This is a genomic window from Kitasatospora sp. NBC_00070 (assembly GCF_045041205.1).
In the GTDB taxonomy this organism is placed as follows: Bacteria; Actinomycetota; Actinomycetes; order Streptomycetales; family Streptomycetaceae; genus Kitasatospora.
On sequence record NZ_CP108247.1, the window covers coordinates 3,809,787 to 3,867,457 of the forward strand.

The following is a 57,671-nucleotide window of genomic DNA, read 5'->3' on the forward strand; positions in this document are numbered from 1 at the left end:
GATGCTGACGAACATCACGCCCATGATGGCCGCGACGCCGAAGCCCCGGCGCGGGGTGGCGGCGGCGATCAGCAGACCGATCGCGGAGTACAGCGCCGAGTAGATCAGCGCGGCGAACAGGCCCTGGGCGAAGTGCCCGGTGTTCTCACCGAACGGCAGGCCGGCCAGCAGCGCGCCCACGTACAGCAGCACCAGCGGCACGGTCATCAGTAGCATCAGCGCGGCGGCCATCGCGAGGAAGCGCGCCTGGACGTAGTCGCCCCGGGTGATCGGCCGGGAGAAGTACAGCGGGACGGTGTTGTGCCGGAGGTCGCGGGACATCAGCACCGGGGCCTGCGCGGCCAGGAAGAGCAGGACGAAGATCCCCATCACCGAGAGGGAGATGTAGTCCGCGTACCCCACCGCCAGCTTGTCCGACTTCGTGATGATCGCGACCGCCACGAAGATCAGCGCGGGCAGCGCCAGTGCGGCGGCCACCAGCATCGGCAGCACCTTGGACTTGCCGGAGCGGCCCAGGCCGTACGCGGCGCGCAGGCCCTGCACGAAGAGCGCGCCGGTGGCGTAGCCGCGACCGAGCCGGGGGCCCTGGTAGCTGCGGTAGCCGATGTTGTGGATGACCCCGCTGTCGGGCGCGGTGTCAGGAGGCAGCGACATCGGAGGGCCCTCCCGTCTCGGTGGCGAAGATCTCGGCGACCCGGTGGCGGCGCTGCTCGAGCCGGACCAGGCCGAGGCCGAGCTCGGCCACGGTGTCCCGGATGACGTCGTAGGTGTCGTCGTCCCTGAGCCGCACCAGCAGGATCTTGGTGCCGTCGGTGCGGACCGAGAGGCCGGCCCCGGTGAGCCGGGCCAGCACGGCCGCCTCGGCGTCGAAGCCGGGGTCGTCCGGACGGTCCGTCACCTCGACCGCGATCAGCTGGGTCACCTCGGTGAACGAGGCGGTGGAGGAGGACCGCAGCAGCCGGCCGCCGTCGATCACCACCAGGTGGTCGCAGGTCCGCTCCAGCTCGCCGAGCAGGTGGGTGGTGACCAGCACCGAGATGCCGAAGTCGGTGTACACCCGGCGGATCAGCGCCAGCATGTCGTCCCGGCCGACCGGGTCGAGGCCGTTGGTCGGCTCGTCCAGCAGGACCAGCTTCGGGTCGTGCACCAGCGCCTGGGCGAGCTTCACCCGCTGCTTCATGCCGGTCGAGTAGCCGCCCATCGGGCGGTACCGCTCCTCGTAGAGGCCGACGTGGCGCAGCGTGTCGGCGGTGCGCTCACGGGCGGCGGCGGCCGGCAGGCCGGACATCCGCGCCATGTGGACCACGAACTCGGTCGCCGAGACGTCGGGCGGCAGGCAGTCGTGCTCGGGCATGTAGCCGACCTGCTCGCGGATGGCCGAGCCCTCGGTGGCGATGTCCAGGCCGAGCACCTGGCCCGTCCCCGAGGTCGCCGGAGCCAGCCCGAGCAGGATCTTGATGAGTGTGGACTTGCCCGCCCCGTTCGCCCCTACCAGGCCGACCACACCGGGCTGCACCTCAACGGTGAGCTGGTCCAGCGCGGTGACCCGGGGGAACTTCTTGGTGAGGCCGTCCGTCTTGATGACAGTGGACACGACCCCAAACTACTGGGCGCCCGAGCCCGGCGGCATGAGCTGGGATGACGAGGCCGGGTAACCCTGCAGGATGACGCGCGTCGGCCCGACCCCTAGGGGTCGACAGGGGTCGGGCCGCTGAGCCACCGTCAGTCCAGCAGCTGGTTCTGCAGGATCGCCACCTGACGGAACGCCTGGACGGGCACGCCCTTCGGGTTGCTCAGCACCACCATGGCCACCACGTCGCCGTTCCGCAGGTAGGCGGCCCGGCCCACCGGCTCCTTCTCGGCACCCGCCGTCGTCCTGGTGAAGTCCACCGAGACCTTGCCCTCCAGCGAGGGGTCCAGCTTCAGGCCGGCGTACTCCAGACCGGCCGGCTCCTTGAGCTCGCCGTCGTTCATCTTCAGGCGGAACGCCTCCGCCTCGCTCTCGGAGCCGAACTTGAGCAGCCAGGTCTCGGCCCGGGTGCCGTCCGCCCCGGTCCAGACCCGCCGGACCGCGCCGCGGCAGGCGTTCTCGTCCAGCTGCTGCTGGATCTTGACCGGGTCCTTGTCCAGCTGGGCGTAGTCCTCGCAGGACTTCCACTCCGCCGGGGCGGCGGGCTGACCCGGCGCCGGGGCGGGCGAGACCGTCGCGCCGACCGGGGCCGGCAGCACCAGCAGCCGGAGGTCCGCGTGGTGACGGTGCTTCGCCTCGGTGGCACTCGGCGCGGGCTTGCCGGACGGGAGCGGCGGCAGCGCCAGGGGCTGGAACACGTACCGGCCGTCGTTCGGGGTCTTCAGGCCGGGCAGGTCGGTCCGCTCCACCGAGGTCATCGCGACCGCGGCGGCGGTGCCGGTGAGCACCACCACCAGTGCGGCGGCGGCCCAGCGCAGCTTGATCCGGCGCCGGGGGCGGCGGGCCCGCTCCTCGGCCACCACCTCGGCCGCCAACGCCCAGGCGTCGAACTCGACCGGGCCGGTAGCGGGAGCGGACTCGAGTGCCTCGGTTGCCGCAGGTGCCTCGGGTGCCGGCGTGGGCTCGGGTGCCGGCCCGGCCGCGGGCGGCGTGCTCGGCTGCGGCGGGACCGGGGTGGTGTTCTCGGTCTGATCGGTCATACGGACGCTCCCGGGCGGGCCAGTCGGTCGAGCTGCTGGCTGAAGAAGTTCACGGCCTTGTCCTTGGGCAGCGGGGCGACCCCCTCCACCTCCATCTCGACCCGGAGGTCACCCTCCGCCGCCGAGCAGACCAGGCGGTCGATCTTGTCGCCGGGGTCGGCGTACGGGAGGTAGCAGCTCGCCTGCTCGTGCCCCGGCGTCTTCGGCCCGAGCCGGAACAGCCCGGAGTCCGAGGCCAGCACGCTGTTCCAGGCGGCGTCGGCCTTGACCGCGTCCTGGTGGTACTGGAGCAGCCAGACGGTCACCGTGTAGTCGCCGGTCGGCGCGATGTAGGTGCGGACGCCGCCGCCCTTCAGCGGCGTGCTCTCCCACTCCTTGCGCAGCGCGTCCTGGAGCTTCTTCGGCAGGCCGCGGACCTGGTCCTCGATCCAGCCCTTGCGCTGGTCCTCGGTCAGTTCGGTGTCGTTGCCGTAGCTGCCCGCGTCGGGCCCCAGCCGGTACTGCTCCGGTATCGGGAGCAGCAGGTCCCGCATCGAACCGAAGTGCGTGCCGTTGGACTTGGCGCCGAACGAGGGCGTCGCGCTCGCGCTCGGCGTGGCCGAGGGAGCGGGCGCGGCCACCGGCGCGGTGTCCTCGTCCGCGTACTGCGTGCGCAGGATGCCGACGCCGACGCCGACCCCGAGCACGGCGGCCGCCAGCACGGCGGCCCCCGCCCGCAGGGCCGGGTGCAGCGGACGACGCGGTGCCGGCGGCTGCTCCGCCGGGGCGGCCGGCGACTGCCCGGGGTGCCCCTCCGCCTGGGCGGTCGGCGGCAGTTCGGGCTGCTGCCCGTCGGCCGGCGGGTTCTCGATGATGCTCATACCAGTCGCTCCCACTGCCGCTTGGCGACGTCCTTGAGCTCGTCCGCGTTCACCTGGGCGGGCGCGTACACGCTGATCCGCATCACCAGGTCGCCGCGTCGCGCCAACGCCTGCCCGAAGTAGTACTTCTCGGTGCTCTCCACGTAGGTGTGCGCCTCGGGCGGGGTCAGGTAGACACCACTGGCGGTACCGGGCAGCGGAGTGGTCGCCCCGTTGTCGTCCCGTTCGAGCGCCAGCTGACCGGCCGAACTCGCCTTGTCGGACTGGTACTGGATCAGCTCCACCCGCCAACGGGTCTCGCCCTTGCGCCAGGTGACGATCGCGTCGCGGCGGAAGCCCTCGCGGAGCATCCGGCGGAACACGTTGTCGGAGTTGCCGTACGACATCGCCCGCTCGCCGGCGCTGATCCAGCCGCTGTCGTCGCCGCGACCGTAGTTGTCCCAGTCCTCGGCGCCGTCGGGCTTGGTGATCAACAGCTTGCGCAGGTCACCGTCGATCTCCAGCGGCTTCAACGTCCCGTCGGCCACCGCCTTCTCGTCCGCCGGAGCGGTCGGGTACTGCGGCGCGGCGACGGGCAGCCCGGGCAGCGGGGTGGCCGGGCGGGCGGCCTGGACGGCGTAGCCGACCGACCCGCCCAGCAGCGGACCGACCAGCAGCGCGGCGAGCAGCAGCCTGCCGGTGCCCAGCGGGCGGCGCGGGGCGGCCGGGGGCTGCTCCTCGGTACCGGCCGCGAGCAGCTCGGCGCTGCCGAACTCGCCTGCCTGGTGCGGGATCTGCGCGGTTTCGGGCTCGGGAGCGGGCTCGGGCTCGGGTGCCGTCCCGGGCGCACGTACGGCCTCGGGCCCGCCGCCCGGGACGAGGTCCTGCACGGCGTCGGGCTCGGGGGAATTGTTCGACTCAGCCACCGGAGTTCAGCCTTTCCCGCTGACGCTTCATCGCATCCTGGAGCGGCGCCTTGTCGGGCGTCCCCTTCACCAGGACGGTGATCTCGTACTCGACGTCGCCCACGCTCGACACGCCGACCAGTCGTCCGGTCCACGCCTCCTGCTCGGGCTTCATCAGGACGCCCTTGCCCTTGGAGTCGCCGTCGATGTCGAACTCCTGGACGTCCTTGAAGCTCATGCCGTCGGCGAACCTGCGGGCGTCCGCGGCCGACTTGAACCGCAGCATCCGGACCTCGACCTCCTGCTGCCCGTCGGCGGTGCGGTAGCGGCGGGTCGCCCCCTCCTTGTAGCCGAGGTAGTTGAGGCTCTCCTCGCCGGCCGAGTCGCTCTCGAAGTCCTTCTTCACCTCGTCCCGCTCGACCTTGATGCCGTCGGCGGAGCCGTAGGACTCGGCGCCGGCGGGCATCGGGAGCAGGAAGAACCGCAGGTCGCCGCCGTGCGTACTGCCGTCCACGGTGCCGTGCAGGGTGCTCACCGGGGCCGGGGCCTGGGTGGGCGTCGGGGCCGGCACCGGGACGGGCGAAGGCGTCGCGCTCGGGCTGGGGCTCGCGCTCGCACTGGCCGTCGGCGCGGCGGCCACGACGTGCGGCTTCCGGTCCGGCTTGCCGATCGCCACCGTGACGGTGGCGCTGGCGGCGGTGACCGCGAGCAGCCCGGTGACCGTCAGCGCGACGACCACCGCACGCGGAAGCTTCCGGGCGGCCGGGGCGGCGGCGGGCTCGACCGACAGCTCGACCGACGGGTCACCCACCGGCTCCGGTACGGATTCTGGCACCGATTCGGGCGCGCTTATCGGCGCGCTCTCGGGCGCGTTCTCAGGCGCAGACAAGGGACTCCCCCGGAAAGGAAAACGGAACGTGCGCCGCTCCCTCGCCGGGCGCTCGATTCCGCCCCGCCAAAAGCCGACTGTCACGTGTGTCAGCAGAATTATGAGAGGCCATTGCCCCCACCACCAACACAGTTGTGCCAGACACTCCACCGCAATGCCCGACCAATCGGACACCTCGTGATCGAACCGCAACGGGCCCAGGCGGGCACCGCCCCCGTCGGCACCCGCCCGCTGCCGCTCAGCCCAGTTGGGACAGGCCCTCGGTGGCGATCCGCTCGAAGACGGCGAGGTCGTTCGCGAAGATCGAGTCCGGCACCGGCCAGTGGATCACCAGCTCCGTCATGCCCAACTCCCGGTACGTTCCGGCCCAGTCGACGAAGGCGTCCACCGACTGCAATGGCTTCTCCGCCGTCGAACCCTGCAGCAGCACCTTCGTCAGCTCGGCCACGTCCCGGCCCTGCGCCTCGCAGGCCGCCGTCAGCTTCTCGATCTGCCGGGCGATCACCGCAGGCGCCTGCTCCACCGGCACCTCGGCCGGCCCCTTCGGATCGCCGTACGTCACCCAGCCCTGCCCGAACTCGGCCGCCAGCCGCATCCCGCGCGGCCCGGCCGCCGCCACGTAGAACGGCACCCGGGGGCGCTGCACGCAGCCCGGGATGTTCCGCGCCTCGACCGCCGAGTAGTACGCACCGCTCTCGGTCGTGGAGTCCTGGCGGAGCAGCTTGTCCAGCAACGGCAGGAACTCCCCGAACCGGTCGGCGCGCTCCTTCGGCGACCACGCCTCCTGCCCCATCGCGGTGGCGTCGAACCCGACTCCGCCGGCCCCGATCCCGACCGTCACCCGCCCACCGGAGATGTCGTCCAGCGACACCAACTCCTTGGCCAGCGTGACCGGATGACGGAAGTTCGGCGAGGTCACCAACGTGCCGAGCCTGATCCGCTCGGTCGCCGTCGCGGCCGCCGTCAGCGTCGGCACCGCCCCGAACCACGGCTCGTCCCGGAACGACCGCCACGACAGGTGGTCATAGGTGTACGCGGCATGGAACCCGAGGTCCTCGGCCCGCCGCCAGATCTTCTGCCCCTCGCTCCACCGGTGGATGGGGAGGATCACCGTACTCAAGCGCATGCCCTCGACCCTACGTCCGCACCGCGGAGAAACCGGCCACGCCGAGCGCATCGCAGTGGGCCGCTCCTTCTGCCAACAGCCCTTGGCCCGGTGCTCCTCGGAGCCCTGCGGCATGACCGCATGACCGGGCGGGTAACACGTTCGTACAGAGGTGCCCGATGCACGGGGGTGCATTCCAGCGGCGGGCGGACTCGTACGGGGGCATCGGATGTTCGGGGACGGCGGTGTTCGTCGGCGGGTACTCCTGCTGTGTGCGGTGCTCGGCGGGTGCGTGGCGTTATGTCTCTGGTTCGCTCGCGGCCTGCCGGACTTCCGGCAGAACCTGCTGCTCAACCTGGCGCCGGAGCTCCTCACCACGATGATCACCCTTCTGATCATCCAGCCGTTCCTCACCAGGTTGGAGGAGGAGCGGGTCCGTGAGCACCTCCGTCTCGACTATCCGTCCTTCTGCGACAAGGTGGCCCAGACCAGCGACATCGTCGAGGTACTCGACACCTTCTCCTACCTGGTCTCCGGCCGGAACTCCGAACGCTTCGCCGAGGCGGCCCGGAGCGCGGTCAACCGAGGTGCCACCGTCCGCGTCATGCTGCTCGACCCGGACTCGCTGGCGGCTCAGCAGCGCTCCCACGAACTCAGCGCCGACGTACGCCACGAGGTCATGCGGAACCTGCGCGACTTGAGGCAGCTGGCGGCCCAACTGCCCCAAGAGCGCCGGGGGCAGCTGCAGGTGCGCGTCTACGCGGCGGCCCCGTCCATTCAGCTGTACCGGTCCGGCGAACGCATGATGGTGAGTTTCTACCCGGTGAACCGACTCTCCGGTGAGGGTCAGCAACTGGAGGTCCGCGTCACCACCCCGCTGGGTTCCTTCGTCTCCGAGCGCTTCGCCGAGCTGTGGAGCAACAGTCGCTCCATCGACGAGCTGCTGACGCGGCACGTGCAGGTGCTCGAGGAGGGCGGCCGGGCGGCCGGAGAGCCGATGCGGTTGGACTACGTCCGGCACGAGGGCGGCCTGTACGTCTGCGACCAGCGCGTGGTGGTGGAGCTCGCCAGACGGCGCGACCGCCAGGTGCAGGTCCGGGTGGACGGACGAGCGGACCAGTTGTTCGAGCTGGAGATGATCGGCGGGGCCGAGCAGGGACTCCTCCAGGCGCTCGCGACCGCCTACTTCGAGAAGTACGGCACCGACGCGGTCGCGTTCGTCCGTCTGACGCCCTTGCCCCATGCCATCATTGACGTGATGTCGGGTGACTCACCGTCACCTGGCGGCACGGAGGTCCGGAGTGACAGCGGAGAACGGTGATCGGCGGCCCGCCTTCCGCGCGCTCGCTCTGCCCCATCTCGATGCGCTGCTCTCACGCGCCGGTCTCGACCCGGCCGATCGCTTGCGGGCCCGCGCTGTCGCCGAGGTGCTGCCCTTCCGGACCAACTCCTATGTGGTCGACGAGCTGATCGACTGGGACCTGGCACCCGACGATCCGATCTACCGCCTGGTCTTCCCGCAGACCGACATGCTGCCGAAGGGTGACATCGACCGCATCGCCGCGCTGCTCACCCAGGGAGCTCCGGCCCCGCAGCTACAGGCGGAGGTGCACGGGATCCGCATGCGGCTGAACCCACATCCCGGCGGCCAACAGGTGCTCAACACCCCCCTGTCGGACGGCCTTCCCATCGAGGGCATTCAGCACAAGTATCCGGAGACGGTGCTGTTCTTCCCGCGTCAGGGCCAGAGCTGCCACGCGTACTGCACCTACTGCTTCCGCTGGCCTCAGTTCGTCGGCGAGCCCGGTATGCGGATGGCGAGCGGCGATGCGACGGCGCTGCGCGAGTACGTACTTGCGCACCCCGAGGTCACCAGCGTGCTCATCACCGGCGGCGATCCCCTGATGATGAGCAGTGCGGTGCTGGCCCGGTACGTCGAGCCGCTGCTGGACATCCCGCACCTGGAATCGGTGCGGATCGGCACCAAGGCGCTGTCCTACTGGCCGCACCGAGTGCTCACCGACCCCGACGCCGACGACCTGCTGCGCCTGTTCGAGCGGGTGGTGCACAGCGGGCGCAATCTCGCACTGATGGGCCACTACTCGCATCCCCGGGAGCTGGCCACCGCCGAGTCGGAACGCGCGCTGCGGCGGGTGCAGGGGACCGGAGCAGTGGTGCGCTGCCAGGCGCCGCTGATCCGGGGAGTGAACGACCGCGCGAGCGACTGGACCGGCCTGTGGCGCAAGCTGGTCGCCCTCGGTGCCGTCCCGTACTACATGTTCGTCGAGCGGGACACCGGGCCGCAGGACTACTTCGCGGTGCCGCTGTCGCGCGCGTACGAGATCTTCCGCGAGGCGTACGCACAGGTCTCCGGCCTGGCTCGAACGGTGCGCGGGCCGATCATGTCGGCCACCCCGGGCAAGGTGCAGGTGGACGGGATCACCGAGGTCGCCGGCCAGCGCGCCTTCGTCCTGCACTACGTCCAGGCCCGCGACCCGGAGTTGGTCGGCCATCCGTTCTTCGCGGCGTACGACCCCAACGCCCGTTGGCTGACCGACCTCAAGCCACTGGTTGGAGAGGGCGCGCTGCTCGGACTCGACTGAGCCGGGGCATCTCCTGCGCAGGTCAGGCGTCGCTGCCTCAGCATTCTTGCGTGTTCGATCCTGAATTCGGGAGGTTTGACGCAAGGTCCGCTTCGAGAGGATGCTTGTTGCGTATTCCCTCCCGACAACGGGATAGAACACGCAAGGAGGGTTGATGGAACTGCTTTCGGTGAAGCAGGCCGCCGCGCTGCTCGGCATCGACGATTCCCGCGTCAGACAGCTTCTCCGCGCAGGGGCGCTGGAAGGTCAGCAGGTCGGAGGGCGCTGGCTGGTCGACGGTCACAGCGCTCGACAGCGGAAGGAGCGCGGCGGTGCGGCAGGCCGCCCGCTCTCCGTGCGCAACGCTTGGGGTGTCCTTGCCGCCCTCACCGGTCAGCGAGCACCAGGTCTGTCCGATGCGGAGTGGTCCAGAATCACGAGTCGGCTCAGGAACATGACGGCTCACGACGAACTACCGGTCGCCCGCCTGGGGCAGCTGGTACGGGCCCGAGCCGAGTGCCGACGCTATCGCGTTCACAGTGGACTGCTGCCAACCCTCCTGGCCGACCCCGACGTTGTTCGCGGTGGTGTCAGTGCAGCGGCCCGGGTCGGGGCCGGCTATCTGGCACCGGGCCAGGCCGAGATCTACGTGCACCCGGACAAGGTCGGCGAGTTGGAAGCGCGGTTCGGACTCGCCCGCGACAACGCCCAGGGAAACCTGCTCGTACGCGTGGCCCCCGGGGAGGCATGGACCTTCCTGCGCTCGGATGCCGCCCCCGGAGAGAGCGGCGACGCACCGGCCGCGGTGGTGGCAGCGGACTTGCTCGACTCCCGGCAGGACCGTGGCGACACCGCTGCTGCGGAGTTGCTCCGGCTGATCATCGACCGGATGCCGAAGCGGAGAGACGCCGAATGACAGGTGCGACGGCCTTCGTTGCGATCGAGTCCGACCTCATGACCGGACCGCTGGTGGAGCTGTGGGGCGTGCTGCTGGACTTGTCGGAGAGGGTTCCGCAGGCGTGGTCCCTGATCGGTGGGCAAATGGTCCTGCTGCACGGATTGGAACACGGCCGAACACCGCCGGCCGCAAGCGCTGACCTGGATGTGCTCGCAGACCTCCAGTCCGACCAGCTGAGCCTGAGCCGACTGGTGACGTCCCTCGGTGATCTCGGCTTCGCTCCTGCAGGCATGTCCCCTCAGGGAAACCTCCTGCACCGCTACATGCGCGGTGCAGCACCGGGGCAGTTGGTGGTGGATGTGCTGGCCCCGGACAATCTGGGACCGCGGGCGAACCTGACGACCACCCCACCGGGTCGGACCCTGGAGGTTCCCGGAGGCCGCCAAGCCGTACAGCGCACCGAATCCGTCCGGGTGAGACTCGGTGAGCGTCTGGGCACCATTCACCGCCCGAACCTGTTGGGAGCGATCGTTGCCAAGGCCGCCGCAGTGGGTATCAAGACCGCGCCACCTGACCGGCACTTTCGCGACCTGGCATTCCTGCTGTCCCTGCCGATGAACCCGATCGAGATGCGCGGACAGTTGGAGAAGTCGGACCGAAAGAAGCTGGCTCTGGCCGTGGCACTGCACGATCCGCAGCACGCGGCTTGGCGCGAACTGCGTGATGCCGCCGCACGAGCGGACGGCCAGGCTGCTTACGCTTTCCTCTCGGCCCCGTGAGCGCTTTGCCCGACCCGGCTCCGGCTGAAGCGGAACGGGTCGAGGCATATCGTTCCTACCTGGCGCGGTGAGCGTGGACACCCTCACGATCGAGAGGGCTTGCATGGTTGTCGTCGTACCGGGCGAGGACGAGGCGTCGTTGCGAAGCCTCATCGAGCGGAGCTCCGACCTGAAGGGCCAACTCGTCGCCTTCACCCGGAGCGCGCTCTTCGACCGGTGATTGGCCCCATCCGGCGCAAGGACGGTACCGCCGTCGTCCTGCTGAACCTGGTTGACGACCTGGAGTACCGCACGTACTCGAACGTCGGACCGGCAGCCTTCCGTGGGGTGTCCAGGGGAGAGTTCCTGGTCGCCTCCCTGCTGCCCGTCCACACGGCGGACGGGGCCTGGCTGATCTCCGGGGCGATGTCGTCCTACCCGAAGTCCAACGCCACCGAGATCGCCCGGGCCGCACTCCAGCTCGCCACCGACCACCCCGAGCTGGTTTTCCGCAACTCCGAGAAGATCAAGCAGGGATGGGAGTCGATGCGGGCTGACCGGCAGGTGTTCGTCGAGTTCTTCGGCGGCGACGAGCTGGTCCTTCCCCCCGCCGAAGCCGAGTACCGTCTCAACTCCTACTACCGGCAGCAGGCCGCCGCCGCGCAGCCCGACCGCGCCCGGGGCAGGCGCCTGCTGGGATCCGACTTTCCGGGCTTCCAACTGCCGCGAGCCCTGGCGGACTCGGACACCGTCGGCGTCATCTACGACGCGGTCGACGGACTCACCTTCTACGCCGACTACGGGATGCTGCGGGACCACTTCGCCGACCCGGCCCACGCCGGACGCAGGCAGCGTCGGGACGTGCTCCGCGCGTACCTGCGCGAGGACTCGATCTCGCCGCGGCCGATCCGTCGCTTGGCCACCGCCCACCCGGACACAGTCGACACGGTCTTCCGAAAGCTGCTGCGCAAGCCCGAATTCACCTGGCCCGAGCACGGAGAGGCCCTGCTGCGCCGACGCAAGCCCTGGTACTACGCGCAGGAGCCCCTCCCTGGCGTGTCCGTGATCGGCGAGCGCCTCGGCGAACTCGCCGCCGGCACCGGCACCGGACGACAGAAGTTCACCAGGTCCCGGCGCGCGGTGCGCCACCGGGACCATCCGTGATGCATTCCTCGCTCCGGGGTGACACCCGGGGTGACCTGCGGGGGTGGGGGTCGGGGCGGGGGCAGGGAGCGCGGGGGCGTGGTGAGTGGGTAGCCTGTCGGGTCGTCAGTGCCGGGCCGGGGTGTGCCGGTGTGGATCGAGCATGGGGGAACCAGCGATATGTCAGCTCGTAGGCTGCTCACGGGAGTTGCGGTCGTCTCGGCCGTGGTCATCGGTCTGACCGGGTGCCAGAAGCACTCGACGCGTGGGAGCAGCACCAACCACGTGCAGGCCCCGGCGGCCGGCAGCACGCCGCCGCAGGCTCCGGTGGAGAAGACGTCGGCGGCCCCGACCCCGTCGGCGAGCGGCTCGGCCGACGACGCGGACCCGACGGGCTGCACCACGCCGACGCCGAAGGCCGGCCGGAAGTACGTCCAGGCGGTGAAGCCGCCGAAGCAGGACACCCTGTTCGTGAAGGACGCCAAGTTCGTCTGCGACCCCAACGACGGCCACTACGCCGGCGCGGGTGCGGACAAGACGTACATGCTCGCGGCCAAGGTGACGGCGCAGATCGTCAACGGCCCCGGCAAGTTCAAGACGGTGCCGGTCGGCGAGCTGTTCACCCACGTGGGCGACTGCCTGCTCGGCGTGGAGGTGCAGGACCCGGCCAGCTGCTCCAACGGGATCTACGAGATCGCGGTGGACGGCAGCGGGAAGGTCACCGAGATCAAGGAGATCTGGCACCCCTGACCGGGCACGATCACCAGGTGCCGTCCTGGTCGGCGGCGGATCGGGCGGGGTGAGCGAAGATGGAGCGGTGACTGCCACCCCCTCCCAGCCGCTCCCCCGCCTGATCGCCACCGACCTGGACGGCACCCTGCTCTGCCCCGGCGGCGGCGTCTCGCCCCGGACCGCGGCCGCGCTCACCGCCGCCGAGCGGGCGGGCGTCCAGGTGGTCTTCGTGACCGGCCGGCCGCCCCGGTGGATGGCGCAGGTCAGCGCGCACATCGGCGGGCACGGCGTGGCGATCTGCTCGAACGGCGGCGCGGTGGTGGACGTCCGACGGGGCGAGCTGCTGCGCACCTACCCGCTGGCGGCGGCGGACGCGCTCACGGTGGTGCAGTTGCTCCGGGCCGAGCTGCCCGGGTCGGCGTTCGCCTTCGAGTTCCCCGGTGGATTCGCCCGGGAGGACGGCTACCAGCTGCGGATGTGGGGTTCGGACGAACCGCACGCGGTGGCGCCGGCCGAGCTGCTGCTCGCCGACGGGCAGGTCCAGGGCCTGTTCAAACTGCTGGTCAAGCACCCCGAGCTGGACCCGGACGCGTTCCTCGGCAAGGCCCGCGAGGTGGCCGGCCGGTACGTGGAGATCACCCGGTCCTCGCCGTTCGCGCTGCTGGAGATCAGTGCGCTCGGGGTCACCAAGGCGTCCACCCTGGCCGACTGGTGCCACGCCGAGGGCATCGACCGGAGCGAGGTGGTGGCCTTCGGCGACATGCCCAACGACCTGGAGATGCTGGCCTGGGCGGGCTCGGCGTACGCGGTGGCCAACGCGCACCCGGAGGTGCTGGCCGCCGTGGCCCAGCACACCGTCAGCAACGAGCAGGACGGGGTGGCGGCGGTGCTGGAGCGGCTGCTGGGGCTGGAGCCGCTGGACCGGCAGGGGTGACAGCAGCGGGATCGACGGTGGCCGGACAGACGGTGACGGGATCGCCGGTGGCGGGGTTCAGAGCCGCGCCGTCCAGCGGACCCGAGTGCCCTTGCCGTCCGGGCCCGGCTCGTGCCAGGCGGCGCCGCCCAGCGTCTCGGCGCGGCGGGTGAGGTTGCGCAGACCGCTGCGCCGCCCGCCGTCCGGGATGCCGACGCCGTCGTCGGTGACGGTCAGCAGCACGCCGGGCCAGCCGGGGCGGTCGTAGACGTCCGGGTCGCCGGAGATCGGATGGCCCTCGGCGTCCAGGTGGACGGTGGCGTCGATCTCCACACCGACCCGGGAGGCCCGCGCGTGCCGGGCCGCGTTGGAGAGCATCTCCCGTAGTGCGGCCAGGAGTTGACGGCCGCTCTTCTCGCCGACCAGGCTCTCGACCGGACCGGTGAAGGTCATCGAGGGCTTGAAGCCGAGGGCGGCGGCGGCCTGGCTGCCCTCCCGGAGCACCCGGGTGCGCAGGGTGTCGGGCTCGTCGCCGTGGTCGTCGTGCTGGAGCGCGTAGATGGTGGTGCGGACTTCCTGGATGGTCGCGTCGAGTTCGTCGACCGCCTTGCCGATGCCGACCTTGACCTCGGGGACCAGGGCCCGGCGGGCCGCCCCTTCGAGCATCATGCCGGTGGCGAACAGCCGTTGGATCACCAGGTCGTGCAGGTCGCGGGCGATCCGGTCGCGGTCCTGGAAGACCGCCAGGCGCTGCTGGTCGCGCTGTCCCTCGGCCAGCCGGAGGGCGAGCGCGGACTGCGAGGCGAACGCCTCGGCGAGCTGCTTCTCGGAGTCGGTGAACGGCGGTGCGCCCTGGCTGCGCCAGACGCAGAGGCCGCCGAGCACCCGGCCCGCCGCGATCATCGGCACGGCCATCGAGGCGCCGAACTTCCGGGCCAGCCGGATCACCACGTCGGGGTCGTTCGCCATGTCGTCGATGTAGACGCTCTCGCCCTGGAGCAGCTCGGCCGCGAAGCTGGTGGGCGGCAGCAGCTCCCCCCGGACGAACTCGGCCTTCTCGCCGGAGGCGTGCGCCACCCGCATCTGCCCGTCGCCGGTGGGCAGCAGGATCATGCCGAGGGCCGCGTCGGCGAGTTCGCGGACCTGCTCGGCGGCCACGGTCAGGGCGACCTGGGCCCGGTCGGTGGAGAGCAGCGCGGTGGTGACGGCGGACGCACCGGCGATCCAGCGCTCGCGCCGTCGGCCCTCCTCGTAGAGGCGGGAGTTCTCGATCGCGACCCCGGCGGCCGCCGCCAGCGCGTGCACCACCTGGGCGTCCTCGGGGGTGAAGGCGCCGCTGCTGGTCTTCTTCTCGGTCAGGTAGAGGTTGCCGAACACCTCGTCGCGGACCCGGATCGGCTCCCCGATGAAGGACTTCATCGGGGGGTGGTGCGGCGGGAAGCCGGTGGACCGGGGGTCGGTGGACAGGTCGGTCAGCCGGAGCGACTCCGGGTGGTCGATCAGCACCCCCAGGATGCCGCGCCCGGCGGGGAGTTCACCGATCGTGGCGGCGGTCTCGTCGTCGATGCCGATGTGGATGAAGTCGGAGAGCCCGTCCGCGTGCGGGGAGATCACGCCGAGCGCGGCGTACCTGGCGTCGACCAGCTCGGCGGCGGCGGTGGCGATCCGCTGGAGGGTCGCGTGCAGGTCGAGCCCGGCACCGACCGAGACCACGGCCTCGAGCAGCCGCTGCATCCGGTCGGTGACGGCGGCGGCGGACTGGAGGCGTTCGGAGACCTCGGTCACCAGCGTGTCCAGGCCCAGGGACGCGATCTCGGGGACGCGGTGCGGGGTGGGTTCGCCGGTGCTGCCCGGGTCGGGCTGGATCTCCATGGGATGAGCCTAGTTTGTGGTGGTTTGTAGTGGTGGTTGCGGCTGCTCGGTGGTGTGGCGGGCGGGCGGGAGGTCGGGCCTGGTGGGGGTGGGGGTGAGGGCGGCGAGGCCGAGGTCGGCGAGTTGTTCGCGGTGCCAGGTGGCGGCGAAGACGGTGGTGGGGTCGGCGGTGAGCTCGGACCAGGTGCCGCGTTCGACGATCCGGCCGTGGTCGAGGACCAGGATCTCGTCCACCGCGTCCAGACCGGCCAGCCGATGGGTGATCAGGAGGGTGGTCCGGCCGGTGGTGGCGGCCAGCAGGTCGGCGGTCAGTGCGTCGGCGGTGGGCAGGTCGAGGTGCTCGGCGGGCTCGTCCAGGATCAGGATCGGGAAGTCGGCGAGCAGCGCCCGGGCCAGGGCGAGGCGCTGGCGCTGGCCGCCGGAGAGCCGGGCGCCGTGCTCGCCGACCATGGTGTCCAGGCCGTCCGGGAGGCTCTGCACCCAGGGGAGCAGGCGGGCGGCGGAGAGCGCGGCGGCCAGCTCCTGGTCGGTGGCGGCGGGCGCGGCCAGCCGGAGGTTCTCGCGGAGCGAGCTGTCGAAGATGTGGGCGTCCTGGGCGCACAGGCCGACCGAGCGGCGGACCTGGTCGGACTGGATGGCCCGGGTGTCCACAGGCTGTGGACAGTGCAGCGCGATGCTCCCGGCGCTGGGGTCGAGGAACCGGAGCAGGGTGTGGGCGAGGGTGGTCTTGCCGGAGCCGGACGGGCCGACGACGGCGATCCGGCGGCCGGGGGTGAGGTCGAGGTCGATGCCGTGGATCGCGTCGGTGCTGCGGCCGGGCCAGCGGGCGGCGAGCTGGTGGGTGGTCAGGTGGGAGCTGGGGCCGAAGTGGGGTGCGCCTGCCGGTTCCAGGACGGGTGGGTCGGTGCGGAGGAGTTCGTCGAGCCGGGCCGAGGCGGACTTGCTGCGGGCGCGGGCCTGCACGGCGGTGGGCATGCCGGTGACGGCTTCGAAGGCGGCGAGCGGCAGCAGGATCACCAGGGCGAGGCAGACCCCCGGCAGCGCACTGGTGCTGACGGCGTGTACGCCGACGGCTGCGGCGGCCGTGACGGTGAGTCCGGTCAGCGCGGCGGTCAGGCCGGTGGAGGCGGCCAGGGTGGCGGCGGAGCGGGCCGCGAGGGTGGTCAGGCGGCCGTCGGCGGCGTGCGCGGTACGGAGCCGGGCGGGCAGCGCACCGGCCACCGTGAGTTCGGCGGTGCCGGTGAGGGTGTCGACCACGGCGGTGGCCAACTCACCTCGGGCCGGGGCCTGTTGCCGTTCGGTACGGGCGGAGGCGCGGGTGGCGAGGGCCGGGACGACGGCTCCGGCGAGCAGCAGACCGAGGGCGAGGACCGCGCCGGCGACGGGGAGGAATGCGGCCAGCGCGAGGGAGGAGAGCGCGGAGACGGTGACGGCGATCGCGGCCGGGAGCTTCCAGCGGAGGTAGTGGTCCTGGATCGCGTCGACGTCGGAGACCAGGCGGGAGAGCAGGTCGCCCCGACGGAAGGCCGGGAGGGCGGTGGGGGCGAGCAGTTCGAGGCGGCGGTAGACGGTGGTGCGGATCGCGCCGAGGGCGCGGAGCACCGCGTCGTGCGAGACCAGGCGTTCGGCGTAGCGGAAGACGCTGCGGCCGATGCCGAAGGCGCGGACGGAGGTGACGGCCATCATCAGGTAGAGCACGGGGGGCATCTCGGAGGCGTACGAGATGAGCCAGCCGGAGGTGGCCATCAGGGCTACGGCGCAGGTGAGGGCCAGGGTGCCGAGGGTGGTGGCGAGGGTGAGGCGGGGGGTGGTGGGGGTGGGGGTGGCTGGGGTTACGGCGGGGCTCTCGGGTGTGTGGGGACCGGGGGCGCCGGACGGGACGGTCCGCTCCGGGGGGCTGCACGATTTTCCTACCGCCGACCCGGTGGGTGGGGCTGAGTCGCCGTTGGCGGTATGAAAATCGCGCACCACGCCCCCCTCCGGGACCGTCCCGTCCGGCGCCCCCTCCCGCAGCAGACCCTCTCGCCCTTCAGGGGTGGTGGGGGTGGGGAGGGTGGGGAGGGTCGTCGGGGTAGTGGGGGTGGTGGGGGTGGTCTGGGGTTGGAGGTGGTGGTGGGTGGTGGCGGTTTGGAGGAGGGCGGGGCGGTGGGCGATGAAGAGGACGGTGCGGTTCTTCAGGGCCTGGAGGGTGGCGACGATGACCTGTTCGCTGGCGCTGTCCAGGTTGGCGGTGGGCTCGTCCATCAGGAGAAGGGGACGGTCCGTCAGGAGGGCGCGGGCGAGCGCGAGGCGTTGGCGTTGGCCGGCGGAGAGGCCGGCGCCGTGCTCGCCGAGGGTCAGGGTGAGGTCGGCGAAGTCGGTGGCGTGGGCGGCGGTGAGGGCGGCTCGGAGGTCTTCGTCGGTGGCGTCGGGGCGGGCCAGCCGGATGTTGTCGGCGACGGTGCCGGCGAAGAGGTGGGGGTGCTGGGGGACCCAGGCGATCTGGCGGTGCCAGGTGGCCGGGTCGAGGGTGGTGAGGTCGTGGCCGTCGATGCGGATGGTGCCGGCGGTGGGGGTGGTGAAGCCGAGCAGGGTGGAGAGGAGGGTGGTCTTGCCGGAGCCGGAGGGGCCGGTGAGGGCGGTCACGGTGTGGGGCGTGAGGGTGAGGGTGGTGGGGGGCAGGCGGTCGGCGACCGTGAGGGCGGTGAGGGTGATCGTGGCGGTGTGGAGGTCGGGGGACGGGGTGGTGCCGGGGGTGGGGAGGGGGGTTTCGAGGACTTCGAAGATCTCGTTGGCGGCCGAGAGGCCCTCGACGCTGGAGTGGTAGAGCGCGCCGACCTGGCGGATCGGGAAGTAGACCTCGGGGGCGAGGATCAGGATGAGGAGGCCGGTCTCCAGCGTGAGGGTGCCGTTGACCAGGCGGAAGCCGATGGAGACGGCGACCAGGGCGACCGAGAGGGTGGCCAGCAGTTCCAGGGCGAAGGAGCTGACGAAGGCGATCCGGAGGGTGCGGAGGGTCGCCTTGCGGTAGTCGTCGGTGATCCGGGCGATGGTGGCCGCCTGGTGCTTGGCCCGGTTGAAGATCTTGAGGGTGGGGAGACCGGCGACCACGTCGAGGAAGTGGTGGCTGAGCCGGGAGAGGGTGCTCCACTGACGGTCCATCTGGCTCTGGGTGGCGAGACCGATGAGGACCATGAAGAGCGGGATCAGCGGGAGGGTGCCGGCGATGATCGCGGCCGAGGTGAGGTCGGCGCCGAGGATGCGGAGCAGGACGATCGCGGGGACGACCAGGGCGAGGGCGAGCTGGGGGAGGTAGCGCGCGAAGTAGTCGTCCAGGGCGTCGACGCCTCGGGTGGCCAGGGTGGTGAGTTCGCCGGTGCGGCGGGTGGAGAGGTAGCCGGGGCCGAGGGCGGTGGCGTGGTCGAGCAGGCGGCGGCGGAGGGTGGACTTGACCCGGGCGACCGAGCGGTGGGCCGTCAGTTCGGTCAGCCAGGCGACGGCGGCGCGGCCGAGGGCGGTGGCGGCGAGCAGGGTGAGGGGGGTGGTGAGGGCGTAGGTGTGTTGCTGGAAGGCGCTGACGACTATGTCGGTGATCAGGGTGGCCTGGAGGACGGTGAGGACCGCGCCGACCCCGCCGAGGACCACTGATCCGGCGAGGAAGGTACGGGTGGTCCTGGCCTGGCGGAGGAGGCGGGGGTCGACGGGTCGCATGGTCAGTGCGCGGCCGGGATGTGCTGGGTGCCGATCCGCTTCCGGAACACCCAGTAGGTCCAGGACTGGTAGAGCAGGACGAGCGGGGTGAAGATCGCCGCCACGATGGTCATCAGCTTGAGGGTGTAGGCGGAGGACGCGGCGTTGCTGACGGTGAGCGACCACTCGGGGTTCAGGGTGGAGGGCATCACATCGGGGAAGAGGGCGAGGAAGAGCATCGCCACGGCGGCGGTGATGGTGATCCCGGAGAGGATGAACGCCCAGCCCTCGCGGGCCAGTTGGTTGGCGGCGAGGGAGCCGAGGAGGGCTGCCACGGCGATCACCAGGGCGATCAGGCTCCAGGTGTTGCCGCTGTCGGACTGGGTCCAGATCAGGAAGACCAGCGCCAGCACGGCGGTGAGCAGGCCGAGTTGGAGGGCGGTCGAGCGGGCCCGGGTGCGGATGTCGCCGTCGGTCTTCAGGGCGGCGAAGAGGGCGCCGTGGAAGGTGAAGAGGGTGAGGGTGACCAGCCCGCCGAGGATCGCGTACGGGTTGAGCAGGTCCCAGAGGGTGCCGACGTAGTTCTTGCGCTCGTCGATGTCCACGCCGTGCACGATGTTGGCGAAGGCGACGCCCCAGAGGAAGGCGGGGATCAGGGAGGTCCAGAAGATCGCCTGCTCCCAGTTGCGCTGCCAGCGCTCCTCCGGGCGCTTGGCGCGGTACTCGAAGGCGACTCCTCGGATGATCAGGCAGACCAGGATCAGGAGGAGGGGGATGTAGAAGCCGGAGAACAGGGTGGCGTACCAGTCCGGGAAGGCCGCGAAGGTGGCGCCGCCGGCGGTGAGCAGCCAGACCTCGTTGCCGTCCCAGACCGGGCCGATGGTGTTGATCAGGACCCGGCGCTCGGTGGTGTCGCGGGCGAGCAGCTTGGTGAGGACACCGATGCCGAAGTCGAAGCCTTCGAGGAAGAAGTAGCCGATCCAGAGGACGGCGATCAGGATGAACCAGACGTCGTGGAGTTGCATCGGGAGTCCTCAGTAGGCGAAGGCGAGGGGCTTGTCGGCGTCGTCGGGCCCGGGGCGCAGGGTCGGGTCCTTGGTAGGCGGTTCCTCGGTGGTGACGGGGCCCGCCTTGGCGTACTTGACGAGGAGTCTGACCTCGATCACGGCGAGGATCGCGTAGAGGGCCGTGAAGGTGGAGAGGGCGATCACCTGGGTGGTGACGCTGACGTTCGGGGAGACCGCGGCGGAGGTCTTCATCAGGCCGAAGACGGCCCAGGGCTGCCGGCCCATCTCGGTGAAGATCCAGCCGAAGCTGTTGGCGATCAGCGGGAAGCCCATGGTGAGGATGCCGATCCGCCAACTCCACTTGGTGAGCAAGCCGTTCAGCTCACGGTTCTTGGTGAGCATGAGCTTGGGGACTTCGTCGGGGCCGGTGCGGTGTTCGGGGGCCAGCCAGAACTTGCGGCGGGTGGTCCAGAGGCCGATCAGGGCCGCCACGAAGGAGGTCATCCCGAAACCGATCATGAGGCGGAAACCCCAGTAGGTGACGAAGATGTTCGGGATGTAGTCCTTGGGGTCGCCGCCGTAGCGGGCGGCTTCGGCGGCCGCCGTCTCGTTGATGCCCGGGACGGCGGAGGTGAAGTCGCTGTTGGCGAGGAAGGACAGTATGGCGGGCACTTCGAGGGCGACCGAGTTGTGGCCCTCGTTGACGTTGCCGACCGCGAAGATCGAGAACGGGGCCGGGGCCTCGGTGTCCCAGAGGGCTTCGGCGGAGGCCATCTTCATCGGCTGCTGACGGAACATCACCTTGGCCAGGCTGTCGCCGCTGAGGGCGGTGCCGAGGCCGGCGATGACGGCGACCACCAGGGCGAGCCGGAGGGAGGTCCGCATGGCGGCGGTCCTCTTGGGGTCGGGGGTGCCGCTCTTCTTGGTCTTCCAGAGGTGGAAGGAGCTGATGCCGATCATGAAGGCGGCGCCGGTCAGGAAGGCGGCGGTGATGGTGTGCAGGACGACGACCACGGTGGTGTCCTGGAACAGCACCCGGGCGATGTCGGTCAGTTGGGCCTTACCGGTGACCGGGTCGACGGTGTAGCCGACCGGGTGCTGCATCCAGGAGTTGGCCGCCAGGATGAAGTAGCCGGAGAGCAGGGTGCCGATCGCGACCATCCACATGCAGGCGCAGTGGATCTTCTTCGGCAGCTTGTCCCAGCCGAAGATCCACAGGCCGATGAAGGTGGACTCGAAGAAGAAGGCGATCAGCGCCTCCATCGCCAGCGGGGCACCGAAGACGTCGCCGACGAAGCGGGAGTAGTCGGACCAGTTCATCCCGAACTGGAACTCCTGGACGATGCCGGTCACCACGCCCATGGCGATGTTGATCAGGAAGAGCTTGCCCCAGAACTTGGTGGCGTGGAAGTACTTCTCCTTGCCGGTGCGGACCCAGGCCGTCTCCAGGCCCGCCACCAGGGACGCCAGACTGATCGTCAGCGGAACGAAGAGGTAGTGGTAGACGGTGGTGATCCCGAACTGCCATCGCGCGATGGTCTCGTGAGCGACTGCTAGGTCCACTTCGCCCTCTCTCCGGCCGGTGATGTTTCACACATAACGGACAGATAGCATCTTTAGCAGATTTAGGCTCAGATGCGATCAAGCTTGTCCGCTTGTGAACGTGTTCACGTTCACAAGGAGAGTATCCACGATGCTTAGGTCGGTTCGAACACCGGGGTCAGGCCGGGGGCAGCCGGAGCTGGAAGACCGCGCCCTCGCCCACGCCGGACTCCACCGTCAGGGAGCCGTGGTGCGCGCTGGTGAGGGCGTGGGCGATGGCCAGGCCGAGACCGGCGCCACCGCCGTCCTGGCGGCTGCGGGAGAGGTCGACGCGGTAGAACCGGTCGAAGATCTGGGCGGACTGATCGGGGGTCAGGCCCGGTCCCGAGTCGGCCACCTCGAGCACGCAGTGGGTCGTGGTCCGGCCCACGCCGATCCGGACCGGGGTGCCGGGCGGGGTGTGCTTCGCGGCGTTGCCGACCAGGTTGGTGACCACCTGGCGGAGCCTGGCCTCGTCACCGAGCACCGGGGCGGGCTGGGGGGCGCCGGCGCCGGCCGGGCCGGTCAGCGAGACCGGGCGGCCCGGGTCGAGCGCGGTCAGGTCGTGCAGGGCGTCGGCCGCCAGCGTGCGGAGGTCCATCGGGGCCAGGTCGAGCGGGCGCTCCTCGTCCAGCCGGGCGAGGGTCAGCAGGTCCTCGACCAGGGTACCGAGGCGGATCGCCTCGGACTCGATCCGGTCCATCGCCCGGTCGGTGTCCTGGAGGGCGCCCATCCGGTGCAGTTCGGCGAAGCCCCGGATGCCGGCGAGCGGGGTCCGCAGCTCGTGGGAGGCGTCGGCGACGAAGCGGCGCATCCGGGCCTCCGAGCGGGCCCGGGCGGCGAAGGCCGATTCGAGCTGGCCGAGCATGCTGTTCAGCGCGGCGGTGAGCCGGCCCACCTCGGTGGTGGTCGGGGGCTGGGTGATCCGGTGCGAGAGGCCGCCGGTGGCGATCAGCTCGGCGTCCTGCTCGATCCGGGACAGCGGGCGCAGCCCGGCCCGGACGGCGACCGCGCCGAGGGCGGTGATCAGCAGCAGCACCACGCCGCCGATCGCGAGGAAGGAGGTCTCCAGCCGGGAGACGGTGGAGTCGACGTCGTCGAGCGAGATCGCGGTCAGCACGTACTGCGAGGTGCTCGGGGTGCTCTTGGCGATCGGCAGCACGAGCACCCGCCAGCGGTGGCCCGGGTGCTCGCCGGGGGCGTCGAAGGGCCGGTCGAGCGGGCCCAGGCCGGTGAGGCGGGGGCCGGGGTCGGCGTCGCTCATCGGTTCGCGGAGCACCTGGTCGACGCTGCCGTCGGCGCCCAGGAACTGCACCAGGTACTGGCTGGGCAGCGCCGGGGCGAGCCGGCGGTTGGCCGCCTGGTTGAGCTGGCGGGCCTCCAGGGCACGCTCCGGGTCGCGGCGGGAGAGCGGCTCGGCGAACCGCTGGAGCTGCTCGTCCGCCCGGTCCACCAGGTTGCCCCGGACGGTGCCGAGCACGAAGACGTCGCTGGCCGCCAGGCCGGTGATGACCAGCAGCAGGGTGAGCAGCAGCAGCCTGGTGCGGAGCGAGACCCGGGACATCTACGACAGCGGGCGGCGGAGCGCGTAGCCGATGCCGCGGACGGTGTGGATCAGCTTGGGGCCGTGCGCCGGGCCCGAGTCGAGCTTGCGGCGCAGGTAGGAGACGTACGACTCGACGATGGAGAGGTCGCCGCCGAAGTCGTAGGCCCAGACGTGGTCCAGGATCTGCGCCTTGGAGACCACCCGGTTCACGTTGGCCATCAGGTAGTGCAGCAGCTTGAACTCGGTCGGCGAGAGGCCGATCGGCTGGTCCGCCCTGGTCACCTCGTGCGCGGTCGGATCGAGGGTCAGGTCACCGACCGTCAGCCGGCCGTCCTCGACCGGTCCGCCGGCCCGGCGCAGGATCGCCCTGATCCGGGCTATCAGCTCCTCCAGGCTGAACGGCTTGGTGACGTAGTCGTCCGCGCCGGCCGCCAGGCCGTGCACCTTGTCGGTGGTGCCGTCCTTGGCGGTGAGGAAGAGCACCGGCACGTGGTCCACCGGCTGCGGCCACTGGGCCTGCTCGCGGAGCCGCTCGACCACGGTGAAGCCGTCCAGGTCCGGCAGCATCACGTCGAGCACCACCAGGTCGGGGCGCTCGGCCGCGATCGAGCTCAGCGCCTCCTCGCCGGTGGCCGCCGAGGCCACCCGGAATCCGGAGAACCGGAGGGAGGCGGAGAGCAGTTCGCGGATGTTCGGCTCGTCGTCCACCACCAGCAGGTACGCCTCGCCGGTGGCGGCGCTGGTCGGGCTCATGGGCGTGGTCGCTGTCCGTTGCACTGCTGGTCCGCCTCCCGGTCGGGCTTGGTCCCCTTCGGCCGTACTCCAAGGACGATAGCCCGGGGAGCGTACGCCCGGTTGATGAGGACCTGATGAGATCAGGTCAGCCGGTGGGCGAGGGCGCCGCCGCTCCGGGCCGGTTCCCGCCGAAACCGCCGAAGCCGCCCGCGGCCGCACCCTCGGTGAGCTGGCTGGCCGTGTACCCGCCGGAGGCGTCCGGGGTGCCGACCACGGTGACCGTCTGGCCGGGCTGCAGGTCGGCGGCCTTGCCCTCCTTGGCGAGCTGGACCTTGGTGGTGTCGGTGGTGGTGACCTTGACGGTGTTCCCGTTGGCGTCCGTCAGGTAGACGGTGGAGCCGTCCACCGCCTTGACGGTGCCCCGGGTGAAGCCGCCGGGCTGCTGGTTGGTGTTGGTGCCGCCGGTGCCGTTCTGGCCCCGGCGGGTCCCGCCGCCGTAGCCGTTCTGACCGCCCGCCTGCTGGTTGGGGCCGGCCGCGCGCGGCGAGGAGGCCGGGGTGCCGTTGCTCTTCTGGTACTGGACGCCGCCCGCGAAGGCGAGCGAGGTGAGCACGGCACCGGCGAGCACCAGGGTCGGCCAGGGGAGCTTGCGCCGGGGGGCGGCGGCCAACTCGGCGGACACGTCCCGGGCGTCGGGCGGGGTGGCGAGCGGGTCGTCGGTGGTCGGAGTCTCGGAGGTCATGGTGGCTCCTTATTCGTGACGGAGGGCGTCGATGGGGCGCAGCGCGGCGGCCCGGTTGGCGGGGTAGCTGCCGAAGAACAGGCCGATGGCGACCGCGATCGCGAACGCCCCGAGCACGGATTCCGGGATCACCACCGGGGTGATGCCGACGATGGTGAACCGGGACCCGAACAGGCCGGCCGCCACCCCGAGCCCCGCGCCGATCACGGAGAGCAGGGTCGACTCGGTGAGGAACTGGCCGAGGATGGCGGCCCGGGGGGCGCCGAGCGCCTTGCGGATGCCGATCTCCCTGGTCCGCTCGGTCACCGTGACCAGCATGATGTTGGTGATCCCGATCCCGCCGACCAGCAGCGAGATCGCGGCCACCGCGCCGAGCAGCACGGTGAAGGTCTTGGTGGTGGACTCCCGGGCGGTCAGCAGCGAGGTCTGGTTGCTGATCCGGAAGTCCGCCTTGGTCGGGTCGGCGATCGCGTGCGAGCCGAGCAGCACCCGGCTGATCTCGGCCTGCGCCTCGGTGGTCGACTCGGCGCTGCTCGCCTGGACCAGGATCTGGCTGACCGAGCCGAAGCCGGTGAAGGCGTTCTGCACCGTGGGCAGCGGCGCGATCACCACGTCGTCCGGGTCGCTGAAGCCGCTGCTGCCCTTGGTCTGCAGCACCCCGGTCACGGTGAACGGGGTGCCGCCGATCACGATCCGCTTGCCGACCGGGTCCTCGCCGGCGAACAGCTGGGTCGCGGTGGTGGAGCCGATCACCGCCACCTTGCGGGAGTTGAGCACGTCGTCGTTGGAGAAGTAGTCGCCCTTGGCGATCTTCTGGTTGGCGGTCTCGAAGTACGCCGGGTAGGTGCCGACGATCGATCCCGGCGCGTGCGAGATGTCCCCGTACAGGGCCGTGCCCGAGGTGGTGACCACCGGGGCGACCGACTTGATCGCCGGGGCCTGCGCCTCGGCCAGCGCCTTGGCGTCCTTGACCGTGAGCGGCTTGGCGGCGGTGGCCGAACCGCGCAGGTTGCTGGAGCTGACGGTGAGTGAGTTGGTGCCGAGCGCGGTGATGGAGTTCTTCACCGCGACCGAGGAGCCGTTGCCGACCGCGAGCAGCAGGATCACGGCGGCCACCCCGATCAGCACGCCGAGCATGGTCAGGGCGGACCTGACCTTGTTGGCGGCCAGGCCGCCGAAGGCGAAGCGGATCATCTGCCAGGCGATCACACCGCCACCCCCTGCCGGACGTCCGAGGCGATGGCGCCGTCCACCAGGCGGATCACGCGCTTGGCGCGTTCGGCGACCTCGTCCTCGTGGGTGATCAGGACGACCGTGCGGCCGGTCCGGTTGAGTCCTTCGATGATGGTGAGCACCTCGTCGGTGGAGCGGCTGTCCAGGTTTCCGGTCGGCTCGTCCGCCAGCAGCATGGCCGGTGCGGTCACCAACGCTCGCGCCACCGCGACACGTTGCTGCTGACCGCCGGAGAGCTCGTTCGGCTTGTGCCCGGCCCGGTCGGCCAGCCCGACGCGCTCCAGCGCGGCCAGCGCCCGGCGGCGGCGTTCGGCGGAGCGGACGCCCGCGTAGGCGAGCGGGAGCTCCACCTGTGCCAGGGCGGTGGTCCGCGGGACCAGGTTGAAGGACTGGAAGATGAAGCCGATCTTGCGGTTGCGGACCAGCGAGAGCTGCTGCTCGTCCAGGTGCCCGACGTCGGTGCCGTCCAGCAGGTAGCGGCCGGCGGTCGGCACGTCCAGGCAGCCGAGGATGTTCATCAGGGTGGACTTGCCCGAGCCCGAACTGCCCATCACCGCAACGAAGTCGCCCTCCTCGATGTCCAGGCTGACGCCGAGCGGGCTGCCGTCGGGGCCGTCCGGGCCGCGCAGCGCGTGCACGGTGGCGTCCCCGTGGCCGTAGCGCTTGGCGACGCTGCGGAGCTGGATCACCGGAGGCTTGCCGCCCATCAACGCGCGCCGCCCGTACCGCCGTTGCGGGTGCCGCCGCCCTGGCCGCCGCCGGCCACCCCGAGGCCGGGGAAGTTGCCGCTCGGGAAGCCGTTGCCGCCGCTGACCGTGGTGCTGACCAGTTCGACCCGGTCACCCTCGGCCAGACCCTCCAGCACCTGGACGGTGCTGTCGCCCTCGACCCCGACGGTCACGCTGACCCGCTCGGTGCTGCCGTCCGCCTTGACCACCGTCGCGGTCCGGGAACTGCCGGTGCCGGAGAGGGCGGCGGTCGGGACGGAGAGCGCGTTGTCGGCCTGGCCGGTGATCACCGAGATGGTCGCGCTCAGGCCGGTGCGCAGCTTGCCGGTGTCACCGGTGATCTGCAGGACCGCGCTGTACTGCACCGCGCTGCTGCTGCCGGCCCCACTGCCGCTGCTGCTGTTCGGGAGTGAACTCACCGACAGGACCGTGGCGTTGAGCTTGGTGTCGGACTGGGCGTTGAGCGTGACGGTGGCCGAGGCGCCCTTCTTCACCTTGAGCGAGTCCAGCTCGGAGAAGCTCGCGGTGACCCGCATGCCGGTGGGGTTGGTCAGCACCACGAAGCCGCTCGGGGCCGAGCTGGTGGTGGTGGTGCTCTTCGTACCACTGCCGCTGCCGCTGCCGGTCACCGTGTCGCCGACCTTGCCGGCGACCGAGGCCACCGTGCCGTCGGCCGAGGCGGTCAGGGTGGTCCCGGCCAGCGCCGTCTGGGCGTTGGTGAGGTTGGTCTGCGCCGTCTCCACCTGCTGCTCGGCCTGGGCCACCTGCGCGTCGTCCACCTCGGTGGTGGTGGTGCTGGTCGCCGGGGCCTGCTGGCCGGTCCGGGCGTCCGTCTTGCCCGGGGTGCTGGTGGTGACCTTCTGCCCGGCCTCGGCCTTGGTCAGGTTCGCCTCGGCCGTGGTGAGCGCCTTCTTGGCGGCGTCCACCTGCTGCTGCGCGTCGGTGGTGGCCACCGTCGCCAGCACGTCGCCCTTCTTCACCGCGTCCCCGACCGAGACCTTCACGGCGGTCAGCTTCCCGCCCGTGACGAAGTCCTGGCCGGCGTCGCTGGGCGACGACAGGGCACCCGATCCGGACACCGTGGCCAGGACCGTGCCCTTCGTGACGGTGGCCGACCGGACCGGTGACTTGCTGGCCGCCGTACTGGTCCCGCTGTCGAGCGTGGTGTACACCACCACCGCCCCACCCAGCAGGGCGACCACGAGCGCGGAGTTGACGAGGACGGCAGCACGCCGTCGAGGGAGCGCCTTCATGCCGCACAGCCTGCCGCCGAGCTCTTGCCAATCCCTGTGCCCCACCTGGGAGTTCCCTGACCGTCAGCCCCGGACATATCCCCCGGCACCGCTCGGCGGGAGCCGGACGGCCCGGCGGACGGGGGCCACTCCCAGCCAACTCCCAGCCAGGGCGGCCAACCTTCACCCGGCAGGACCGGCCCCGTCGGGCGCCGGCTCGGCACCACCGGCCTTGAGGCTGACGGCAACAGCCCCACCGGATCGACTCCGGTGGGGCTGTTGCCGCGCAGGCGGCAGGTCAGGCACGACCCAGCTGGGATCGCCAGGCCGCAGACCAGACCGCCACGGGAATCCGGATCCAGGTGTGGAAGACGTCGTCGTCACCTTCCATGACGAAAACGAACCCCTGGTGCTCCCAGATCAGAATTCGCCACCCCTGCTCCAGATCGGCGAAGGGTTCACTGATCGTTCCGGTCGGAACATCGGCCTCACTCCAGGCCTCCATCCGGTCCCACCAGGGAAACGCCACGGTGACGTTCAGCAGGCGATCCACGAATCGAAGGGAGAGACCGTCGACCTCAGGGTCGTCGAACAGCTCGACCTCGAAGTTCCCTGCCTCCGGGAAACCCTCCAGGTCGAACCCCTCGATGTCCCGGTAGTCGTCGAGCTCCACGGGAACCTGCTGAAGCATGGCTGCCTTTCCTCTCTTGTCCGGACGGTTGCGGGGGCGGGTCAGGGATTGGCGAACGAGGTGAAGATCGAGTACCCGTCCGGCATGCCCGCATCCCGCTTGATGACGGTCACCACGGTCGCACCGGGCCCCCACGTGGCGGCATCCCGGTTGTACACCATCGCATGCGTGGGATCGAACATCGGCGAGTGGAAGGTGATCTGCGAGGTGTTCGAGTTGCCGAGCCACCACGAGATCCCGGACGCGTGCGCATTGATGTTCGTCTGGGTTTCGATCTCGGCGGCCCGCAGATCCGTGAACGAGGACGCATTGGGAATTCCGGGGCTCCCGTTGGGCTTCGGCTGCGTCCGACCGATCAGGTACGCGTCGTCCTTCGCCACGTGCTTGGCGATCGTGTGCCCACCGTTGACGTTCTCGTGGGAGGGGAGATCACAGGTGCTGCTGTTGTGCACCAGCACCGGGGTTTCCCCGGCAACCGCGAAGTACGTGTGCAGGTCACTGACCGTCAGATTCCTGACACCCTGCGACTGGGTGTAGCGACGAATGCTGCTGATCTGGACCTTGGTGCCGGAGGAGGTCTCCAGCCACTGACCGGGCTGCAGCTGATCGGCGTCAGCCCACTGCTTCTGCTCGGGAAGCCAGAAGGGGTGCTTGTCGGTCGCGGTGACGGCCTGGGGCTTGGCGCCCGTCGTGTCCGTGGCCGCCGGTGCGGTGACGGTGATCTCGACCAGGTTCTTCACCCCGTCACCCGTGATCACGGCGGTGACGTCCTTGGCCGTGATCTTCCCGGTGGCCGGATCGGACGCCAGCACCTGGTCGCCGTTGACGATCCGGTCGATCGGCTTCCGGGTTCCGTCGGCCATCAGGATCTCGGTGTCCGGCAGGAAGCTGTTGCAGCCCGGGGACTGCCGGCTGCCGGAGTTGGCTGACCGCCCGCTGGAACCGGACGAACTCTTCGCCTTGGAGCCGCCCGAGCTGCCGCTGCTCGCCTTGCTGCCACCGGACTTGCCGCCCGAGACGGTCGACTTGGCGCCGCTCGCCTTGGTCTTGCCCGGGGGCGGGCCTGCCTTGGCGCTCCAGTTGGTGCCTCGGCGGGCTGCGGAGGAGGCCTTGCTGGTGCGGCTGGTCGCCTTGGAGACGTACTTGGCGGCCTTGGCCGCGACCCTGGCTCCGGTGACGGCGCTGCCGACCACGGGGACCACGGCCGCGAAGGACATCGCGGCGTTCTTCCAGTCGCCTTCGGCGGCGTACCAGACACCGTTGGCGACGTCGGCGATCTCGCCGATCACCGGGATCATGCCGGCCACGTCGAGGACGGTGTGGCCGATGTTGGAGATGGCCTTGTAGTTGTCCTTGACGGTGTTGACGGCCTTGCTGACGGCCTTCTTGAGGCTGCCCCAGAACAGGCCGTCGGGGTCGGTGAAGGTGAGCGGGCTGTTGTTGGCGTACAGGTAGCCCTGGAGCTGCTGCGGGTCGGACGGGTCGATGACCGGGTCGACCGACAGGAAGGTCCCGAGCCGGGGGTCGTACTCGCGGGCGCCGAGGTGGGTCAGGCCGGTGGCCTTGTCCTGGGTGCCGCCGACGAAGCCCTTCTCGCCGAGCCAGCTGCCGGGCGTGGGCTGGGTGCCGCGCTCCTCGCCGAACGGCTTGGTGGCCCGGCGCTGTACCTGGAGGGTGGCGGCGTCGACCGAGGTGGTGCCGGTGTTGTGGTGGTCGGTGGCGGTGTAGGCGAGCCGGCCGTCCGAGCTGCGGACGATGGCCGGGCCGGCGGCGGTGCTGTAGTAGCGGGTGCCGCTCACCGTGTTGCTGACGGTGTTCAGGGTCAGCTCGGTGCTGCCCAGGTAGAGGGTGGTGCTGCCCGGGTCGCGGCGCAGCAGGCGGTTGCCGTCGGCGTCGTAGACGTAGGTGGAGGTGCCCGCGCCGGTCCTGGCGCTCTCCAGGTTGCCGTCCGGGGTCCAGGTCATCGTCTGGGTGTTGCCGGCGGCGTCGGGCTTGGTGAGCGTGTTGCCGGTCTGGTCGTACGTGAAGCCGGTGGTGACGGTGGGTCCGTTGCCGGTCTTCGTGGTGGTGCTGGTCGGGGCGTGCGGCTTGGGCTGGCCGGGCGCCGGGTAGCTGAGGGTGGTGGTGGTGTCCTTGAGCGGGTCGCCGGCCGGGTCGTGGTCGGTGAACGAGGTGCGGTTGCCCGTCACGTCGTAGCTGAAGGACTGCCGGTACGGGGCCGGGCCGCCGATCTTCCCGGTCTGCGGGGCCGTGTTGGTGCAGCCGCCGAGGCTGGGGACGGCGGGGCCGGGCTTGCTGGTGGTGGTGCCGAGGTCGGTCCAGGCCCGGGTCAGCCGGCGCAGGTGGTCGTACGTGAAGCACTGGGTGTCACGGACGGCGCCCTGCTGGGTGCTGACCGAGGTGACGTCGCCGGCCTCGGTGTAGGTGTAGTCGGTGATGTCGACCGGGTTGGCCTGGTCCTGCTTCTGCAGCTGGGTCTGCAGCACCCGGTCGGTGGCCGGGTCGTAGGTGGTGGTGAAGGCGACCTGCTTGGGCACGTCGCCGAAGGTGGTCCGCTGGACCTGGCCGAACTCGTCGTAGTCGGTGAAGTTGACGTAGTCGACGCTGTCCGAACCCATGGACACCGGAAGGCCGTTGACGTTCCGGCCGACCGAGAGCCGCTCGGACGGCAGTCCGCCGGCCGCGGGCAGGGTGGTCCGGCGGGGCAGCCCGGTCACCGCGTCGTACTGGGTGCTCGCCGTGTAGGTGCCGGACAGTGCGCCCTCGCCGTCCGGGACGGTGAGCTTGCTGCCGAGCGCGTTGTAGAGCGTGTCGTAGCCGGTGACCTCCTGGCGGTAGGCCTTGCCGTTGACCCAGCTGGTGCTGGCGGTGGGCAGGCCCGGGAGCAGGGTGTCGTAGTCGTACGTGGCGAGCTTGGTGCCGTCCACCGCGTTGAGGTTGCGAGAGGTCGGGCGGCCCAGGATGTCGTAGCTGACGTAGGTGGCGACACCGCGGGCGTCCGTGGTGGTCACCGGCCGGTCGGCCGCGTCGTACGCCGTGGTCGTGGTGCCCTTGTCCGGGTCCTCCGCCTTGGTCTGACGGCCGTGCAGGTCGTAGCCGTACTTCCAGGCGTTGCCGGCCGGGTCGTCGACCCGGGTCAGCTTGCCCTCGGTGTCGTAGGCGTACCGGGTGGCGTCGTACTCACCGTTCGGCGCGCCCGCCTTGTACTGGCGCTTCTCGACCGAGCGGCCGCGGGCGTCGGTGATGACGCTGGTCGCGATGTCGCCCTTGGGCGGGGTGGTGTCGGTGCGCTCCACACCCGGGTAGGACGTGGTGCCGCGCCACTGCTCGATCGCCTTCGAGGAGAAGGTCTGGGTGACCGGGCGGCCCTGGCCGTCGTAGAAGACCGCGCTCTGACCGGGGACCATGTTGTCGTCGGCGACGAACCGGGTCGTGGTCGGTCCTGAGGCGGTGTTGCCGTAGGCCTTGTTGGACTTCTTCGCGCGCCCGAAGGTGTCGTAGAAGGTGTCGCTGACGATGCGTCCGGCGGCGCCGTTCGCGGTGTCGCTCTGCTGCTGGACGGTCTGCCCGAACGCGTCCAGGATCTCGGTCCCGACCCGGTAGGACTGGTCCGCGCGCAGGGACTTGGTGGTGACCGAGCTGGTGCCGGTGTTGCGGAGCTCGTACTCCAGCACCGTGTTGGCGCTCTGGGTGGCCTTGGAGCGGCCCGGCTGCCAGGTCGCGGTGACCCGGCCGAGGGCGTCGAGGGTCTGCTCGCTGGTCCGGCCGTTGTGGTCGACGGTCTTGACCGCGATCTCACGGGTCGGGTGGAAGGTCGAGGTGGTCGCCCAGCCCTTGGCGTTGGTGACCTTCACGGTGTCCGGCAGGGCGGGCCCGGCCGGGGTGTAGGCGGTCGTGGTGGTGGCACCGGCCGCGTCGGTGCTGGTGACGACCCGTCCGTAGCCGTCGTAGCCGACCGTGGAGGCGGTCGTGTACTTGGGCTGGCCGCTCTCGAAGCGGTCCAGTTCCTCGGTGCCGGTGACCAGGCCGGGGCCGGTCAGCGTGCCGTGGGCCTGGCCGTCGTAGAAGGTGCGGTTGCGCCCGAGGGTGTTGGCCTCGGTCGGGGTGGTGGCGCAGCCGCCCTGGATCTGGACGGTCTCGGAGACCCGGTCGACCATCCAGGCCGCCGTGTTGCGGGCGTAGCTCGTGGTGGTGCAGATGTCGGCCAGGCCGTCGGCCTTGTCGACCACGCTGACGGGCATGCCGTAGACGGTGTCGAAGGCCGCGGTCTTGGAGGTGGTCTGCCAGCCGCCGTCGCTGCGCAGCGCGCGGTCCCGGGCCGAACCGCCGCGCAGCATCTGAGCGGTGAGCGGCGGCAGGGTGCCGCCGCGGCTGTGGCCGGCGGTGACCGGGGAGAGCCACGGGTCGGACTGCGAGGAGACGGTCAGCGCGCCGCCGTCGGAGGCGAAGGCCTGGGTCTCGCGGGGTGAACCGGCGAGCGGGTTGGCGTCCTTGACGGTGGCTCCGGTGCTGTCCGTGAAGGTCACCGAGCGCTTGCTGCCGTCGGCCTTGACGTCGCCGTCCATGCCGCGCAGGAAGAAGGCGGCGGACTTGCCGACCACGTCGGGCGCGGCGCCGGTGCGGGTGACGACCTGCTCGTAGCCGCGGAACTGGTTCCAGGTGCGGCGCTTGTCCTCGGTCAGCTCGTCGTCGTCGCGGTGCCAGGCGGCGTCGCCGACGTACTCGTAGCGCACCGTCTGGTCGGGCGAAGTGCCGAACGGGTCCCGTTCGGTGACCGCGGAGACCACGTACTTGTGGAACCAGTCGAGCACCGGGTCGACCGGGCTCTTCTCGTCCGGGCTCCAGTAGACCGGGTAGCAACGCTTGGTGTTGGCGTCCTGCGCGGTGGGCAGGACGCCCGGCGCGCAGTCGGGCTCGGCATACGCGACGTCGGTGACCTGGCCGGTCTCGGCGGTGATCGCGACGATCCGGCGGCGGTTGAGCGGCGGGCGGTTGTCACCGCTGGAGTCGACCCGGTTGTTCATCAGCTGGCCGGTGAAGGTGACCGGCGGAGTGCTGAGCTTCGTGGCACCGTCGTGGCCGTTGTGGGTGATCGAGGCCAGCCAGAGGGCCGGGGCGGTGTGGTCCTGCGGGTCCGGGAACTCGTGCGTGAGGTCGTACGAGTCCACGTCCAGGTAGGACGTGCCGCTGAGCACCTGGGTGGTGATCTTCGTGAGCCGCTTGGTGGACCAGAAGGTGGCGGAGTAGTTCTCGCAGGTGCCGGTGGCGGCGCAGTTCTGGTCGAACGGGACGTCGGGCCACTTGGCCGCGTTGGCCTTGGTGAGTTTGGCCGGGGCGCAGTCGAAGGAGCCGTCGGCCAGGCAGCGCTCGGAGGTGCCGAACAGCACCTGGGCGGTCGGCTTCACGGTGTCCGGGTCGGACAGCTTGGAGCCGTAGGTGATCTTGTTCAGGGTGCCACCGCGGATGTACGAGGTGAGCGTCCCGGTCGGGTTCGCGGCGGAGACACCGCGCTGGTAGTTGTTGGTCTCGGTGTCGTACCAGTGCGTGATCATCCCGCCCTTGGCGTCGACCACGAAGTCGAGGTTCCAGCGCCAGGCCTGGTTGCAGAAGGAGTCCGCGAAGGCCGCCTTGTTGCACTCCTCGCCCGCGTTGTTGCCGTAGACGGGGGTGGTCCAGGCGGAGTTGGTGGCCGGCGCGGCGGGGTTGCCCGGCTTGCGGCCGGCCCCGAACCAGTACTGGGTACCGTCGGTGGTGGTGACCCGCCAGTGCTCACCGTTGTTGTCACCGTTGGCGGCTCCGGTGAGCAGCTCGACCTTGGAGGCGTCATCGCCCTCGAGCCGCCAGGTGCCGGTGGTGTCGTCCTTGACCAGGACGGAGGAGCGACCGTTCAGCGAGATGGTGGCGTTGTAGCCGGAGAGGCACTGCTCGCCCGAGCCGGTCTGGCCGTCCTTCGCGCAGGGCTTGAAACGGCGCTCGACGAAGCCCGGGGTGTAGTCCCAGCCCTCGCCGATCCAGGAGGCCTGGTTGTTGGTCGCGGCAGTACGGCCGTCGACCGCCTGGGAGCTGTAGGAGAGTCCGACGTTCGGCTTGGAGCCTCCGAGGCCATCCGGCACGTCGATCGGGTAGGACCAGCTGAAGCCGCCGGTGTTGCCACCCGCGCTCCAGGTACCGGACGGGGCAAGGCTGCTGACGCCGTAGTTGCCCGCACCACCGCCGGGAGCGGCAGTGGCGGCCAGCACCATGGCACCGCCGCCGGGCGCGGCGTTCAGCCGGGTGGAGCCGGCCGGAGCGGGGGCGGCGCCGCCGGTCGGCATCGCGACCTCGGCGCTCAGCAGACCCGGCCGGGCCGGGTCGGTAGCGGTCTGCACCGGCGTCTGGGTACGGCACTCGGCCCGGTCGGGCGTGGTCAGCGCGCATGCGGGCAGCGCCACCAGGCGGGCCCGGGAGAGCCAGTCACCACCATACGCACCGGCGATCCCGGCGACGTCCACGGAGACCTTGACGGGGGCGCCGGCCTCGGTGCCCTCGCCCGATCCGACCGTCAGCAGCAGGCCGTTGACGCCGAGCTTCTCGGTGCTCGCCCGGTCGGCGAGCTTGACCCTGGCCTTGCCGGCCTTGGGGCCGGACGCGCGGCGCTGCACCCCGGGAGCCGCCGAGGCGGACGGGGAGTCGAGCCAGACCGGGGCGTTGCCCACCCGGCCCGGGGCGGCGGCACCGGAGGCGGCGAACAGCGAGCCGCGAGCGCCGGCGGCGGTCGCCCCGAGGTCCACCTCGGCCTCGGTGGCGGCCGGCCAGTCCACGGCACCGGGCTGCCACTTGGGGGCGCCGTCGCCCTTCGCCGCCCGGGCCGTCGGCGACGCCGCGTCCTTGCCGGGCACCGACTGGGACGCCGTCAGCTTGCCGGGCGACCAGCGCCTGGTGTCCTTCGGCTTCCACTCGACGGCATTGGCCGGACCAACTCCGGCCAACAGGGAGAGCACCAGCACTGCGGTGGTACTGGTGCGCCGGAAGACGGCTGACCGCCTTCTGGGTACGGAAAGTTCAGGCACGGCCGGCACGGCACGCCCCCCAATTTTAGTAATGATCAATTTCGGCGGGAGCCTACCTGCGGTAAAGCAGCGGTCAATCATTCGGCAAGGGATGACACCTCGTCACAAAGGTCATCAATTTGTGACGGAGCTCGGTGATATCCAACGCACCGTCACATTGGCGGGGGATCAGTGCCCGATTTGCCCGATTATGGCGAGCTATCACCCTCACCTAAAGAAATCATGAGAATGACCCCGGAGAGTGGATCAACAACACTCCGTATCCGTATGATCTGCACCACTCCCCCCTCCCGTGACGGTGAATCAGATGCATTTGATCCGGTGCTAGCGTTCGCGATCTGTCGTCTACGCACCATGAATGCTGGGAGTACTCCAATGGGGGCCATACCTCGGAGGTGGCCGGGCCGCCGGTCCGCCGCGCTCACGGGTCTGGTCAGCCTGTCCCTCTCCGTCGGCCTGCTGGGAGCGGCTCCCGCCGCGCTCGCGGCCGACCCCAAGGGGGCGGCCGACCACACCACAGCGCCCGACCGACCGGTCAGCGCGCGCGAGCGAGCCGAGTCCGCCGCGCAGGCCGAGGCCAAGCGCACCGGGAAGCCGGTCCCCGTACCGGCGTTGACCACCGAGACCGACACCGTGGTGGCCAACCCGGACGGCTCGTTCGCGCTCTCCCGGAGCGTCGCTCCGGTGCGGACCAGGCAGGGCGACCGCTGGGCCGAGCTGGACGCGACGCTGGGCAAGTCGGCCGACGGCCTGCTCCGGCCCCGGGCGACCGGCAGCGCGCTGGCCCTCTCCGGCGGTGGCAACGCACCGCTCGCCACCCTGGAGCAGGACGGCAAGAAGATCGTCCTGAGCTGGCCCGAGGCCCTGCCGGTGCCCACGGTGGAGGGCGACACCGCCACCTACCGCGAGGTCGCACCCGGCACCGACCTCAAGCTGACCGCCGATCAGGCCGGCGGCATCTCCCAGGTCCTGGTGGTCAAGTCGGCCGAGGCCGCCCGCAGCCCGAAGCTCGCCAAGCTCACCATGGGTCTGAAGAGCCAGGGCGTGAGCGTCGCCGCCGACCAGCACGGCAACCTCAAGGCCACCGACGAGGCCGGCCGACTGGTCTTCCACGCGCCGTCCCCCACCATGTGGGACTCCAGCACCTCCGCTCCAGCCGCACCCGCCGCCAGGGCCCTCAAGTCTGCCCCGCTGTCGGCCGCCCCGGCGGCGGGCGCGAACGCGGCCGCCGCCAAGCCCACCTCCGACGAGGACGGCCCCGGCGGGCAGGCCAAGGTCAGCCGGCTGAAGACCGACCTCGGCGCCGGCACCGTCGCACTCACCCCCGACGCCGGCTTCCTCGCCGACCCGAAGACCACCTACCCGGTCTTCATCGACCCCGCCTGGCAGCCCACCAACCGGGGCACCCAGCACTGGGCCTGGGTCCAGGAGGGCTACCCGAACACCGTCAACTACGACGCCTACTCGGCCTCCTACGACCCGGGGGTGGGCTACCAGCAGTGGCAGACCGCCAAGGGCCTGGAGCGGTACTACGTCCAGCTGGACACCGGCGACCTGCGGGACAAGAGCATCAAGAAGGCGTCGCTGTACGCCACCCAGTCCTACGCGGCCGACGCCACCTGCACCAACAACCGCGGTGTGGTGCTGCACGCCACCGACACGCTGGGCGCCGGCACCACCTGGAACTCCCAGCCCTGGGACTGGGGCGCGATCGGCACCTCCTGGATGAACAGCTCCGGCGGCAACGGCTGCCCGGGCACCACCACCCGGGGCGAGTGGGACGTCCGCCAGCACCTGGCCGACAACGAGTGGCGCGGCAACCTGACCTTCGCGCTGTTCTCCGCCGACGAGTCGAAGACCGGCGGCAACTACTCGTTCAAGCGCTTCACCCGGGACCGCAACAACCTGCCGTTCCTGTACATCGAGTACAACCGGGCACCGTACGACCCGTGGAGCCTGGCGATCAACCCCGCGCCGCAGAACGCCAACGGCAACGGCTGCGGCTGGATCGGGGCGACCAACGCCGCGACCGGCATCCAGTTCTCGGCCTGGATCGGCGACCCCGACAACCAGACGAACGACACCCACTTCGTCGTCCACGACACCACCGCCGGCGAGCCGGTGGCCTGGGACAGCGGCTGGATCGCCTCGGCCGGCGGCACCCACTGGGCCTCGGCGACCACCACCAGCCTGCAGGACGGCCACCGGTACTACTGGAAGGCCCAGGGCGGCGACGGCGACCGCATCTCCGCCAACTGGTCGTTCGGCTGCATGTTCAGCCTCGACACCACCCCGCCCTCGGTGCCGGTGGTGACCTCCGCCGAGTACCCGCCGGCCGGCACCCTGCCCGGCTCGTCCAAGTTCATCGGACAGCCCGGTGCCTTCACCGTCCGCTCGGCCGACGCCTCCAGCGGAGTCCTGTTCTACGAGTACGCGTTCAACGGGAACATCCCGGTCGGCAGCGCCCAGCGGGTGGACGCCACCGGTGACGGCAGCGCCGCGATCAACCTGACGCCCACCACCTGGGGCACCAACGTCCTCCGGGTGCAGGCCGTCGACCGGGCGGGCAACCGCTCGCAGCAGCAGACCTACACGTTCTACGCACCGGACAACCCGGCGGCGAAGACCGTGCTCGGCGACATCACCGGTGACGAGCGGGTGGACCTGCTCGCCCCGACCCCCGGCGGCGACCTGGTGGTCTACCCGACCGCGAGCGACCCGGCCGCCGGGGTGACCGCCTCCGACAAGGCCAACAGCCCGGGCGGCAAGGGCTGGAACGGCACCCTGGTCACCCACCGGGGTGGCAACGGGATCCGCTACGACGACCTGTTCGCCTACCGCGACAAGGCCCTCTACCTCTACCGGAACTCGCTGACCCAGGGGGGTCTGGCCGCCAACGCGAACCTCTACTTCGCTTCCGCCAAGCAACTGCCGGTCGGCCGCCCCGACCCGCAGGACTGCCTCGTGCAGGCCACCGGCGCCCCCTGCGGCGACGAGTACGCGGCGGACTGGAGCCGGGTCAGGCAGATCCTCGCGGTCGGCGACGCCAGGAAGGAGGCCGGCGACCCGCGCAACGACCTGATCACCGTGGAGACCGACGGCAAGGGCCGCACCCAGCTGATCCTGTTCCAGGGCAGCGGTGCCACCGGCACCCTGCGCGATCCGATCGTGCTCGGCTCCGCCGGCTGGGACGGGCTCACGCTGATCGCCCCCGGCGACGCCACCGGCGACGGCCTGCCCGACCTCTGGGCCCGGGACGACAGCACCGGTGACGTCTACCAGTACGCCAACGCCGCCGATGTCGCCGCCCTCGGTGACCACAGCAGGCGCACCCGGATCGCCCAGCAGCTCAAGGCCACCGACTACCCGGTGCTGAGCTCCTCCGGCGACACCAGCGCCGACACGGTCGCCGACCTCTGGGCGCTGGACAGCCGGCAGCGGCTGGTCACCCTGAACGGCACCGCCACCGGCAAGGTGGTCACCGGCTTCGGCACCGCCAACACCGTCGGCGACGCCCGGATCTCCCGCTCGCACTGGAATCTCAACGAGGGCACCGGCAGCACCGCCGGCGACCTGCGCCGCCGGACCGACGCCACCCTGGGCGCCGGGGCCGGCTGGACCGATGCGACCGTCGCGGGTACCGCCACCAAGGTGCTCGACCTGGACGGCAGGACCGGTGTCGCCACCACCTCCGCCCCTGTGGTCGACACCAGCCACAGCTTCACCGTCTCCACCTGGGCCCGGGTCGACACCCCCGGTGGTGTGATCGTCAGTCAGGACGGCGCCCACGCGAGTGGGTTCGTCCTCTGGGCCGAGGGCGGCGACAGCACCTGGCGGTTCGGGATGTCCCAGCGCGACAACGAGGACTGGTCCTACGACCAGACGCTCACCATGAACGCCGCCGCCGCGATCCAGGTCGGCACCTGGACCCAGCTGACCGCGACCTACGACCAGCCCACCGGACAGCTCGCGCTGTACGTCAACGGCACCCTGGCCGGGACCGGCTACCACGCCCGTGAGCTGGCCTGGAACGCCACCGGCCCGCTGGCGGTCGGCCGGTACAGGTACCAGTCGAAGCCGAGCACCACCTTCGACGGCGCGGTCAGCAACCTCTCGGTGCTGGACTACTCCTCCGTGCCGACGGCGGCCAGGACCAGCCTGGTCTCCGGGGTCAGCGAGGCCAAGTGCCTCGACGACAACGCCTCCGGCACCGACAACGGCACCGCGATCCAGATCTGGGACTGCAACCCCTCGACGGCCCAGCAGTTCGAGATCCGCGGGGACGGCACCCTCCGGGTCCTCGGCAAGTGCCTGGACGTCCAGGGCAACGGCACCGTGAACGGCTCCCCGGTCGCGCTGTGGGACTGCAAGGACCCGGCCGGCAGTGACGCGGGCAACCAGCAGTGGCTGCCCCGGGCCAACGGGGCCCTGCTCAACCCGCAGTCGGGGCGCTGCCTCGATCTCCCCGACGGGAACATCGGGAACGGCACCCGGGTGACCCTGTACGACTGCAACGGGAGCAACCCGCAGCGCTGGTCGGCCGCCGGCCTCGGCTCCCCGGCCGCCGCCCGGGCGGGCGGCAGCTGACACCCGTCCGACCCCGAAGGGCCCGCAGCCGGTAGCTGCGGGCCCTTCGGGGTCCGGGTGCGCTCAGAGCGACTTGCGGAAGGTCTCGGCGGTGGCCAGGAAGAGGTCGTTGCCGGCCGGCTCGCCGATGGTGACGCGGACGCCCTCGCCGGGGAACGGGCGGACCACGACGCCGGCCGCGGCGCAGGCGGCGGCGAAGTCGAGGGTCCGCTCGCCGAGCCGGAGCCAGACGAAGTTGGCCTGGGTGTCGGCGAGTTCCCAGCCCTGGGCGGCCAGCGCGGCGGCCACCCGGCCACGCTCGGCGACCAGCGCCTCGACCCGGACCAGCAGGGCGTCCTCGGCGCGCAGCGAGGCCACCGCGGCATCCTGGGCGAGCTGGCTGACCCCGAACGGGACGGCGGTCTTGCGCAGTGCGGTGGCCACCGGCTCGTGCGCGACGGCGAAGCCGACCCGCAGGCCCGCCAGGCCGTACGCCTTGGAGAAGGTGCGCAGCACGCAGACGTTGGGGCGGTCGCGGTAGAGGTCGAGGCCGTTCGGCACCCGCTCGTCCCGGATGAACTCGATGTACGCCTCGTCCACCACGACCAGCACGTCACTCGGGACGGCGTCCAGGAAGCGCTCCAGCTCGGCGCGGTGGATCACCGTGCCGGTCGGGTTGTTCGGGTTGCAGACGAAGATCAGCCGGGTCCGCGGGGTGATCGCGGCGAGCATCGCGTCCAGGTCGTGCTCCTCACCGGCGGTGAGCGGGACCGGGACGGGGGTGGCCCCGGCGACCTGGGTGATGATCGGGTACGCCTCGAAGGAGCGCCAGGCGAAGATCACCTCGTCGCCGGGCCCGGCGGTGGAGAGCACCAGCGACTGCGCCACGCCGACCGAACCGGTGCCGAGCACGACGTGCTCCAGCGGCACCCCGAACCGGCCGGCCAGCTCGGCGACCAGCTCGCTGGACGCCATGTCCGGGTAGCGGTTGAACGAACCGGCCGCCGCGACGGCCGCGTCCAGCACGCCGGGGAGCGGCTCGTACGGGTTCTCGTTGGAGGACAGCTTGTACGAGTCGGCGCTGGCCGGCTTGCCCGGCTTGTAGGTCGGGATGCCGTCCAGGGTCGGCCTCAGCCGGGGACCCTGCGCTGCCGTACCGGTCACGGTGCTCTCCTTAGCGAATTCTGCGGTGCCCTGCGCGGCCGGGATCGCCGTACGCGCTCGGCCCTTGGTGCGCACCCGTACCACCCCGGTCGGGTGCCCCGAACGATACCGAGACCGCTCACCCGTAGGGGTGAGTTGCTCGTTCGGGGTACGGATACCGATCAGCCATTCTGCCGGGTTCCTATGGCACATGTCAGAGGTAAGAAGGCTGGAACAGGACGGGTATCCAAGGGCTTGCACCGCGATGACTCATGGAGAAACGGTTCTTCTGCCCTCCGGTCGGCCCCGGTCACAACAGGGCGTCATGAGCCATACGATCGGTCCGCCATGACAGCAGCAGCCAATCAGAGCGGTCGGCGACCCACCCCTTCGCGGCGACTGGAACGGGCCGGCATCCGGGATGTGGCAGCAGCCGCCGGAGTGTCGATCACCACGGTCTCGGACGCCCTGAACGGGAAGGGCCGCCTGCCCGACGAGACCAGAAGCCGAGTCCGCGAGGTGGCCGAGCGCCTCGGCTACCGCCCCTCCGCCGCCGCCCGCACCCTGCGCACGGGCCGGTCCGGCCTGATCGGACTGACCGTCACCACCTATGGCGAGGAGCCGTTCACCTTCACCGAGTTCGCCTACTTCGCCGAGATGGCGCGAGCCGCGACAAGCGCGGCGCTCAGTCGGGGGTACGCCCTGGTCGTGCTCCCCGCCTCCTCCCGGCACGACGTCTGGGGCAACATCGCCCTGGACGGCACCGTGGTCATCGACCCACCCGACCAGGACCCGCTGGTCAGCGAGCTCTACCGGTCCGGAGTCCCGGTGGTCAGCGACGGCAAGCCGGGCAACTGCCCGGTCACCGCCTGGGTGGACAACGACCACGAGGCCGCCGTGCTCGGCATCCTCGACCACCTGAGCGAGGCCGGCGCGCGCCGGATCGGCCTGCTCACCGGCACCTCCACCGACACCTACACCCGGCTCTCCACCGAGGCCTACCTCGACTGGTGCCGCCGGGTCGGCCAGGAGCCGGTCTACGAGACCTACCCCGCCCACGACCCGGCCGCCGGAGCGGTGGCCGCCGACCGACTGCTCGCCCGGCCCGACCGGCCGGACGCGGTCTACGGACTCTTCGACCCGAACGGCACCGACCTGCTGGCCGCCGCCCGGCGGTACGGGATGCGGGTGCCGGACGACCTGCTGCTGGTCTGCTGCAGCGAGAGCGACGTGTACGCCGGCACCGAGCCGCCGATCACCACCCTGTCGCTGAAACCCCGTCGGATCGGCACCACCGTGGTCAACCTGCTCATCGACGCGATCGAGGGAGTCGACTCCGGTACCGGAGTGGACGTCGGGCGGCTCTTCCCGCCCCGGTTCCGCACCGCCTCGGCCGGGCCGCCGCCGGGCACCCTGATGCCCACCGAACTGATCATCCGCGCCTCCTCGCAACGCCGTAGTCCCCGCACCACGGTCAGCCCGCCCCGCCCTCCGGGGGAGGTCTGACGGCGGTCGCGGCCGCACCGCACACCGCCCTCCCGCCGCCCGGCGGGACCGCTCCCGGACCACCGGTGGGCACCCGCCGGGCAGCACCTCGGGCAATTGGTGGGCACCGGGTGAGGACGACGGGAGAGGCCTCTTCCTATGATGGGCGAATGACACCCGAGGACCGCCTCCCCGGACCTGAGCTGCCCGAGTCAGGCCCCCGCCAGCAGCAGGACCTCGACGTGCTCCCGTACGGCTCCTACTACGAGCCGCCCGAGCCGGTGGGCGGCTACGGCTACGACGCCACGTACAGCGGATACGGCGGCGCCCGCTTCCTCGAACAGCACTGGCCGACGGCCGGTCAGACCGCTCCGGCCTACCGGGAGACGGTCGGTCAGACCGACCCCGGCTACCGGGAGTCGGCCGGGTCGGACGACCCGCCGACCATCGAGCTCGGCCCGCCGGTCCCGGCCGAGGAGCTGCACTACCCCTACCCGCAGCCCGAGCCCGGCGAGGCGCCCGGCCCGCTGTACGTGGTCGGCGACGTGCACGGCTACCTCGACGAGCTGCTGGCCGCGCTGCACCAGCAGGGCCTGATCGACGCCGAGGGCCACTGGTCCGCCGGGCGGTCCCGGCTCTGGTTCCTCGGTGACTTCACCGACCGGGGCCCCGACGGCATCGGCGTGATCGACCTGGTGATGCAGCTGGCCGCCGAGGCCGCCGCCGCCGGCGGGTACTGCCGGGCCCTGATGGGCAATCACGAACTGCTCTTCCTGGGCGCCGCCCGGTACGGCGACGAACCGGTCCAGTCGACCGCGGGCACCGCCTCCTTCCTGGCCGCCTGGCGGCTGAACGGCGGTCAGCAGACCGACCTGGAGCGGCTGGAGACCCACCACGTCAGCTGGCTCTCCCGGCTTCCCGCGATCGCCCTGGAGGACGGCCACCTGCTGCTGCACTCCGACACCACCGCGTACCTGGAGTACGGCGACACCATCGACGACGTCAACGAGTCGGTGCACCGGCTGCTGGCCGGCGAGGGCGCGGACGAGTGGTGGGACTGCTTCCGCCGCTTCACCAAGCGGTTCGCCTTCCGCGGCGAGGCGGGCGCGCAGGCGGTGCACGAGCTGCTCGGCGCCTACGGCGGCCACCGGGTGGTGCACGGGCACAGCCCGATCCCCTACCTGACCGGCACGGCGCACGCCGAGGACGGCGCGCCGCCGCACATCCCCGGCCCGTACATCTACGCGGAGGAGCTGGCGATCGCGATGGACGGCGGGGTCACCATGGACGGGCGGCTGCTGGTCGCCCGGCTGCCGTTGAACTGAGCTTCCCGAGGGTCGGACTGAACTGTCACTGAGCGGTTCTGAGCTCGTCCCGAACGAGCTGAAATTCCGGAAACCGACTGTGTCCGGGTCGGTTCCCACCCCTACCATCGAGGCACCGGCGCGCTGTCCGCGCGCCACTTCACCCTGCACCGGCCCATCCCGCACCGACCTTTCGCACCGACATCCCGCACCACTCTCATCGCACCTCCGCGACGACGGAACGGGGTACCCCGTGGTCAACACCACCCCGCACCTGCAGGCCGAAGACCGAGCGGACTTCGACCGGGCCCTGGACGAGGCCCTGCGCGACGCCCGCCTCACCGAGGCGCTCAGGGCATCCGGGCCACATCTCAACTCGGCCCAACTGCGCACCAAGGCCGCCCAGCTGGCCGACACCATCGCGGCTCCCGCCGACCCGGAGTACCAGCGGTACACCGCACTCCGCGACGCCGGCCCGCCCGCGCCGCTCGGGCTGACCGACCGGCTCCGCTCCGAAGAGGGCGCCGGGCTGCTCCCGGTGCTCACCGTGCTGACCCCGATCCTGGCCGGGACGGGCGGCGTGGTGCTGCTGCTGATCGGCTACGCGATGCGCGGCGCGGCTCCCGAACTCGCTTTGGCACACGCGGTGGTGACGGCGGGTTGGGTCTCGCTCGCGGTGGGCGGGGTCGCCCTGCTGGTCGGGAGCGTCGGGCTGCTGCTGACCGCCCTCAGGGACGGCGCCGCCCCGAGGCAGGACGGCGACCTCGCCGAGGCCCGGCGGCTCTGGCAGATCGCCCTCCGCGAGCGGGCGCTGCTCCCCTGGCTGCTCGACAACCTCTACACCGAACCGGCCGGGCTGCCCGCTCCGCGTCCCAACACCCGCCCGAACGACCACGGTTACACCAGCCCCGGCTTCACCAGCCCGGGCGCCGAGGGCGTCACCGCGGCGGACGGCCGCACCCCCAGACCGGCCGAGTTCACCGGCCCGGGCTACAGCTCCCCGGACTTCACCAGCCCGGGTGTCGAGGGCGTCACCGAGGCCGACGGCCGGACCCCGCGGCCGGCCGAGTTCACCGGCCCCGGGTACAGCTCGCCGGACTTCACCAGCCCGGACGACGTCTGAGCCGGCCGGCTCACCGGGTCTACCCGGGCTCGGCCAGCAGCTCCGCCGCCGGGGTGTGGTTGCCGGTGGCCGCCGCGCCGGACATCGCCCGCGCCGCGACGGCCGGGGCGGTGTCCGGCGGCACGACCAGGAGCAGCAGCTGCTGCTGACCGGCGCCGGTCAGGGTGACCGTACCCGCGCTGGTCGAGCACCAACTCACCCGTACCGGAAGCCCGTTCGCGGCGACCGCGACCGGCAGCCGGTGCCAGCCCGCCGGGTCCAGAGCGACCCGGAGGATCCGGTCGCCCGGGTGGGCGGCGAGGGCGCTGATCAGATCGGGCAGTTCGGCCCCGAGGTCGGTGGAGCGGGGCCACCAGGCACCGTCGAACAGGCCGTCCCGGTCCCGGGTCCGCTCCAGTACCAGCCGGGGCAGTGGCGGCATCCCCGGGGATGCCCAACCACCGGCGCTGTTCGGAAAGTTGACGGTCCGCATCGGAATCCGCCCATCCGGCCCTGGTTCCGGACCGTTCGCCACCCAGGGCGGGCACCGGCAGGCTGCCGGTGGTCGACGTGTCCTCGGTACTGCCCACCGTACTCCGCGCGCCCCGGCACCGGAGTAGCCTGGGCCTCCTCCAGGGCACCCCGAAGTCCGGTCCGCCGGTCCGCCCTGGTCGCAGGGACGACACCGGGCCGGCGAAGCCGCCACCCGGGGCAGGCGCCGGTGACATCGTGACCACCACCTTCCCGACCACTGAAGTGACCACCTTCCCCGGCGCCGGACGGCTGACCGTCGCCGACGCCTTGGAGCACCACGACTTCCAGATCACCGACGACCGCACCGTCGGCCACGCCAACGAGATCTTCCGCAGTGCGCACGTCCCCTACCTGCTGGTCCGGGACCACGACGGCCGCTGCGAGGGGCTGGTGACCCGGGTCGCCATGAGTCCGTTCCTCTCCCGCTCCCGGTACTCGGAGCGGACCCTGGTCGGCACCACCGCGCACCAGCGGGGCCCGTTCGCCTGGCCGACCATGGGTCTGGCCTCCGCCGCCCTCGCGATGCGGACCATGCGGCTGACGGTCTGGCCGGTGGTCGACGACGACGGCTACCTGCTCGGCGTGATCACCTCGGACCGGGTCGGCGACCTGCTGGCCCTCGCCTGACCCGGCCGGAAGGTCTCGATTTCCCAACGGGTGAGGGATCTGTGCCGGAACGGTGAACAACGCGCCCGTCCTCTGGTTGACTCCCGGGTCTGCCCACCCGAGACGGATCGGAGCACCTCACCGTCATGCCCTCGTCCATACCCGTCGGCCGCCGGCGGCTGGCTGCCGCCGCGGGCTTCGTCCTCGCGATCGGCTTCTCGCTGACCGGCTGCGGGTCGGCGGCCACCGACACCGGTGTCCCGGCCCGCACCGTGGTCTCCAGCCCGGCCGCCGCGACCACCCCCGCCGCACCCGTCGTCGTTCCGACCCCGGCCCCCACCCCGACGGCCGACGCCACCACCCCGCCGCCCGCACCCCCCGCACCGGCGGCGACCACCCCGGCCACCAAGGCCCCCGCACCCCCGGCCACCCCCAAACCCGCCGAGCCCCGCCACACCACCAGCGCCCCGAGCGCCCCCGCCCCCACCACCGCGGCGGCGGCCGGCCCCTGCGAGATCGTCTCCAACGCGGGCAACTGCTACAAAGCCGGCCAGTTCTGCCGGGACGCCGACCTCGGCCGGAGCACCCACGACGCCACCGGCCGCCTGCTCACCTGCCGCATGGTCAGCGGCAAACCGCACTGGCAGGCCTGAGCGGACGAAGCGCTGCTCCGGGTTCTCGTTGCCCCCGGAGCGGCGCGGCCCGGTGGCGACGGGACGTCAGCCGAGACCCGGGTCCTGCCACGACCGGGGCCAACGCCCCGACGGCCGAGGGGGACCCGCGATCCCGAGATCGCGCCGCGCACTGGCGTAGAACGCGTCCCGTGCCTGGCTGATCCGCTCTTCCGCCCGTGACCAGCCGGCGGGATCCACCCGCTGCCCCCGCGCGTACAACTCGAGGTTCCCCACTGCTTCGTGCCAGGTACGGGCTGCTCCGATGGTCCCGGCATCCCCCACCAGCAGGACCTCCCCGGCTCTCGTCGGTGTGACTGTCGGAGCTGCCGGCTCGTACAGCTGATCCTCCAACGCCAGCTGTCCCCCTTCGTGGCAACAGCCGTGCGGACAACGGTGCAGCGCTGCCCCGGGGGATCCCCTCCTCCCCCCGGGGCAGCGCGGTCTGGGTGGTGGGCGGTCAGTCGGTGAGGGGGAGGTAGACCCGGTTGCCGGCGGCGGCGAACTCTTCGGACTTGGCCTGCATGCCGGCCAGGGCGTCGGCGTCGAAGGCGGTGCTGACGGCGGTGGAGCCGTCGCCGTGTTCGTCGCGGATCTTCTGACTGATCTTCATCGAGCAGAACTTCGGGCCGCACATGGAGCAGAAGTGCGCGGTCTTGGCGGGCTCGGCGGGGAGCGTCTCGTCGTGGAAGGCGCGGGCCGTCTCCGGGTCGAGGGCCAGGTTGAACTGGTCCTCCCAGCGGAACTCGAACCGGGCGTCGGAGAGCGCGTCGTCCCAGTCCGAGGCGCCGGGGTGGCCCTTGGCCAGGTCGGCGGCGTGGGCGGCGATCTTGTAGGTGATCACGCCGGTCTTGACGTCGTCCCGGTTGGGCAGGCCCAGGTGCTCCTTGGGGGTGACGTAGCAGAGCATCGCGGTGCCCCACCAGGCGATCATCGCGGCGCCGATGCCCGAGGTGATGTGGTCGTAGCCGGGCGCGACGTCGGTGGTGAGCGGGCCGAGGGTGTAGAACGGCGCCTCGTCGCAGATCTCCTTCTGGAGATCCATGTTCTCCTTGATCTTGTTCATCGCGACGTGGCCGGGGCCCTCGATCATCACCTGGACATCGCGCGCCCGGGCGATCCGGCCGAGCTCGCCGAGCGTCCTCAGCTCGGCGAACTGCGCCTCGTCGTTGGCGTCCGCGGTCGAGCCGGGGCGCAGGCCGTCACCGAGCGAGAAGGTGACGTCGTAGGCCGCGAGGATGTCGCAGAGTTCCTCGAAGTTGGTGTAGAGGAAGTTCTCCTGATGGTGCGCCAGGCACCAGGCCGCCATGATCGAGCCGCCGCGCGAGACGATGCCGGTCTTCCGGCGCGCGGTCATCGGGACGTACCGCAGCAGCACGCCGGCGTGCACGGTCATGTAGTCGACGCCCTGCTCGCACTGCTCGATGATCGTGTCGCGGTAGACCTCCCAGCTCAGCTCCTCGGCCTTGCCGTCCACCTTCTCCAGCGCCTGGTAGAGCGGCACGGTGCCGATCGGCACCGGGGAGTTGCGCAGGATCCACTCGCGGGTGGTGTGGATGTTGCGGCCGGTGGAGAGGTCCATCACGGTGTCGGCGCCCCAGCGGGTCGCCCAGGTCATCTTCTCCACCTCCTCCTCGATCGAGGAGGTGACGGCGGAGTTGCCGATGTTGGCGTTGATCTTCACCAGGAAGTTGGTGCCGATGACGGCCGGCTCGACCTCGGGGTGGTTCACGTTCAGCGGGATGACGGCCCGGCCGATCGCCACCTCGTTGCGGACGAACTCGGCGTCCAGGCCCTCCCGGAGGGCGATGAACTCCATCTCCGGCGTGACGATCCCGCGCTTCGCGTAGGCGAGCTGGGTCACCGGCACTCCGTCACGTCCGCGCAGCGGGCGGCGCGGACGGCCGGGGAAGACCGCGTCCAGGTTGCGCAGGTTCCCGCCGCGCGGCGAGGTGTGCTTGATCCCGTCGTCCTCGGGCCGGGCCTCCCGGCCGTCGTACTCCTCGACGTCCCCGCGCTGGCGGATCCACGGGTCGCGCAGCGCGGGCAGCCCGCGCCGGACGTCGGGCTGGTAGGTCGGGTCGGTGTACGGGCCCGAAGTGTCGTACAGCGGAACGGACTTGCCGTTGGTCAGCTGCACCTCGCGGTACGGCACCCGGAGGTCGGGCCGGGATCCCTCGCGGTACGCCTTGCGCCAGGCGGGGGTCGGGTAACCGGTGGTCGCGCTGGTCACGCCGCTCGGGGCAGACTTCTGCTGTGCGTCGAACGTGGTCATGAGACCTCTATCTCCCTACGCCGGCATTACCCGGTCAGGTTCCTGCGGTCGGCGCAGCGGCCGGCACGTGACGTGCCGTTCAGCGCCCTCTCAGCCCGGTGCTCCGAGCTCCCGTGTCCACAGGCGGAATTGCCTGCAACAAACGTTCAACACCGTAGCGGTCCGCCCCGGGCTGGTCCAGGGCGGCTCCCCCGCGACGCCCGGAACGCGGACGGGCCCGGCACCCCCGCGAGGGGTACCGTGCCCGGTGTCCGTGCGCCGCGGGTCAGCTCTTGGCTGCCTTCTTCACCAGGATCACCACACCGGCCGCGACGGCCACCAGGACCAGGGCCTTGATCAGGAAGGCGATCAGCGAGGTGACCGCGCCGATCACGAACCAGACCAGGTTCCAGGCGAGGATCAGCACCACGATCGGGACGACGATGTTGCGCACCCACGAGGGCAGCGACTTCCAGAGCTCAGCCATGTCCGTTCCTTCTCTCCCCTCGGGCCGGTGACGGCTGTTCCGTCGCGTCCCGCTTGCTTCGATACTTCGACGGTACAGGGCACCGGTCCGGCTTCCGAGGGGTTCCAGCCCGGAGAGAACCCGGAGATCACCCCGAGACCGCGGGGAGGGTCGACCCGGGGTCGGGGGTGCCCGGACGGTCCGTCCGGCGGCTGGTCAGACCGGCCAGACCTCGCGCCGCCAGGCGGCGTCCCAGAACATCCACTCGTAGCGCGAGGTGGTGGTGAAGTGCTCGATCACCCGGCGGCGTTCGGCCGGGGCGAGCTGCTCGCCGAGCCGGTCGGTCAGTGCCAGCACCCGGCGCACCACGGCCTGGAAGGTCTCGTCCCCGTAGGTGGCGATCCACTTGGCGTACAGCGGGTCGGGCGAGGACCGGGTGAGCAACTGCTCGCCGACCCGGGCGTAGATCCAGTAGCACGGCAGCACCGCGCCGACGGCCTCGGCGAACGAGCCGCCGTAGACGGTGGCCAGCAGGTAGCTGGTGTAGGCCCGGGTGGTGGGCAGCACCGGTTCGGCGGCGGCCTGTTCGGCGGTCTCGCCGAAGGCGCCGAGGAACTCGGCGTGCATCCCCTGCTCGGCGGCCAGCGCGCCGACCGCGTCGTCGGCGAAGGCCCGGACGTCCTGCTCGTCGGGCGCCTTCGCCGCGCAGACGGCGAGCGCGCGGGCGTAGTCGCGCAGGTAGTGCGAGTCCTGCACCACGAAGTGCCGGAAGGCGTCCGCCGGCAGGGTGCCGTCGGTCAGTCCGCCGATGAAGGGGTGCGCCAGGATCTCGGCGTAGATCGGCTCGATGGCCGACCACAGCTCGTCGGTGAAGGTCACGGGATTCTCCTCGGTTGGTCGGCCCAGCCGAACCCTAACCGGCGGTGGGGATCAGTCCTCCGGCGGGGAGAACACCACCAACACCCGGAGCTCCTCGGTGATGTGGTGGAACCGGTGCGGCACGCCCGCCGGTACGTAGACCACGCTGCCCCGGCCGACCGTGGTGGTCTCGGCGCCGACGGTCAGTTCGGCCCGGCCGCTGACCACCTGGTAGAGCTCGTCCTGCGGGTGGCTGGACTGCGGGTCGGTGTCACCGGGGGACAGCGCGTACAGCCCGGCGGACATGTTCCGTTCCTTCAGGAAGCGCAGGTACGCGCCCTCCTCGGCGGCCCGTTCGGCGTCGAGTTGGTCCAGGCGGAAGACCTTCATCGGGGCGCACCCTCCATGTCGTGGTGGCCACATTGAACAACATGCGGCCGGAGAGCTTCCCCTGGGCCCCGGCCGCCTGCCAGGCTCTGGCCCATGAAGAGCATCGTCCTCAAGACCCTGATCAACGCGGCCGCCATCTGGGTGGCCGCCTGGATCGTGGACGGCATCACGCTGTCCGGCGACGACTGGCAGAGCAAGACCATCACGGTGATCGCGGTCGCCCTGATCTTCGGCGTGGTGAACTTCCTGATCAAGCCGTTGGTGAAGCTGTTCTCGCTGCCCCTGTTCATCCTCACCCTGGGCCTGATCACCTTCGTGATCAACGCCCTGATGCTCTGGCTGACCTCCTGGGCCTCGGACAAGCTCGACCTGGACTTCCACGTCGAGGGCTTCTGGGCGGCGTTGCTCGGCGCGCTGATCATCAGCGTGGTGTCCTGGGGCCTCAACCTGGCCTTCGGTGACGACGACTGACACCGACCCGGCCCGGGGTTCCGGCCGGACCGCAGGGACGGGCCCATCGCCTCGAGCGGTGGGCCCGTCTCCGTGTCCGGGACGGCTGACCGACGGTCAGCCGAGGTTCTCGCAGCCCCGGCTGAGGATGTCGGCGAGCTGGTCGTCCAGCTCCCGCCCGGTGAGTTCCTGGCCCATCGGGACCAGCCGGTCGGTGCGGGCCAGGAAGGCGATCAGCGGCGGGGCCGAGGCGCGCAGCAGCGCGTCGCCGTCCGGCGAGTGCAGCACGATGCAGACCTCGGACAGCTCCTCGCCGACCGGGTGGATGTGCACGTCCCCCTCACCGGTCGGGCGGCTGATGCCGTCCAGCAGCAGTTCCCGGGCGAACACCCAGGTGACCGGCTCGTCGCCGGGGAGGTGGAAGGTGCACCGGACGGCGAACGGGTCCACCGGGTCGTAGTCGAGGTCGACCACGATGCGGAAGGAGAGCTCTTGCGAGACCACGAGGTTCATCACCACGTGGCCCTGGACTGTGCTGTGCATGCGCCAGTACCTCTCGTTCTGCCCGGCCCTCCGACGTGCCGAGGGTGCGCCGCTGTGACCGGACATGCGATTCGATGTAGTGGAACGGCGCCCCGGAGGGGGCGGCCGCCGGCCCTGGTGGCCGAGGGGGTGCAAGCTACGGCTCAGGAGTTGCCCCGTGTCCCCGTTCACAACCATCGTCCAGGTTTGGGGACGAAGTGGACAAGATGCGCTTTTTCAAATGGTGAGCGGACACGGACGGCGAATCAGTGGACGAACGACGGGGACATGGCTCCGACCAGTGAACGCAGCCGCTCGGCCTTGGCCGGCAGCTGGTCGGCCCGGTCTATCGGGAGCGAGAGCGCCATGGTCGCGACGGCGGAGCCGACCGTGATCGGCACCGCGGCACAGACCGTGCCGAGCGCGTACTGCTGACGCTCCAGCACCGGCCGGGTCGGCTCGGCGGCGGCCAGCCGGCGGAGCAGCACCGCGCGGTCGGTGACGGTGGTGGGGGTGAGTTCGACCGGGGGGTGGCGGTCGAGGTGGTCCCGGCGGGCCTCCTCGCCGAGCTGGGAGAGCAGGCACTGGCCGACCGCGTGGGCGTGCGCGGTGCTGCGGAAGTCGGCCCACTCGTCGACGGCCGGCCGGTTGGACCCGGCCGCGACGTCGACCACCCGGATCTCGCCGTCCTGGTAGACCGCGAAGTAGACCGCGGCCTCCAACTCCTCGCCCAGCCGCACCATCCGGCTGCGCAGGTCGGCCCGCTCGGACTGCCGGTGGTCGGCCCGGCCGATCCCGTCCACCGAGGCGCCGTAGAAGAACCTGCCCTCGGCCCGGCGCAGGTAGCCCTCGTGGGTGAGGGTGCGGAGCAGGTGGTACGTGGTGCCGAGCGGCAGCCCGGCGGCCCGGGCGAGCTGCTTGGCGGTGGCTCCCTGCAGGTGACCGCCGACCGCCTCCAGCAGACGCAGGGCCCGCTGCACCGAGGCGATCAGGGTCGGCTCCCGGGTCGGCACGGCCCGGGACGGCGACCTGACGCCCCGTATGTTCCGGGTCGTCTGCGCGATCTGATTGACTGCCATACCCAGCCCCCTGCCCGAGTCAGTGCAGATGTGGGCATCCGGACGGGAAAGCTCCGATCTGCCCGATTGGCGCTCATTGCAGCACAGGGCGGGCATGCCTGCAATCATTCCCGCCAGCAATGCCGCCGAAAAACCTTTGAATCGAAGGCCACCGGCGAGCCCGCAGGGCCCCGGGGTGATCTCCGCCTGGCATATGCCTTGGTATCGAAGATCCACTACGCCGGACTGGCTCCGGACGCCCTGACACGCTCGGGCACGCCGAATCAGCCGTTCGGCGGAACCGAAGCCGCCGGCTCGCGCGTCTGTACGAGTTTCGGCCGTCCCGGAGAGCGGGAGAATCCCGCACAACGCTCCTGCTCCGGAGGTGGTCATGGCCGGCCCCGTCCGTCCTGTCGTCAAGCGCACCGCGCGGGCGATCCTGCTGGACCTGGATCCGGACGACCCGCACGCGCCGGCCGCCCTGCTGCTGATCAAACGGACCAGGCCGGGGGCGAAGCCGTACTGGATCACCCCGGGCGGCGGGGTCGAGCCCACCGACCGGACGGTGGTCGAGGCGCTGCACCGGGAGGTGGACGAGGAGCTCGGCGGCAAGGTCGAGGACGTGGTCCCCGCCTTCGTCGACACCGTCGCGCACTCGCACCACGAGGACGGCACCCCGGCCCACCCGCACGGGGTCAAGATCCAGCACTTCTTCGTCTGCCGGCTCAGCTCGATGGACCCGGCCCGGCGGCACGGCCCCGAAGTGGACGACCCGCAGGGCGAGTACGAGATCGTCCGCCTCCCGTTCACCCGGGAGGGCGTCACCTCGGTCAACGTGGTCCCCCCGAGCCTGCGGGCCTACCTGGCGGCGAACATCGAGGGCGTCCGGGCGATGCTCGCCGCCGATCTGGCCTGAGCCTCCGTCAGAGCGCCTCCAGGTCGTGGTGGACGCGGTCGACCGCCACACCCGCCCTGGTCAGGGCCTGCTTGGCCCGGCGGACCATCGCGGGCGGGCCGCTCAGGAAGGCGTCCCGGCCGGCCCAACTGCCGTACCGGGAGACCGCGTCCGGGAGCTCGCCGGCCAGCAGGCCGACCGCCTGCTGCTCGGACAGCACCGGGTGGACGGTGAGCCAGGAGTGCCGGTCGGACAGTCCGCGCAGCGCCTCCAGCTCGTACAGCTCCTCCTGGCGGCGGGCCCCGTAGAAGACGTCCACCGCACGGCCGGCCGCGCCGTGCCCGGCCACCTCCTCGACCAGCGCGGCGATCGGGGCGATCCCGGTGCCACCGCCGACGCAGACCAGGTCCGCGCCCCGGTCGTGGTCCACCCGCATGGTGCCGGCCGCCGGGCCGAGCCGGAGCACGTCGCCCGGGGCGGCCCGGTTCACCAGCGCGTTGCTGACCCAGCCCGCCTGCACCGCCTTGACGTGCAGGGTGAGCAGCCCGTCCGGCCGGGGCGCGGTGGCGAACGAGAAGTGCCGCCAGACCCGGGGCCACCAGGGCGTCTCCAGCGTGGTGTACTGCCCGGCCCGGTACGGGTACGCCTGGTCGGGACGGAGCGTGATCACCGCGATCTCCGGGGTTCGGAGCCGGTGCTCCACCACCTCGGCCTGCCACCACGGCGGGGAGGACTTGGCCGCCGCCTCGGCGGCGTCCGTCATCACCTTGGCGATCAGCCCGTAGGCCCGCCGCCAGGCCAGCTCGGTCCCGGCGTCCCACCGGCTGCCGCAGTACTTCTCCAGCGCGGCCACCAGGCACTCCCCGACCGGGGCGTAATGACCCGTCAGGGTGCCGTACTTGCGGTGCCCCTGGCCCAGCCGGGTCAGGTACTCGGTCAGCCCGGCCGGGTCGTCGGCGCTGCGGGCGGCCATCAGCAGCGCACGGAACAGCCGGTCGCGCTGGACGTCCATGGCGGCCGGGAAGAGCGCCCTGACCTCGGGGTGGTGCAGGAAGATCAGCGCGTAGAAGTGGGCGGTGGCCCGGTCGGCGAGCGGCTCCACCACGGCCAGGGTGTCCCGGATCAGCTCGATGTCCCGGGCGGTGGGCGGCTGTTCGGCGGCGGCCCGGAGGTCGGCGGGCCTGCGGTCGGCCGCCGGGGCGGGGGCTTCGGCCGCACCCAGGGTGTCCAGCGCCCAGGCCCGGCTCCAGTGGTCGCCGGGGCCCGCCCAGTTGAGGCCGGGGGCCCCGGTGACCAACGGCTCGATCGCCGGAGCCGGCGCCGGAGCCGGCGCCTGGGCCGGGGCGGGAGCCGGGATGGCCGGGGGGCGGGACGGCCGCGCCGGGATCACCAGTGCGGCGCCCTCGGCCGTGGGGCCGGGTGCCTCCGGCTGCGGGTCGGCCACCGGGGCGGCCACCGGTGTCACCAGGCCGAGGGCCAGCGGCTTCGGCTCAGGGGCCGGCTCCGGCTCCGGGGGTGCCACCCGCACGGGTGGCTCGGGGTCCACCGGCGGAAGGCCGGGTACGGCGGCCACCGCGACCGAGCCGCGCCCCGCCCGGACCCTCAACGAGGCTGTCTTCACCGCGATTTGACGAGTGCCCAAGAGAATCGTTTCGCTTCCGGTCGTACCAGTTGCTGAGGTCCAGCAGCCTGGCACGGCCGTACAGCTCATCGGACAAATCCGTGGAAGCCCGGACACCCGGGCTCCCACGGCGCTACGCTTCCGCGCTCACAACTGACGGAGCAGCACTCCGGGCTGCTCCACGCAGTCCGCGACGAACCGCAGGAAGCCGCCCGCCGTACCGCCGTCGCAGACCCGGTGGTCGAAGGTGAACGACAGCTGGGTGACCTGGCGGACCGCCAACTGACCCTCGAACACCCAGGGCTTGGGCGTGATCCGGCCGACGCCGAGCATCGCCGCCTCGGGGTGGTTGAGGATCGGCGTGGAGCCGTCCACCCCGAACACGCCGTAGTTGTTCAGCGTGAAGGTGCCACCGGTCAGCTCGGCCGGGGTGAGCCGGCCGGACCGGGCGGATTCGGTCAACCTGGCCAGCTCGGAACCGAGTTGCTCGGTGCCGAGCAGCTGGGCGTCCCGGACCACCGGGACCACCAGGCCGCGATCGCTCTGGGCCGCGAAGCCGAGGTGCACGGCGGAGTGCCGGACGATCGCCGAACCGTCCGCCGAGACACTGGAGTTCAGCTCCGGGAAGCGGGCCAGCGCGGCGGTGGAGATCCGGGCCAGCAGGGCCAGCACGCTGACCTTGGGACCGGCCGAGCGGTTCAGCTGGGCGCGCAGCTCCATCAGGGCGGTGGCATCCGCGTCCACCCAGCAGGTGGCGGCCGGGATCTCCCGGTGACTGCGGGTCAGCTTCTCCGCGACCGCGCGGCGCAGCCCGCGCAGCGGGACCAGGTTCTCGTCCACCGGGGCTGCCGCCGGGGCGAGTGCCTGCTCGACGTCCCGGCGCATGATCAGTCCGTCCGGACCGCTGCCGGTGACCCCGGCCAGGTCCAGGCCGTGCTCCCGGGCCAGCCGGCGCACCAGTGGCGAGATCACCGGCAGCACCACCGGTGCTTCGACCACCGGCACCTCGACCACGGCCACCGGGGCCGGGACCACCACCGGGGCCGGGGCCTTCGCACCGAGCCGGGCCCGGCGGGCGCCGGGCTGCCGCTCGGCCACGCCGTAGCCGACCAGCGGCCGTTCCACCGGCTCGACCGCCGGGCCGTCGGCGCCGGGCGACACCGCGACCGTCACCAGCGGGGCCCCGACCGGGACCTCCTCGCCCTCGGCGCCGTACCGCGCGGTGACCACGCCGCCGTACGGGCAGGGCACCTCGACCACCGCCTTGGCGGTCTCCACCTCCACCACCGGCTGGTCCACGGCGATCACCTCGCCCACCTCGACCAGCCAGCGCACCACCTCGGCCCCGGTGAGACCCTCACCGAGATCGGGCAGCGTGAACTCGCGTACCACCGGCATCATCGTCACTCCTCCCACTGCAGCCGGGCCACGGCGTCGAGAATCCGGTCCACCCCGGGCAGGTGGTGGTGCTCCAGCATCGGAGCGGGGTACGGGATGTCGAAGCCGGTCACCCGGAGCACCGGGGCGGCCAGGTGGTGGAAGCACTTCTCGGTCAGCCGGGCGGCGATCTCCGCGCCCGCACCGCCGAAACCGGTCGACTCGTGCACCACGACCGCGCGGCCGAGCGAGCGGACCAGCTCGACGGCGGTCGCCTCGTCGAACGGCACCAGCGAGCGCAGGTCCAGCACCGCCAGGTCCCAGCCCTCGGCCTGCGCCGCCTCGGCCGCCTCCAGGCAGACCGGCAGCGACGGACCGTAGGTGATCAGCACCGCCGACCGGCCCTGACGACGCAGCACCGCGCGGCCGATCGGCTCCACCGGCGCAGTCGCGTCCAGCACGTCCTTGCCCCAGTAGAGCCGCTTCGGCTCCAGGAAGACCACCGGGTCGTCGGAGGCGATCGAGGCCCGCAGCAGCCCGTACGCGTCGGCCACGGTGGCCGGGGTGACCACGTGCAGTCCGGGGGTGTGGGTGTAGTACGCCTCGGAGGAGTCGCTGTGGTGCTCGACCCCACCGATGCCACCGCCGTACGGGATCCGGATGGTGATCGGCAGCGGCAGCTTCCCGGCCGTCCGGTTGCGCATCTTGGCGACGTGCGAGACGAGTTGCTCCATCGCCGGGTAGGCGAAGGCGTCGAACTGCATCTCCACCACCGGGCGCAGCCCGTACATCGCCATGCCGACGGCGGTACCGAGGATGCCGGCCTCGGCCAGCGGGGTGTCCAGGCAGC

At 71.4% G+C, this 57,671-nt stretch carries 45 protein-coding genes and 1 riboswitch (2 of these 46 cut by a window edge); of the genes, 15 read left to right on the forward strand and 30 right to left on the reverse strand.

All coding sequences use genetic code 11. The features are described from left to right. From OHV05_RS17710 to OHV05_RS17740, 7 genes are all read right to left on the reverse strand, one after another. Positions 1-654, reverse strand: partial view of an ABC transporter permease gene (locus OHV05_RS17710; RefSeq protein ID WP_405018550.1) — the 5' portion only. Its footprint begins 249 nt before the window's first position; only the first 654 of its 903 coding nucleotides appear in the window; it begins with the start codon at positions 652-654; the stop codon falls past the left edge of the window. Continuing rightward, a complete protein-coding gene (locus OHV05_RS17715) occupies positions 638-1,594 on the reverse strand; it encodes an ABC transporter ATP-binding protein (RefSeq protein WP_405018551.1) in 957 nt (318 codons plus the stop codon). Before OHV05_RS17715 ends, OHV05_RS17710 begins: the two co-directional genes overlap by 17 nt. Positions 1,595-1,722: 128 nt before the next feature. Further along, positions 1,723-2,670 carry a hypothetical protein gene (locus tag OHV05_RS17720; protein ID WP_405018552.1) on the reverse strand — a complete coding sequence of 316 codons (948 nt, stop codon included), beginning with the start codon at positions 2,668-2,670 and terminating at the stop codon, positions 1,723-1,725. After that, positions 2,667-3,530: a hypothetical protein gene (locus OHV05_RS17725; RefSeq protein ID WP_405018553.1), complete on the reverse strand. Its 864-nt coding sequence runs from the start codon at positions 3,528-3,530 to the stop codon at positions 2,667-2,669. Before OHV05_RS17725 ends, OHV05_RS17720 begins: the two co-directional genes overlap by 4 nt. Then, positions 3,527-4,435 (reverse strand): hypothetical protein, encoded by a 909-nt coding sequence (locus OHV05_RS17730; protein ID WP_405018554.1) that lies wholly within the window; start codon positions 4,433-4,435, stop codon positions 3,527-3,529. The genes OHV05_RS17725 and OHV05_RS17730 overlap by 4 nt, the downstream gene beginning before the upstream one ends. Then, positions 4,428-5,225, reverse strand: coding sequence for a hypothetical protein (locus OHV05_RS17735; protein ID WP_405018555.1), 798 nt, complete (start codon positions 5,223-5,225; stop codon positions 4,428-4,430). Before OHV05_RS17735 ends, OHV05_RS17730 begins: the two co-directional genes overlap by 8 nt. A 316-nt stretch (positions 5,226-5,541) precedes the next feature. After that, the gene (locus tag OHV05_RS17740; protein WP_405018556.1) at positions 5,542-6,429 is read right to left on the reverse strand and encodes an LLM class flavin-dependent oxidoreductase; all 888 of its coding nucleotides are present in this window, start codon (positions 6,427-6,429) and stop codon (positions 5,542-5,544) included. A 208-nt stretch (positions 6,430-6,637) separates the two neighbouring features. On the opposite strand from OHV05_RS17740, the gene OHV05_RS17745 reads away from it, so the two are divergent. From OHV05_RS17745 to OHV05_RS17775, 7 genes are all read left to right on the forward strand, one after another. Continuing rightward, positions 6,638-7,729 carry a hypothetical protein gene (locus OHV05_RS17745; RefSeq protein ID WP_405018557.1) on the forward strand — a complete coding sequence of 364 codons (1,092 nt, stop codon included), beginning with the start codon at positions 6,638-6,640 and terminating at the stop codon, positions 7,727-7,729. Continuing rightward, positions 7,710-9,011 (forward strand): KamA family radical SAM protein, encoded by a 1,302-nt coding sequence (locus OHV05_RS17750; protein ID WP_405018558.1) that lies wholly within the window; start codon positions 7,710-7,712, stop codon positions 9,009-9,011. The genes OHV05_RS17745 and OHV05_RS17750 overlap by 20 nt, the downstream gene beginning before the upstream one ends. Before the next feature lie 154 nt (positions 9,012-9,165). Further along, positions 9,166-9,906, forward strand: a complete 741-nt coding sequence (locus tag OHV05_RS17755) for a helix-turn-helix domain-containing protein (protein ID WP_405018559.1) — start codon at positions 9,166-9,168, stop codon at positions 9,904-9,906. Next, positions 9,903-10,667, forward strand: a complete 765-nt coding sequence (locus OHV05_RS17760; protein WP_405018560.1) for a hypothetical protein — start codon at positions 9,903-9,905, stop codon at positions 10,665-10,667. Before OHV05_RS17755 ends, OHV05_RS17760 begins: the two co-directional genes overlap by 4 nt. Before the next feature lie 216 nt (positions 10,668-10,883). After that, positions 10,884-11,810 carry a hypothetical protein gene (locus OHV05_RS17765; protein ID WP_405018561.1) on the forward strand — a complete coding sequence of 309 codons (927 nt, stop codon included), beginning with the start codon at positions 10,884-10,886 and terminating at the stop codon, positions 11,808-11,810. 159 nt (positions 11,811-11,969) lie between these two features. Next, a complete protein-coding gene (locus tag OHV05_RS17770) occupies positions 11,970-12,539 on the forward strand; it encodes a hypothetical protein (RefSeq protein ID WP_405018562.1) in 570 nt (189 codons plus the stop codon). A 67-nt stretch (positions 12,540-12,606) separates the two neighbouring features. Then, entirely contained in the window at positions 12,607-13,455 is an 849-nt protein-coding gene (locus OHV05_RS17775; RefSeq protein ID WP_405018563.1) for an HAD family hydrolase, read from the forward strand. A 57-nt stretch (positions 13,456-13,512) separates the two neighbouring features. Here the strand turns inward: OHV05_RS17775 and OHV05_RS17780 are convergent, their stop codons facing one another. The 12 genes from OHV05_RS17780 to OHV05_RS17835 form a co-directional block, all read right to left on the reverse strand. Continuing rightward, positions 13,513-15,306, reverse strand: coding sequence for a GAF domain-containing protein (locus tag OHV05_RS17780; protein ID WP_405018564.1), 1,794 nt, complete (start codon positions 15,304-15,306; stop codon positions 13,513-13,515). A gap of 9 nt (positions 15,307-15,315) precedes the next feature. Further along, positions 15,316-18,996: a thiol reductant ABC exporter subunit CydD gene (gene cydD, locus OHV05_RS17785; protein ID WP_405018565.1), complete on the reverse strand. Its 3,681-nt coding sequence runs from the start codon at positions 18,994-18,996 to the stop codon at positions 15,316-15,318. Between the two features lie 2 nt (positions 18,997-18,998). Beyond that, positions 18,999-20,000, reverse strand: a complete 1,002-nt coding sequence (gene cydB, locus OHV05_RS17790; RefSeq protein WP_405018566.1) for a cytochrome d ubiquinol oxidase subunit II — start codon at positions 19,998-20,000, stop codon at positions 18,999-19,001. A gap of 9 nt (positions 20,001-20,009) precedes the next feature. Then, positions 20,010-21,545 (reverse strand): cytochrome ubiquinol oxidase subunit I, encoded by a 1,536-nt coding sequence (locus OHV05_RS17795; RefSeq protein ID WP_405018567.1) that lies wholly within the window; start codon positions 21,543-21,545, stop codon positions 20,010-20,012. Positions 21,546-21,702: 157 nt separating this feature from the next. Next, positions 21,703-23,127 (reverse strand): sensor histidine kinase, encoded by a 1,425-nt coding sequence (locus OHV05_RS17800; protein WP_405018568.1) that lies wholly within the window; start codon positions 23,125-23,127, stop codon positions 21,703-21,705. Next, entirely contained in the window at positions 23,128-23,862 is a 735-nt protein-coding gene (locus OHV05_RS17805; protein ID WP_403039998.1) for a response regulator transcription factor, read from the reverse strand. Between the two features lie 127 nt (positions 23,863-23,989). Then, complete coding sequence (locus tag OHV05_RS17810; RefSeq protein ID WP_405018569.1) at positions 23,990-24,586, reverse strand: DUF5666 domain-containing protein; 597 nt, start codon at positions 24,584-24,586, stop codon at positions 23,990-23,992. Between the two features lie 9 nt (positions 24,587-24,595). Further along, on the reverse strand, positions 24,596-25,795 hold the full coding sequence (locus tag OHV05_RS17815) for an ABC transporter permease (RefSeq protein ID WP_405018570.1): 1,200 nt from the start codon (positions 25,793-25,795) through the stop codon (positions 24,596-24,598). Then, positions 25,792-26,526: an ABC transporter ATP-binding protein gene (locus tag OHV05_RS17820; RefSeq protein WP_403040005.1), complete on the reverse strand. Its 735-nt coding sequence runs from the start codon at positions 26,524-26,526 to the stop codon at positions 25,792-25,794. The genes OHV05_RS17815 and OHV05_RS17820 overlap by 4 nt, the downstream gene beginning before the upstream one ends. Beyond that, complete coding sequence (locus OHV05_RS17825; protein ID WP_405018571.1) at positions 26,526-27,800, reverse strand: efflux RND transporter periplasmic adaptor subunit; 1,275 nt, start codon at positions 27,798-27,800, stop codon at positions 26,526-26,528. The genes OHV05_RS17820 and OHV05_RS17825 overlap by 1 nt, the downstream gene beginning before the upstream one ends. Positions 27,801-28,077: 277 nt before the next feature. Next, positions 28,078-28,470, reverse strand: coding sequence for a hypothetical protein (locus tag OHV05_RS17830; protein ID WP_405018572.1), 393 nt, complete (start codon positions 28,468-28,470; stop codon positions 28,078-28,080). Positions 28,471-28,511: 41 nt separating this feature from the next. Next, the gene (locus tag OHV05_RS17835; protein ID WP_405018573.1) at positions 28,512-35,456 is read right to left on the reverse strand and encodes an RNase A-like domain-containing protein; all 6,945 of its coding nucleotides are present in this window, start codon (positions 35,454-35,456) and stop codon (positions 28,512-28,514) included. A gap of 438 nt (positions 35,457-35,894) precedes the next feature. Here OHV05_RS17835 and OHV05_RS17840 point away from each other — a divergent pair, with 438 nt between their 5' ends. After that, a complete protein-coding gene (locus tag OHV05_RS17840) occupies positions 35,895-40,106 on the forward strand; it encodes a ricin-type beta-trefoil lectin domain protein (RefSeq protein WP_405018574.1) in 4,212 nt (1,403 codons plus the stop codon). A 63-nt stretch (positions 40,107-40,169) separates the two neighbouring features. Here OHV05_RS17840 and hisC read toward each other — a convergent pair whose 3' ends face one another. Next, on the reverse strand, positions 40,170-41,249 hold the full coding sequence (gene hisC, locus OHV05_RS17845) for a histidinol-phosphate transaminase (protein ID WP_405018575.1): 1,080 nt from the start codon (positions 41,247-41,249) through the stop codon (positions 40,170-40,172). 327 nt (positions 41,250-41,576) lie between these two features. On the opposite strand from hisC, the gene OHV05_RS17850 reads away from it, so the two are divergent. The 3 genes from OHV05_RS17850 to OHV05_RS17860 all read left to right on the forward strand — a co-directional run bounded on the left by OHV05_RS17850 (position 41,577) and on the right by OHV05_RS17860 (position 45,140). Next, positions 41,577-42,734 (forward strand): LacI family DNA-binding transcriptional regulator, encoded by a 1,158-nt coding sequence (locus OHV05_RS17850; RefSeq protein ID WP_403040015.1) that lies wholly within the window; start codon positions 41,577-41,579, stop codon positions 42,732-42,734. Between the two features lie 149 nt (positions 42,735-42,883). Then, the gene (locus OHV05_RS17855) at positions 42,884-44,038 is read left to right on the forward strand and encodes a metallophosphoesterase (RefSeq protein WP_405018576.1); all 1,155 of its coding nucleotides are present in this window, start codon (positions 42,884-42,886) and stop codon (positions 44,036-44,038) included. A 232-nt stretch (positions 44,039-44,270) separates the two neighbouring features. Continuing rightward, positions 44,271-45,140 (forward strand): hypothetical protein, encoded by an 870-nt coding sequence (locus OHV05_RS17860; RefSeq protein ID WP_405018577.1) that lies wholly within the window; start codon positions 44,271-44,273, stop codon positions 45,138-45,140. 19 nt (positions 45,141-45,159) lie between these two features. Here the strand turns inward: OHV05_RS17860 and OHV05_RS17865 are convergent, their stop codons facing one another. Beyond that, positions 45,160-45,561 (reverse strand): DUF5994 family protein, encoded by a 402-nt coding sequence (locus tag OHV05_RS17865; protein WP_405018578.1) that lies wholly within the window; start codon positions 45,559-45,561, stop codon positions 45,160-45,162. Positions 45,562-45,848: 287 nt separating this feature from the next. Here OHV05_RS17865 and OHV05_RS17870 point away from each other — a divergent pair, with 287 nt between their 5' ends. Together OHV05_RS17870 and OHV05_RS17875 are read left to right on the forward strand one after the other, a co-directional pair. After that, positions 45,849-46,280, forward strand: a complete 432-nt coding sequence (locus tag OHV05_RS17870; protein WP_405018579.1) for a CBS domain-containing protein — start codon at positions 45,849-45,851, stop codon at positions 46,278-46,280. A 125-nt stretch (positions 46,281-46,405) separates the two neighbouring features. After that, positions 46,406-46,912 (forward strand): hypothetical protein, encoded by a 507-nt coding sequence (locus OHV05_RS17875; RefSeq protein ID WP_405018580.1) that lies wholly within the window; start codon positions 46,406-46,408, stop codon positions 46,910-46,912. A gap of 478 nt (positions 46,913-47,390) precedes the next feature. Here the strand turns inward: OHV05_RS17875 and thiC are convergent, their stop codons facing one another. The 4 genes from thiC to OHV05_RS17895 form a co-directional block, all read right to left on the reverse strand. After that, positions 47,391-49,205 (reverse strand): phosphomethylpyrimidine synthase ThiC, encoded by a 1,815-nt coding sequence (thiC, locus tag OHV05_RS17880; RefSeq protein WP_405018581.1) that lies wholly within the window; start codon positions 49,203-49,205, stop codon positions 47,391-47,393. Then, positions 49,201-49,330, reverse strand: a riboswitch (TPP riboswitch). (Overlaps the previous gene by 5 nt.) Before the next feature lie 140 nt (positions 49,331-49,470). Then, positions 49,471-49,671, reverse strand: coding sequence for a DUF5326 family protein (locus OHV05_RS17885; protein WP_405018582.1), 201 nt, complete (start codon positions 49,669-49,671; stop codon positions 49,471-49,473). A 195-nt stretch (positions 49,672-49,866) separates the two neighbouring features. Then, on the reverse strand, positions 49,867-50,529 hold the full coding sequence (gene tenA / locus OHV05_RS17890; RefSeq protein WP_403040032.1) for a thiaminase II: 663 nt from the start codon (positions 50,527-50,529) through the stop codon (positions 49,867-49,869). 51 nt (positions 50,530-50,580) lie between these two features. After that, positions 50,581-50,898, reverse strand: a complete 318-nt coding sequence (locus tag OHV05_RS17895) for a cupin domain-containing protein (protein WP_403040035.1) — start codon at positions 50,896-50,898, stop codon at positions 50,581-50,583. 93 nt (positions 50,899-50,991) lie between these two features. Between OHV05_RS17895 and OHV05_RS17900 the strand changes: the two genes are divergently transcribed. Then, positions 50,992-51,369: a phage holin family protein gene (locus OHV05_RS17900; protein WP_184916644.1), complete on the forward strand. Its 378-nt coding sequence runs from the start codon at positions 50,992-50,994 to the stop codon at positions 51,367-51,369. A gap of 96 nt (positions 51,370-51,465) precedes the next feature. On the opposite strand, the gene OHV05_RS17905 is transcribed toward OHV05_RS17900, so the two are convergent. Together OHV05_RS17905 and OHV05_RS17910 are read right to left on the reverse strand one after the other, a co-directional pair. After that, positions 51,466-51,891, reverse strand: coding sequence for an SsgA family sporulation/cell division regulator (locus tag OHV05_RS17905; RefSeq protein WP_405018583.1), 426 nt, complete (start codon positions 51,889-51,891; stop codon positions 51,466-51,468). 245 nt (positions 51,892-52,136) lie between these two features. Continuing rightward, complete coding sequence (locus OHV05_RS17910; protein WP_405018584.1) at positions 52,137-52,949, reverse strand: IclR family transcriptional regulator; 813 nt, start codon at positions 52,947-52,949, stop codon at positions 52,137-52,139. 370 nt (positions 52,950-53,319) lie between these two features. On the opposite strand from OHV05_RS17910, the gene OHV05_RS17915 reads away from it, so the two are divergent. Continuing rightward, the gene (locus tag OHV05_RS17915) at positions 53,320-53,844 is read left to right on the forward strand and encodes an NUDIX domain-containing protein (RefSeq protein ID WP_405018585.1); all 525 of its coding nucleotides are present in this window, start codon (positions 53,320-53,322) and stop codon (positions 53,842-53,844) included. 7 nt (positions 53,845-53,851) lie between these two features. Here the strand turns inward: OHV05_RS17915 and OHV05_RS17920 are convergent, their stop codons facing one another. The 3 genes from OHV05_RS17920 to OHV05_RS17930 all read right to left on the reverse strand — a co-directional run. Next, on the reverse strand, positions 53,852-55,465 hold the full coding sequence (locus tag OHV05_RS17920) for a globin domain-containing protein (RefSeq protein ID WP_405018586.1): 1,614 nt from the start codon (positions 55,463-55,465) through the stop codon (positions 53,852-53,854). 126 nt (positions 55,466-55,591) lie between these two features. Next, positions 55,592-56,842: a dihydrolipoamide acetyltransferase family protein gene (locus tag OHV05_RS17925; protein WP_405021486.1), complete on the reverse strand. Its 1,251-nt coding sequence runs from the start codon at positions 56,840-56,842 to the stop codon at positions 55,592-55,594. Between the two features lie 5 nt (positions 56,843-56,847). Beyond that, a protein-coding gene (locus tag OHV05_RS17930; RefSeq protein WP_405018587.1) for an alpha-ketoacid dehydrogenase subunit beta crosses the window boundary here: on the reverse strand, positions 56,848-57,671 show its 3' portion. It continues 166 nt past the right edge of the window; the window shows 824 of its 990 coding nt (coding positions 167-990); its start codon lies off the right edge, out of view; it ends in the stop codon at positions 56,848-56,850.

Coding starts and splice junctions, on each gene's coding strand:
- OHV05_RS17720 (WP_405018552.1), bottom strand. CDS start 2,670: ATGACCGATCAGACCGAGAACACCACCCCGGTCCCGCCGCAGCCGAGC.
- OHV05_RS17725 (WP_405018553.1), bottom strand. CDS start 3,530: ATGAGCATCATCGAGAACCCGCCGGCCGACGGGCAGCAGCCCGAACTG.
- OHV05_RS17740 (WP_405018556.1), bottom strand. CDS start 6,429: ATGCGCTTGAGTACGGTGATCCTCCCCATCCACCGGTGGAGCGAGGGG.
- OHV05_RS17745 (WP_405018557.1), top strand. CDS start 6,638: ATGTTCGGGGACGGCGGTGTTCGTCGGCGGGTACTCCTGCTGTGTGCG.
- OHV05_RS17755 (WP_405018559.1), top strand. CDS start 9,166: ATGGAACTGCTTTCGGTGAAGCAGGCCGCCGCGCTGCTCGGCATCGAC.
- OHV05_RS17760 (WP_405018560.1), top strand. CDS start 9,903: ATGACAGGTGCGACGGCCTTCGTTGCGATCGAGTCCGACCTCATGACC.
- OHV05_RS17770 (WP_405018562.1), top strand. CDS start 11,970: ATGTCAGCTCGTAGGCTGCTCACGGGAGTTGCGGTCGTCTCGGCCGTG.
- OHV05_RS17780 (WP_405018564.1), bottom strand. CDS start 15,306: ATGGAGATCCAGCCCGACCCGGGCAGCACCGGCGAACCCACCCCGCAC.
- cydD (WP_405018565.1), bottom strand. CDS start 18,996: ATGCGACCCGTCGACCCCCGCCTCCTCCGCCAGGCCAGGACCACCCGT.
- cydB (WP_405018566.1), bottom strand. CDS start 20,000: ATGCAACTCCACGACGTCTGGTTCATCCTGATCGCCGTCCTCTGGATC.
- OHV05_RS17800 (WP_405018568.1), bottom strand. CDS start 23,127: ATGTCCCGGGTCTCGCTCCGCACCAGGCTGCTGCTGCTCACCCTGCTG.
- OHV05_RS17805 (WP_403039998.1), bottom strand. CDS start 23,862: ATGAGCCCGACCAGCGCCGCCACCGGCGAGGCGTACCTGCTGGTGGTG.
- OHV05_RS17810 (WP_405018569.1), bottom strand. CDS start 24,586: ATGACCTCCGAGACTCCGACCACCGACGACCCGCTCGCCACCCCGCCC.
- OHV05_RS17820 (WP_403040005.1), bottom strand. CDS start 26,526: ATGGGCGGCAAGCCTCCGGTGATCCAGCTCCGCAGCGTCGCCAAGCGC.
- OHV05_RS17825 (WP_405018571.1), bottom strand. CDS start 27,800: ATGAAGGCGCTCCCTCGACGGCGTGCTGCCGTCCTCGTCAACTCCGCG.
- OHV05_RS17830 (WP_405018572.1), bottom strand. CDS start 28,470: ATGCTTCAGCAGGTTCCCGTGGAGCTCGACGACTACCGGGACATCGAG.
- OHV05_RS17840 (WP_405018574.1), top strand. CDS start 35,895: ATGGGGGCCATACCTCGGAGGTGGCCGGGCCGCCGGTCCGCCGCGCTC.
- OHV05_RS17850 (WP_403040015.1), top strand. CDS start 41,577: ATGACAGCAGCAGCCAATCAGAGCGGTCGGCGACCCACCCCTTCGCGG.
- OHV05_RS17855 (WP_405018576.1), top strand. CDS start 42,884: ATGACACCCGAGGACCGCCTCCCCGGACCTGAGCTGCCCGAGTCAGGC.
- OHV05_RS17865 (WP_405018578.1), bottom strand. CDS start 45,561: ATGCCGCCACTGCCCCGGCTGGTACTGGAGCGGACCCGGGACCGGGAC.
- OHV05_RS17875 (WP_405018580.1), top strand. CDS start 46,406: ATGCCCTCGTCCATACCCGTCGGCCGCCGGCGGCTGGCTGCCGCCGCG.
- thiC (WP_405018581.1), bottom strand. CDS start 49,205: ATGACCACGTTCGACGCACAGCAGAAGTCTGCCCCGAGCGGCGTGACC.
- OHV05_RS17885 (WP_405018582.1), bottom strand. CDS start 49,671: ATGGCTGAGCTCTGGAAGTCGCTGCCCTCGTGGGTGCGCAACATCGTC.
- OHV05_RS17895 (WP_403040035.1), bottom strand. CDS start 50,898: ATGAAGGTCTTCCGCCTGGACCAACTCGACGCCGAACGGGCCGCCGAG.
- OHV05_RS17900 (WP_184916644.1), top strand. CDS start 50,992: ATGAAGAGCATCGTCCTCAAGACCCTGATCAACGCGGCCGCCATCTGG.
- OHV05_RS17905 (WP_405018583.1), bottom strand. CDS start 51,891: ATGCACAGCACAGTCCAGGGCCACGTGGTGATGAACCTCGTGGTCTCG.
- OHV05_RS17910 (WP_405018584.1), bottom strand. CDS start 52,949: ATGGCAGTCAATCAGATCGCGCAGACGACCCGGAACATACGGGGCGTC.
- OHV05_RS17915 (WP_405018585.1), top strand. CDS start 53,320: ATGGCCGGCCCCGTCCGTCCTGTCGTCAAGCGCACCGCGCGGGCGATC.
- OHV05_RS17925 (WP_405021486.1), bottom strand. CDS start 56,842: ATGCCGGTGGTACGCGAGTTCACGCTGCCCGATCTCGGTGAGGGTCTC.